Source organism: Perlabentimonas gracilis (assembly GCF_011174675.1).
In the GTDB taxonomy this organism is placed as follows: domain Bacteria; phylum Bacteroidota; class Bacteroidia; order Bacteroidales; family Tenuifilaceae; genus Perlabentimonas; species Perlabentimonas gracilis.
Genome location: NZ_JAANIG010000010.1, coordinates 57359 through 115029, shown reverse-complemented (window position 1 = coordinate 115029; position 57671 = coordinate 57359). Strand labels below are relative to the sequence as shown.

56 protein-coding genes (2 of these 56 running past the window's edge) are annotated in these 57671 nt (G+C 44.8%); 30 read left to right on the top strand and 26 right to left on the bottom strand.

Going from position 1 to position 57671, the window contains the following annotated elements; translation table 11 throughout:
• The 11 genes from G8O23_RS06720 to G8O23_RS06670 form a co-directional block, all read left to right on the top strand.
• A protein-coding gene (locus tag G8O23_RS06720; RefSeq protein WP_166363055.1) for a Fic family protein crosses the window boundary here: on the top strand, positions 1-816 show its 3' portion. The gene continues 255 nt to the left of window position 1, outside the view; the window shows 816 of its 1071 coding nt (coding positions 256-1071); the start codon falls outside the window, past its left edge; the stop codon is at positions 814-816.
• Positions 817-1119: 303 nt separating this feature from the next.
• Positions 1120-2289, top strand: a complete 1170-nt coding sequence (locus G8O23_RS06715; protein ID WP_166363053.1) for an adenylate kinase — start codon at positions 1120-1122, stop codon at positions 2287-2289.
• A 398-nt stretch (positions 2290-2687) separates the two neighbouring features.
• Positions 2688-3155: a Dps family protein gene (locus G8O23_RS06710; RefSeq protein ID WP_166363051.1), complete on the top strand. Its 468-nt coding sequence runs from the start codon at positions 2688-2690 to the stop codon at positions 3153-3155.
• Positions 3156-3413: 258 nt separating this feature from the next.
• Entirely contained in the window at positions 3414-5813 is a 2400-nt protein-coding gene (locus G8O23_RS06705) for a TonB-dependent receptor (RefSeq protein ID WP_166363049.1), read from the top strand.
• A 59-nt stretch (positions 5814-5872) separates the two neighbouring features.
• A complete protein-coding gene (locus G8O23_RS06700; RefSeq protein ID WP_166363047.1) occupies positions 5873-6613 on the top strand; it encodes a hypothetical protein in 741 nt (246 codons plus the stop codon).
• 36 nt (positions 6614-6649) lie between these two features.
• Positions 6650-7582 (top strand): TIGR01777 family oxidoreductase, encoded by a 933-nt coding sequence (locus G8O23_RS06695; protein WP_166363045.1) that lies wholly within the window; start codon positions 6650-6652, stop codon positions 7580-7582.
• Positions 7583-7764: 182 nt separating this feature from the next.
• Complete coding sequence (locus tag G8O23_RS06690; RefSeq protein WP_166363043.1) at positions 7765-8610, top strand: transketolase; 846 nt, start codon at positions 7765-7767, stop codon at positions 8608-8610.
• Between the two features lie 29 nt (positions 8611-8639).
• Positions 8640-9035: a methylglyoxal synthase gene (locus G8O23_RS06685; RefSeq protein ID WP_166363041.1), complete on the top strand. Its 396-nt coding sequence runs from the start codon at positions 8640-8642 to the stop codon at positions 9033-9035.
• A 63-nt stretch (positions 9036-9098) separates the two neighbouring features.
• Positions 9099-10055 carry a transketolase family protein gene (locus G8O23_RS06680; RefSeq protein WP_166363039.1) on the top strand — a complete coding sequence of 319 codons (957 nt, stop codon included), beginning with the start codon at positions 9099-9101 and terminating at the stop codon, positions 10053-10055.
• Between the two features lie 34 nt (positions 10056-10089).
• A complete protein-coding gene (locus G8O23_RS06675; RefSeq protein WP_166363037.1) occupies positions 10090-10638 on the top strand; it encodes an RNA polymerase sigma factor in 549 nt (182 codons plus the stop codon).
• A 53-nt stretch (positions 10639-10691) separates the two neighbouring features.
• A complete protein-coding gene (locus G8O23_RS06670) occupies positions 10692-11120 on the top strand; it encodes a hypothetical protein (RefSeq protein ID WP_166363035.1) in 429 nt (142 codons plus the stop codon).
• A gap of 65 nt (positions 11121-11185) precedes the next feature.
• On the opposite strand, the gene G8O23_RS06665 is transcribed toward G8O23_RS06670, so the two are convergent.
• The 3 genes from G8O23_RS06665 to mnmD form a co-directional block, all read right to left on the bottom strand.
• Positions 11186-11566 (bottom strand): DUF3127 domain-containing protein, encoded by a 381-nt coding sequence (locus G8O23_RS06665; RefSeq protein ID WP_166363033.1) that lies wholly within the window; start codon positions 11564-11566, stop codon positions 11186-11188.
• Positions 11567-11648: 82 nt separating this feature from the next.
• Complete coding sequence (locus G8O23_RS06660) at positions 11649-12341, bottom strand: FKBP-type peptidyl-prolyl cis-trans isomerase (RefSeq protein ID WP_166363031.1); 693 nt, start codon at positions 12339-12341, stop codon at positions 11649-11651.
• A gap of 131 nt (positions 12342-12472) precedes the next feature.
• Positions 12473-13141, bottom strand: coding sequence for a tRNA (5-methylaminomethyl-2-thiouridine)(34)-methyltransferase MnmD (gene mnmD, locus G8O23_RS06655; RefSeq protein ID WP_166363029.1), 669 nt, complete (start codon positions 13139-13141; stop codon positions 12473-12475).
• A gap of 75 nt (positions 13142-13216) precedes the next feature.
• Here mnmD and G8O23_RS06650 point away from each other — a divergent pair, with 75 nt between their 5' ends.
• From G8O23_RS06650 to G8O23_RS06635, 4 genes are all read left to right on the top strand, one after another.
• Positions 13217-14017 carry a TlyA family RNA methyltransferase gene (locus tag G8O23_RS06650; RefSeq protein WP_166363028.1) on the top strand — a complete coding sequence of 267 codons (801 nt, stop codon included), beginning with the start codon at positions 13217-13219 and terminating at the stop codon, positions 14015-14017.
• A 112-nt stretch (positions 14018-14129) separates the two neighbouring features.
• On the top strand, positions 14130-16229 hold the full coding sequence (locus tag G8O23_RS06645; RefSeq protein WP_166363027.1) for a M3 family metallopeptidase: 2100 nt from the start codon (positions 14130-14132) through the stop codon (positions 16227-16229).
• Between the two features lie 397 nt (positions 16230-16626).
• Positions 16627-17454: a mechanosensitive ion channel family protein gene (locus tag G8O23_RS06640; RefSeq protein ID WP_166363026.1), complete on the top strand. Its 828-nt coding sequence runs from the start codon at positions 16627-16629 to the stop codon at positions 17452-17454.
• A gap of 69 nt (positions 17455-17523) precedes the next feature.
• Positions 17524-18003 (top strand): hypothetical protein, encoded by a 480-nt coding sequence (locus G8O23_RS06635; protein ID WP_166363025.1) that lies wholly within the window; start codon positions 17524-17526, stop codon positions 18001-18003.
• Between the two features lie 66 nt (positions 18004-18069).
• Here the strand turns inward: G8O23_RS06635 and G8O23_RS06630 are convergent, their stop codons facing one another.
• Positions 18070-19194 carry a lipid II:glycine glycyltransferase FemX gene (locus G8O23_RS06630; RefSeq protein ID WP_166363024.1) on the bottom strand — a complete coding sequence of 375 codons (1125 nt, stop codon included), beginning with the start codon at positions 19192-19194 and terminating at the stop codon, positions 18070-18072.
• Positions 19195-19550: 356 nt separating this feature from the next.
• Between G8O23_RS06630 and G8O23_RS06625 the strand changes: the two genes are divergently transcribed.
• From G8O23_RS06625 to G8O23_RS06560, 14 genes are all read left to right on the top strand, one after another.
• Positions 19551-20015: a division/cell wall cluster transcriptional repressor MraZ gene (locus tag G8O23_RS06625; RefSeq protein ID WP_166363023.1), complete on the top strand. Its 465-nt coding sequence runs from the start codon at positions 19551-19553 to the stop codon at positions 20013-20015.
• Entirely contained in the window at positions 20015-20914 is a 900-nt protein-coding gene (gene rsmH, locus G8O23_RS06620; protein ID WP_166363022.1) for a 16S rRNA (cytosine(1402)-N(4))-methyltransferase RsmH, read from the top strand. The genes G8O23_RS06625 and rsmH overlap by 1 nt, the downstream gene beginning before the upstream one ends.
• Complete coding sequence (locus G8O23_RS06615; RefSeq protein WP_166363021.1) at positions 20911-21288, top strand: FtsL-like putative cell division protein; 378 nt, start codon at positions 20911-20913, stop codon at positions 21286-21288. The genes rsmH and G8O23_RS06615 overlap by 4 nt, the downstream gene beginning before the upstream one ends.
• Positions 21289-21303: 15 nt before the next feature.
• Positions 21304-23424, top strand: coding sequence for a penicillin-binding protein (locus G8O23_RS06610; RefSeq protein ID WP_166363019.1), 2121 nt, complete (start codon positions 21304-21306; stop codon positions 23422-23424).
• A 1-nt stretch (position 23425) separates the two neighbouring features.
• Complete coding sequence (locus G8O23_RS06605; protein WP_166363017.1) at positions 23426-24889, top strand: UDP-N-acetylmuramoyl-L-alanyl-D-glutamate--2,6-diaminopimelate ligase; 1464 nt, start codon at positions 23426-23428, stop codon at positions 24887-24889.
• Positions 24886-26127 (top strand): phospho-N-acetylmuramoyl-pentapeptide-transferase, encoded by a 1242-nt coding sequence (gene mraY / locus G8O23_RS06600; RefSeq protein ID WP_166363015.1) that lies wholly within the window; start codon positions 24886-24888, stop codon positions 26125-26127. Before G8O23_RS06605 ends, mraY begins: the two co-directional genes overlap by 4 nt.
• Positions 26128-26129: 2 nt before the next feature.
• Entirely contained in the window at positions 26130-27482 is a 1353-nt protein-coding gene (gene murD, locus G8O23_RS06595) for a UDP-N-acetylmuramoyl-L-alanine--D-glutamate ligase (RefSeq protein WP_166363013.1), read from the top strand.
• A gap of 14 nt (positions 27483-27496) precedes the next feature.
• Positions 27497-28663 carry an FtsW/RodA/SpoVE family cell cycle protein gene (locus G8O23_RS06590; RefSeq protein WP_166363011.1) on the top strand — a complete coding sequence of 389 codons (1167 nt, stop codon included), beginning with the start codon at positions 27497-27499 and terminating at the stop codon, positions 28661-28663.
• Positions 28632-29759 carry an undecaprenyldiphospho-muramoylpentapeptide beta-N-acetylglucosaminyltransferase gene (murG, locus tag G8O23_RS06585; protein ID WP_166363009.1) on the top strand — a complete coding sequence of 376 codons (1128 nt, stop codon included), beginning with the start codon at positions 28632-28634 and terminating at the stop codon, positions 29757-29759. The genes G8O23_RS06590 and murG overlap by 32 nt, the downstream gene beginning before the upstream one ends.
• Positions 29760-29827: 68 nt before the next feature.
• Positions 29828-31219 carry a UDP-N-acetylmuramate--L-alanine ligase gene (murC, locus tag G8O23_RS06580; protein ID WP_166363007.1) on the top strand — a complete coding sequence of 464 codons (1392 nt, stop codon included), beginning with the start codon at positions 29828-29830 and terminating at the stop codon, positions 31217-31219.
• A gap of 1 nt (position 31220) precedes the next feature.
• Complete coding sequence (locus tag G8O23_RS06575; RefSeq protein WP_166363005.1) at positions 31221-32027, top strand: cell division protein FtsQ/DivIB; 807 nt, start codon at positions 31221-31223, stop codon at positions 32025-32027.
• A 4-nt stretch (positions 32028-32031) separates the two neighbouring features.
• On the top strand, positions 32032-33342 hold the full coding sequence (gene ftsA, locus G8O23_RS06570; protein ID WP_166363003.1) for a cell division protein FtsA: 1311 nt from the start codon (positions 32032-32034) through the stop codon (positions 33340-33342).
• A gap of 56 nt (positions 33343-33398) precedes the next feature.
• Positions 33399-34877: a cell division protein FtsZ gene (gene ftsZ / locus G8O23_RS06565; protein ID WP_166363001.1), complete on the top strand. Its 1479-nt coding sequence runs from the start codon at positions 33399-33401 to the stop codon at positions 34875-34877.
• A gap of 35 nt (positions 34878-34912) precedes the next feature.
• The gene (locus G8O23_RS06560) at positions 34913-35365 is read left to right on the top strand and encodes a GatB/YqeY domain-containing protein (protein ID WP_166362999.1); all 453 of its coding nucleotides are present in this window, start codon (positions 34913-34915) and stop codon (positions 35363-35365) included.
• Here the strand turns inward: G8O23_RS06560 and trhA are convergent, their stop codons facing one another.
• From trhA to G8O23_RS06540, 4 genes are all read right to left on the bottom strand, one after another.
• Entirely contained in the window at positions 35366-36001 is a 636-nt protein-coding gene (gene trhA / locus G8O23_RS06555) for a PAQR family membrane homeostasis protein TrhA (protein ID WP_166362997.1), read from the bottom strand. It abuts the gene before it with no gap.
• Between the two features lie 87 nt (positions 36002-36088).
• On the bottom strand, positions 36089-38464 hold the full coding sequence (locus tag G8O23_RS06550; protein ID WP_166362995.1) for an OmpA family protein: 2376 nt from the start codon (positions 38462-38464) through the stop codon (positions 36089-36091).
• A gap of 31 nt (positions 38465-38495) precedes the next feature.
• Complete coding sequence (locus tag G8O23_RS06545) at positions 38496-39914, bottom strand: DUF5723 family protein (protein ID WP_166362993.1); 1419 nt, start codon at positions 39912-39914, stop codon at positions 38496-38498.
• A gap of 49 nt (positions 39915-39963) precedes the next feature.
• On the bottom strand, positions 39964-41637 hold the full coding sequence (locus G8O23_RS06540; protein ID WP_166362991.1) for a hypothetical protein: 1674 nt from the start codon (positions 41635-41637) through the stop codon (positions 39964-39966).
• Between the two features lie 492 nt (positions 41638-42129).
• Between G8O23_RS06540 and G8O23_RS06535 the strand changes: the two genes are divergently transcribed.
• Complete coding sequence (locus G8O23_RS06535; RefSeq protein WP_166362989.1) at positions 42130-43896, top strand: ATP-binding response regulator; 1767 nt, start codon at positions 42130-42132, stop codon at positions 43894-43896.
• Here G8O23_RS06535 and G8O23_RS06530 read toward each other — a convergent pair.
• The 18 genes from G8O23_RS06530 to rpsH all read right to left on the bottom strand — a co-directional run.
• Positions 43885-44673, bottom strand: coding sequence for a M15 family metallopeptidase (locus tag G8O23_RS06530; RefSeq protein ID WP_166362987.1), 789 nt, complete (start codon positions 44671-44673; stop codon positions 43885-43887). The genes G8O23_RS06535 and G8O23_RS06530 overlap by 12 nt on opposite strands.
• Positions 44674-44705: 32 nt before the next feature.
• Positions 44706-48014, bottom strand: a complete 3309-nt coding sequence (locus tag G8O23_RS06525) for a ligand-binding sensor domain-containing protein (protein WP_166362985.1) — start codon at positions 48012-48014, stop codon at positions 44706-44708.
• Positions 48015-48264: 250 nt separating this feature from the next.
• Positions 48265-49554, bottom strand: a complete 1290-nt coding sequence (gene eno / locus G8O23_RS06520; RefSeq protein ID WP_166362983.1) for a phosphopyruvate hydratase — start codon at positions 49552-49554, stop codon at positions 48265-48267.
• Positions 49555-49657: 103 nt separating this feature from the next.
• Complete coding sequence (gene rplQ / locus G8O23_RS06515) at positions 49658-50239, bottom strand: 50S ribosomal protein L17 (RefSeq protein WP_166362981.1); 582 nt, start codon at positions 50237-50239, stop codon at positions 49658-49660.
• Between the two features lie 5 nt (positions 50240-50244).
• A complete protein-coding gene (locus G8O23_RS06510; RefSeq protein WP_166362979.1) occupies positions 50245-51237 on the bottom strand; it encodes a DNA-directed RNA polymerase subunit alpha in 993 nt (330 codons plus the stop codon).
• 12 nt (positions 51238-51249) lie between these two features.
• Positions 51250-51858 carry a 30S ribosomal protein S4 gene (rpsD, locus tag G8O23_RS06505; protein ID WP_166362977.1) on the bottom strand — a complete coding sequence of 203 codons (609 nt, stop codon included), beginning with the start codon at positions 51856-51858 and terminating at the stop codon, positions 51250-51252.
• Between the two features lie 40 nt (positions 51859-51898).
• Positions 51899-52288: a 30S ribosomal protein S11 gene (rpsK, locus tag G8O23_RS06500; RefSeq protein ID WP_166362975.1), complete on the bottom strand. Its 390-nt coding sequence runs from the start codon at positions 52286-52288 to the stop codon at positions 51899-51901.
• 10 nt (positions 52289-52298) lie between these two features.
• Positions 52299-52676, bottom strand: coding sequence for a 30S ribosomal protein S13 (gene rpsM / locus G8O23_RS06495; protein ID WP_166362973.1), 378 nt, complete (start codon positions 52674-52676; stop codon positions 52299-52301).
• A gap of 39 nt (positions 52677-52715) precedes the next feature.
• Positions 52716-52832, bottom strand: a complete 117-nt coding sequence (ykgO, locus tag G8O23_RS06490) for a type B 50S ribosomal protein L36 (protein WP_166362971.1) — start codon at positions 52830-52832, stop codon at positions 52716-52718.
• 25 nt (positions 52833-52857) lie between these two features.
• On the bottom strand, positions 52858-53076 hold the full coding sequence (gene infA / locus G8O23_RS06485) for a translation initiation factor IF-1 (RefSeq protein WP_166362969.1): 219 nt from the start codon (positions 53074-53076) through the stop codon (positions 52858-52860).
• 17 nt (positions 53077-53093) lie between these two features.
• Positions 53094-53867, bottom strand: coding sequence for a type I methionyl aminopeptidase (map, locus tag G8O23_RS06480; protein WP_166362967.1), 774 nt, complete (start codon positions 53865-53867; stop codon positions 53094-53096).
• Positions 53868-53893: 26 nt separating this feature from the next.
• On the bottom strand, positions 53894-55219 hold the full coding sequence (gene secY, locus G8O23_RS06475) for a preprotein translocase subunit SecY (protein ID WP_166362965.1): 1326 nt from the start codon (positions 55217-55219) through the stop codon (positions 53894-53896).
• Between the two features lie 4 nt (positions 55220-55223).
• Positions 55224-55670: a 50S ribosomal protein L15 gene (gene rplO, locus G8O23_RS06470; protein ID WP_166362963.1), complete on the bottom strand. Its 447-nt coding sequence runs from the start codon at positions 55668-55670 to the stop codon at positions 55224-55226.
• A gap of 31 nt (positions 55671-55701) precedes the next feature.
• Positions 55702-55878 (bottom strand): 50S ribosomal protein L30, encoded by a 177-nt coding sequence (gene rpmD, locus G8O23_RS06465; RefSeq protein ID WP_166362961.1) that lies wholly within the window; start codon positions 55876-55878, stop codon positions 55702-55704.
• 11 nt (positions 55879-55889) lie between these two features.
• Positions 55890-56411 carry a 30S ribosomal protein S5 gene (gene rpsE, locus G8O23_RS06460; RefSeq protein ID WP_166362959.1) on the bottom strand — a complete coding sequence of 174 codons (522 nt, stop codon included), beginning with the start codon at positions 56409-56411 and terminating at the stop codon, positions 55890-55892.
• 6 nt (positions 56412-56417) lie between these two features.
• Positions 56418-56777 carry a 50S ribosomal protein L18 gene (gene rplR / locus G8O23_RS06455; protein WP_166362957.1) on the bottom strand — a complete coding sequence of 120 codons (360 nt, stop codon included), beginning with the start codon at positions 56775-56777 and terminating at the stop codon, positions 56418-56420.
• Between the two features lie 21 nt (positions 56778-56798).
• Positions 56799-57353, bottom strand: coding sequence for a 50S ribosomal protein L6 (gene rplF, locus G8O23_RS06450; protein ID WP_166362955.1), 555 nt, complete (start codon positions 57351-57353; stop codon positions 56799-56801).
• 18 nt (positions 57354-57371) lie between these two features.
• A protein-coding gene (gene rpsH, locus G8O23_RS06445) for a 30S ribosomal protein S8 (protein ID WP_166362953.1) crosses the window boundary here: on the bottom strand, positions 57372-57671 show its 3' portion. The gene runs 99 nt beyond the window's last position; only the last 300 of its 399 coding nucleotides appear in the window; the start codon falls outside the window, past its right edge; the stop codon is at positions 57372-57374.

Sequence of the window (57671 nt, the reverse complement as noted above, 5' to 3'; positions counted from 1 at the left end):
AGGGATGAGCAAGAAGTTATAGGTTACTACGATGTACTTGAAATTATCTATGAGAACTATGAAAACATTAGCATATCTAAGAATTACATTCAGCAATTACATCAAAGCTTATTAAAGTACAGCACTAAAGACGATAGACATAGAGGTGTTTACAAGAATTTGTCAAATAAAGTTGTCGCTAATTATCCTGATGGAACTCAAAGAGTAATTTTTAATACCACAGAACCCCATTTGGTTGAAAGTGAAATGAACTATTTGATAGAGTGGACAAACGACCAACTTAATTTAAAATCACTCCACCCATTAATTGTTGTCGGACTATTCGTTTATGAATTTTTATCAATACATCCATTTCAAGACGGAAATGGAAGACTATCTAGGCTATTGACCAATTTATTGCTTCTTAAAAACAACTATTTATTCATTCAATATGTATCGTTTGAAAATTTAATTGAGCAGAAAAAAAAGACTTACTATGAAGCACTAATGGATGGACAAAAGGATAGAAATTCCGAAAAAGAAAGAGTTGACAAATGGATGCTTTTCTTTTTACAATCCCTTGAAGCGCTAATCCATCGATTGGAACAAAAATATGATGTATTTAAAACTAAAGGTGGTTATCTGAATGAAAGACAAAAGAAAATAAAAGAATTTATAACAATCAATCAACCAATTAAATTATCTGATTTAGTGAAGAGTATGCCTGATTTTTCAATAAACACGCTTAAGAAAGATTTACAATATATGAAAGTTGAAAAAATAATTGATTCAGTTGGTAAAAACAAAGGAACGATTTACGTATTGAAAGACAATTAAGTACGTGCCCTAACAAGGGGTGTAGCCAATCAGCCAGTGGGCTGACAAGTTGTGGGTTGATACTGGGAACTCGAAGCTTTTTCGCCCGTTCGGTACGATTTCGTCGGGGACGAAATCGTGGCTCGCTCCCTTCTCTTCAACCTCAGGTTGACGAGACCACAACCCCCAGCCGTTAGCAACAATAATATCAACTGACTGCTTCAGGGTTAGATACCCCAAAATCACCTCATATTTTTGGTTCAATGCTTTTCGTACCCAATTTTTCTATACTTTAGTAAACAAAAAACTCAAAACTAACTCTTCATGCTTAACATCGCCCTATTTGGCCCTCCAGGTGCAGGGAAAGGCACCCAAAGCGACTGGCTGATAGAAAAGTACAACCTCACCTACATCTCCACCGGAGAAATCCTTCGTGAGGAAATTGCACAGGGAACCCCACTCGGAATCCAAGCAAAAAACATTATTGAGAAGGGAGGGCTTGCCCCCGATGAACTTATTGTGCAGATTATCGAGAATCGAATAACCAAGAAAACCGACACCAATGGTTTCCTTTTCGATGGGTTCCCCCGAACCACCGTGCAGTGCTACATCCTCGATGGCTTGCTCATGAACATGAACACCTCGCTCACCTGCATGCTAAGCCTCGAGGTTCCCGACGACGAGTTGGTGCGCCGCCTTAAGTCGCGCGCCAAGATTGGTAACCGCAAGGACGATAACGACGATGTAATTCAGCATAGGCTGGCCGAGTACTACTCCAAAACCGTTCCCGTTGCCAAGTATTATCAAGACAAGGGAATTTGCCACTCCATTGATGGCACAGGGGCAATTGAAGATGTGCAAGCGCGCCTCGATTTGGCTGTAAAAAAATCGCTTGAGAATCGCTGGGTGAACCTAGTTCTGTTTGGGTACCCTGGGTCGGGCAAAGGAACCCAAGCCAAGAAAATGGCCGAGAAGTATAACCTGGTATACATCTCCACTGGGAAAATGCTTCGACAGGAGATAAAGAACGACACTGAAATTGGCCGCATCGCCAAACCCTACATGGACAAGGGGATGATTGTGCCCGACGAAATTGCCATTAAGCTGATTGAGGAGAAGATCCAGGCTAGCGCGGGATCCCGAGGGTTTATCTTCAAAGGATTTCCCCGAACCATTGTGCAGGCATACATTGTTGATGGACTACTCAAGAAAATGAATAGCAATGTGACACAGGCCATAGAGATTAACGTCTCGCAGCTTGAAGCTATGAAGCGCCTTGGCCAGAGAAGTAAAACTGACCGTAGCCGCCTTTACGACATGGATACCGAGACCATCGTGTCGCGGCTCGAAGAGTATGAGCAAAAGACCATGCTTGCCCGCGATTTCTACGACAAGCGTAAACTGCTTCAGGTAGTTGATGGGCAGGGTACCGAGGACGAGGTGTTCGACAGGATTTGCAACCAAATAGACGAAACGCTTAGAAACGCATTGTAGAAAAGCTCATAGTGGGCTATCCTCCTTTACTTTAAAGCTGAGTCTTTTTTTTAAAAGAGACTCAGCTTTTCTTTATGATTATTGCTTCATGTAGGATTGTTGCTTAGCAAATAAAAATACTATTTTATTGCTAAATATTGATTAACCACCATACATCAAAAAATTAGAATGTTCTAATTCTCACAAAGATTTTCTACCGACGCTCTCACCACATCTACCTGTAATACTGACACATAAACTCTCAATTCACTACATAAAACAAACTGTTTAGCTTATACCTGTATTTTGTTACTAGATTAATTTATATCCTTGCAATAAAATAAGAATAATTCTTAAACAATATTTAATCTTGTGTGTTACTAAAGCAAACAATCGCAAGTATAATTAAAATAAAAGCAATGAGTAATCAAATTGGACTAAATGCAGACTATGCAAAGCAAATGAACGAGAAACTAAACGTTTACCTAAGCAATGTACAAATTTCGTATATGAATGTTCGTGGTTTCCACTGGAACATTGTGGGTAAGCAGTTCTACCAACTGCATGAAAAGTTCGAAGAGGTTTATAATGGCCTTAACGAAATGGCCGACGAGATAGCCGAACGCATACTAATGCTTGGTGGAACACCAGTTCACGCATTTTCAAAGTATATCCAAATGGCAACCATTAAGGAGAAAGAGAATGTTAGCACAGCCGATGCTACAGTTAAGGAGTTAATTAGCGACACCATGGTACTGCTCAACAACGAGCGCGAATTGGTGGAACTAGCTGCCGATAATGGCGACGAGGGAACCGTTGGCCTAATCTCGGGTTACGTAGAGCAGCATGAAAAGATGCTCTGGATGCTTAATGCTACCCTTAAGTAAATTCAACAACTACCTGCAGCAATTGCTGCAGGTTAAGAAAACACAGCGGGTTTCAGCAAAATTCTGAAACCCGTTTTCTATACCCTACACTAAACAAAATAGCACCCCTTGCTTTAATTAACATACTGGCAGCCAGATTAGGACAATTGTTTAATGTTTTTATATATTTTTTAAACATTTGTTATCTTTCGCTGTTAGTAAGCAAAATTTAGACTACCTTTATTAAGAAGATAACAGGACTTTAAAACTTTAACCAACATGAAGAGAGCGTTAATCATAACACTACTAATTATTGCATATATTTCGGCAGGTGCACAAAACAAGGGGTCGATACAAGGGCGTGTTGTAAACAAGCAGAATAATGAACCCATCCCCTTTGCCAACATAGTAATATGGGGTACCAATATTGGATCAGCCTCCGATTTCGACGGGAACTTCCTGTTTACAGGTCTCGAGCCAGGGTTTGTTGAGCTACGGGTTTTTGCAGTTGGCTTCAGCCTTTACGTATCCAGCTCCATTCAGGTAACCAATGCCCGCACAGCATTTATTGATATAGAGCTGGAAGAAACAGCTACCGAAATAGAAGAGGTTGTGGTAAAAGCCAGCCCATTTCGCCGAAGCGAGGAGAGCCCTGTATCACTCCAGCGGATTGGCATTGCTGAGATAGAAAAGAACCCAGGTGGCAACCGTGACATCAGCAGGGTAATCCAGTCGTTACCCGGTGTTGCATCTACCCCTGCCTACCGTAACGATGTAATTGTTCGTGGCGGTGGCCCCAGCGAAAGCACCTTCTACCTCGATGGTGTTGAGATTCCCAACCTGAACCACTTTGCTACGCAGGGAGCATCGGGAGGTCCTGTAGGAATTATCAATGCCGATTTTATTCGCGAGGCAAACTTCTACTCGGGCGCATTCCCTGCATCGAAAGGTAATTCGCTTAGCGCTGTGCTCGATTTTAGGCAGATTGATGGCAACAGCGAACGAATTAAGTTTAAGGGAGCCGTTGGCGCCAGCGATTTGGCTCTAACCCTCGATGGCCCGCTGGGCGAAAACACCACGTTTATCCTTTCAGCTCGTCGGTCGTACCTTCAGTTCCTTTTCGATGCATTAGGGCTACCTTTTCTTCCTACCTACAACGATTTTCAATTCAAAACCCGCACCCGTATTGACGAGCGTAACGAGATCACCATCCTTGGTATTGGTGCAATCGATCAGTTCAACCTCAACACCGGGCTGCAAAACCCCGATGCCGGGCAGCGCTACATCCTAAACTTTGTACCGGTTAACACCCAGTGGACCTACACCAATGGCATTGTGTACAAGCATTTCCGCGAGAAAAGTTTCGACACATGGGTACTTAGCCGCAACATGCTCAACAACCGTCAGTTTAAGTATCCTGACAATGACGAGAGCCAACCTCGTAGTCTTGACTACATTTCACAGGAATCGGAGAACAAATTTCGATACGAGCACGACCGCCGTCTAAACGATGGGTCAAAGTTGAACATTGGTGCAGGGTTCGAGCATGCTCGTTACACCAATCAAACCTATCGCGCATACTTTAACAACGGCGAGCTATCGCCCATTGAGTACGACTCCAAGCTACACCTTTTCTCGTGGAGTATCTTTGGCCAGTACAGCCGAAAATTCCTAAACGATAAGCTAAACTTATCGCTTGGCCTCAGAGCCGATGCAAACAGCTACTCATCAACAATGGGTAATATGCTCAACCAAATCAGTCCGCGAGTTTCTGGCTCGTACGAGCTACGCAACGATCTTTACGCCAACTTCAACTTGGGCCGCTTCTATCAACAGCCACCTTACACCATGCTTGGCTTTAGGCTACCCGACGGCACGCTGGTTAATAAAACCAACAACCTACAGTACATTCAAGCCGACCACGTGGTGGGAGGATTCGAGTGGATGCCCAGTAATAGTAGCCGGGTAACCCTTGAGGGATTTTACAAGATTTACAACAACTACCCCTTTTCGTTGGCCGACAATATTTCGTTGGCTAGCAAGGGTGCCGATTTCGGAACATTTGGCGACGAGGAGGTCACGTCAACAGCTAGGGGGCGAGCCTATGGTATGGAGCTGCTGTATCGCACTCGCGACCTGCTGGGATTTAACACTATCCTTGCCTACACATTGGTGTGGAGCGATGCCGAAAACATGAACCCAGCCATACCTGGAACCTGGACACCAACAGCTTGGGACAACAGGCATTTACTAACCCTAACCGCCACTCGCAACCTGAAAAACAATTGGGACTTTGGATTTAAATGGCGATTTGTGGGAGGTTCTCCATACACCCCATGGGATTTGGATAAATCATCTTTAATATCGGCATACAACACCCAAGGACGTGGATTTATCGACCTCAACCAGTATAACCAGCTTCGCCTTGATCCTTTTCATCAGCTTGATATTCGGGTTGACAAGATGCTGTACCTTGACCGATGGACACTAAATTTTTACGTAGATGTGCAAAATGTTTATGGCTTTAAGGCCAAACAACCCGACAACTTAATTGTTAAACTGGATGAGAATGGACAGCGTATGGTAAACCCCGACGATCCAACCCGATACGTTTTGGAGTCGATACCCGGAATTGCAGGCACCATTCTACCTTCGGTAGGAATTATTGTGGAGTTTTAATCAAACTAGGCAAACCAGTTAGTAATTATATATCAGCACAACACAAAATAAGCACACCGATGAAAGCAATAACAATACTATTATCAGCAGCAATAGCTATTACATTAGCATCATGCTCAGGTACAACAAAGCCTCAGCTTGAAGATAAACCCGAAACGCTTCGTACTCAACCATTCGAGGATGGGAATCCAATACAAATACAGTTTCAGAAAGGCAAGGACTTTTACCATCCCCTCATTGTGTTTTGGATTGAGGATGTTGAGGGCAACTTCATAGAAACAATCTATGCATCACAATCCATAGCCACAGGGACATTCCGCTTTGGCGAATCGGAGGGCAAGAACTGGAAACCCGGGGAACGAAGAAGACCCGCAGCCCTTCCCTACTGGGGACACAGACGCGGCATTAAGGCCCCCGACGGGCTTTACCTCCCAACACCCCAGAAGCCTCTACCAGATGCAGTAACAGGTGCAACTCCAAAAACGAACTTCACCATCAAATCGTTTGTAAAGTCCGATCTAGTAAGGTTTAAAATATTTATGGAGATAAACCAAACCTGGGACTGGAATCAGTACTGGCACAACAACCGGTACCCCGATGATGATGAGTACAAAACTAGCTGCCAACCCGCATTGGTATACATGGCCGAGGTAGATATGCTAAATCCGGAACAAACGTACGAGCTGAAGCCCATTGGACACAGTCATCCTTCGGGAAGTTCAGGCGAACTTTTCCCAGATATTAGTACTTTTACTACCGCATTGAACATTGCACAAAGGGTAATTGTTACATTTGAGTAATATTGACACAAGCACAACAATTTTGTAAATTGCGATATGGTTGCAGCCAAACAAAAACAGATACTAATTGCTGGAGCAACTGGTTTAATTGGGCAAGAACTTGTTAGCGCCCTTTTAGCCGCGGGCTACAAAATTGTTGTGCTCACCCACTCGTCGTTGCGAGATGCTCCGTGGGCCAATCACCCTTCGGTGAGCAGTATTGAATGGACAGGGATATTTACCAACTGGCTGGTACGCGAGGTGGAGAAAAGTTACGCTGTGATAAACTTGGCTGGACAAAACATTGCAGCCAAGCCCTGGACCCGCCGACGAAGAATGCAGCTTATACGTAGCCGATTGGGTACAACCCGAGCTCTTGCCAAAGCTTGCCATTACGCCCAAAAACAGCCCAATGTATTTGTACAAGCCTCAGCAACGGGGTTCTACTCCACCAAAACAAAAGACACCCAAAATGAATCCACAAAAAAGGGCGAAGGATTCCTGGCTAGACTCACAGCCGACTGGGAGTCGGTTGCCCAGCATGAGCTCCCCAGTAGCATTCGGCTCGTATTAATTCGTACCGGGGTGGTACTCTCGAACAAAGGCGGGATGCTTCCTAAGCTAACACTCCCCATTAAGCTAATGATAGGCGGTTGGTTTGGTAACGGCAAACAGTATGTGCCCTGGATCCACATACACGATGAGGTAAATGCCATAATCCACCTTATGCACACCGAGTCTGCCAGTGGTCCATTCAACATTGTATCTCCTCAAGCAATTTCCCAGAAGGAGTTGGTTAAGGCTGTTGCCAAAAAGTTGAAACGAGCCGCTTGGATTCCCATACCCGCCCCAGCCATAAAGCTTCTTTTAGGGCAAATGGGTTACGAGTTACTACTTAGCGGCAGTTTAGTCGACTCATCAAAGCTTGTGCAAACGGGCTACAACTTTAAATATCCTACCCTCAGCAAAGCGCTGGACAATCTATTTTAACCCGATTAGCTTGCCAAAGCTTACTTCATTTTTTTTGAGGTACATACTTCATAAAACATACAAAAGTTGCGCTTATCAGCCTAGCGCAATTGAAGAAAATAGTTACCTTTGTGGGTTGAGATTTTTTGTTAACCCATTACCACGCAAAGTGCTTATAATTCTTTGCATTGAAAACTTACACTATGGCTGATATTCAAAAGTTAAAGGATATTGCTGCGCAGGTTCGTCGCGATGTAATCAGGATGGTTTACGCTCCAGCGAGCGGTCACCCTGGTGGTGCATTAGGCTGCGCCGATTTTTTTACAGCACTCTACTTTGATGTGCTAAATGCTAAACCCGAAAAATTCACCATGGAGGGTGACGGTGAGGATATGTTTTTCCTTTCCAACGGACACCTTTCGGCCGTTTGGTATAGCGTTTTAGCTCGCAGGGGGTTTTTCCCTGTGAATGAGCTGGGCACGTTCCGACTAATCAACTCAAGACTACAAGGGCATCCTGCAACTGCCGAGCATCTGCCCGGCATAAGAATTGCCTCTGGTTCGCTTGGGCAAGGGCTATCGGTTGCCTGCGGAGCCGCGCTGGGCAAAAAGCTTAACAACGATAACAACCTTATTTTCACTCTGCACGGCGATGGCGAACTTCAGGAAGGACAAATTTGGGAGGCTGCACTTTTTGCAGCAGCCCGCAAAATAGATAACCTAATTGCCACCATCGATTACAATGGACAGCAGATTGATGGCCCAGTAGATAAGATCAATTCGCTAGGCGATCTCCATGCTAAGTGGGAATCGTTTGGATGGCACGTTCTAGAAATGGATGGTCACAACTTTGAAAACATTTTCGAAGTTATTAATAATGCAAAGCAGCTTACAGGGAAAGGCAAGCCCATAGTTATCCTAATGAAAACCGAAATGGGAATGGGTGTTGACTTTATGGTGGGCACTCACCACTGGCACGGCAAAGCTCCCAACAAGGATGAGTTTGAAAAAGCTATGGCTCAGCTACCCGAAACCCTGGGCGACTACTAGTAATTACGAATCATTAAATCACTTAGGCTATGACAAATATTGTAGTAATAGCACACGATGCGAAAAAACCCGAGTTGGCCAAGTTCCTGGCGGAGCGCCTTGACTGGCTTAGGGGAGCAAACCTAATTGCAACGGGTAGAACCGCTGAGTTTATCGAATCCCAGGGGGTTAAGTGTCTGCATATGAGCCCTGGCCAGTACGGTGGATACAACCAAATAACCGAAATGATTGAGAAGGGCGAGGTAGATATTGTTATATTCTTACGCGACCACAAAGTGGTGCAACAGCACCATGAGGATATACGGAAGCTGCTTGAAACTTGCAACGTGAACAACATACCACTTGCCACAAACTATGCCTCTGCAGAGCTTATCATCCTAGGTTTTATTAAGAAAGAGGCCACCGAGCGGATGCAACGCAAGTAGATTGAAGCCAATCGTATTTGAAATATTATGAAATGTCCGTTGATGGACACAACATCATTTTGCATGAAGAAATTTGAGAATACAGGAAACATCGATACCCGCTCGGGATTTGGAGAGGGTCTTTACGAGCTGGGCAAAACCAACCCAAAGGTAGTTGCACTTTGTGCCGACCTAATTGGTTCTCTCAAAATGGGCAAGTTTATTGCCGACCACCCTGAGCGTTTTTTCCAAACTGGGATAGCCGAAGCTAACATGATGGGCGTATCGGCAGGATTAGCCAATGCTGGTTACATCCCATTTGCTGGAACCTTTGCGGCCTTTGCAACGGGTAGAGTTTACGACCAAATACGCCAAAGCATTGCCTACTCTAACAAGAATGTAAAGATTGCCTCGTCGCATGCTGGCCTTACCCTTGGCGAGGACGGCGCAACTCACCAGATGCTAGAGGATATGGGTATGATGAAGGCTCTGCCCAATATGACCGTTATTTCGCCATGCGATTTTAACCAAACCAAAGCAGCTACACTTGCCTCAGCTAGTTGGGAGGGTCCAATTTATCTGCGCTTTGGTAGACCCGCAGTACCAAACTTCACCCCGGCCAACGAAGAGTTTGTGATTGGAAAAGCCCAAAAACTTATCGAAGGATCTGATGTTACCATATTTGCCACAGGTCATTTAGTTTGGAAATCGATTGAAGCAGCCGAAGCCCTTGAAGCAAAAGGAATATCTGCTGAGGTAATTAACATTCACACCATTAAGCCACTCGATGTTGAGGCAATTATTGAGTCGGCTAAAAAGACTGGTGCGGTTGTTACCGCCGAAGAGCATATGATGAACAATGGCCTTGGCGACAGCGTGGCTCAAGTGCTAGCTCGCCACTGCCCTACTCCTATGGAATATGTTGCTGTTGACGACACCTTTGGGGAGAGTGGAAAACCTGAGGAACTCCTCATTAAGTATGGCTTGGGACCATCAAACATTGTTGCTGCTGCCGAAAAAGTTATCTCGAGAAAAGTCTAACTATTACAGGGACAAATAATTCTTAGCCCACAAAATGACCCACCTGAGCGATAAGGAGCTACTAGAAATGTTTCGAGACAACGAAACACGCAGCTATGCTTTCAACCTTATTGTCAGGAAATACCAGGAGCGCATCTATTGGCATATCCGCAAGCTGGTGGTTCATCATGACGACTCCGACGATGTGATACAAAACACATTTCTTAAAGTTTGGAGTGGGCTCGATGGGTTTAGAGAAGATTCTCAGCTCTTCACATGGCTTTACCGAATTGCAACCAACGAAGCGTTAACTTTTCTAAAGAAGAAAAAGAATAAGCACATGGTGCAACTCGACGATATTGAGCAGCAGTTTGCCTCATCATTTGAGTCGAGCCCCCACATCAACGGGGAAGATATTCAGCTTAAGCTGCAGAAGGCGATACTTACGCTACCTGAAAAGCAACGGTTGGTTTTCAACATGAAGTATTTCGATGAGCTTAAGTATGAGGAGATTTCAGAGATTCTTGGCACGTCGGTTGGAGCTCTAAAGGCGTCGTTTCATCATGCAGTGAAAAAAATTGAAAAATTTGTTGAGGAAAGTTAAACCTTAACTAGCCCATTACGTCAAAACAGTTGAATGAGAGATTGAAAGATAATATGAAGGAGTTTGAAAACATAGACAAATTACTAAAAACTGCCGGTAGGGATTTACCCTACAGCGTGCCCGAGAATTACTTTGATACCTTACCCAATAGAATTCAGGAGCGATGCCTAGAGCAATACGGATCGGCTCAAAAATCGTCGTTCACTTCGTTTTGGCAGCTGGTTAGGACTCAACTATCACTTGCCGCTGGCTTTGTGGTTATGGCGCTTATTGCATTTGCAGGTTACTACTACTTGCACCCAACGCAGCAAGAACAAGAAACGACTGGTAACGATTACATTCAGATTGTACAAAAGGATATCTACGAATTTGACCAAGGGAAAAGTGACAAGGATTCCGAAAAGGATAACCTAAGAGACGAAATGTTTAAGTACCTCAACGAGGACAATGCCGACTACGTCACCCTAATGGAGAAGTACTAGTGCAGAAACTATCACCAAAAAAGCCTTAGCTGATTTGCTAAGGCTTTTTTGCTTTGGGTTCATCCCTAAAAGGGTAAATCGTTCGCAGCATCATCGTCGAGCTGAGGAATATCTGGAGGAAGCTCATCCAGACTCGGCATGGTTGGTGGCATATTATCGGCACCAGGTTGCCCCCCAGCGCCAAGCTTCTCAATACGCCAAGCTTTCACATCGGTGTACCACTTGCCGTTAAACTCACGCGACTCAACATTGATTGACGCCTTAAGGCCATCGCCAATTGCTACAGAATCTATATCCCGAGCCTTATCGCCCCATAGGGCAATGCATACCTTGCGGGGGTACTGATCCTGAGTTTCGAGTATAAACTCCTGCTTTACCCATTGACCATTTCGCCCCTGTCCTGATTGCTGAGGCAACTTCTCTACTAGTTTTCCTGATATCTCCATTTTAATTATTTTAAAAAGCAAGAGCCGGATGGGTATTACACCACCCGACTCCTACCACTTCATTATCGAATTCCTATGGGAACTACTCCTCAATTATATCGAGCAGTTCAACCTCAAAAATCAGCAAATCGTTAGGCTTAACGGGCCCACCGGGACGAGGATTTGGGCCGTAGGCCAAGTTTGCAGGGATGTAGAAGATATACTTAGAGCCCACGCTCATCTTCTGAACACCAATGGTCCAACCTTTAATAACTTGGTTTAGCCTAAACTCAGCGGGGGATCCCTTTTCAACGCTAGAGTCAAAAACGCTTCCGTCAATTTTAGTACCGTGGTAGTGTACCCTTACCTTTGAGGTGGCTTGGGGCTTGGGCCCATCTCCCTCAACCAGCACCTTATACTGTATGCCAGTAGAATCGACAATCACTCCATCCTTGGTGGCGTTCTCCTCTAAAAACTTTTCACCTGCAGCAAGGTTCTCGCTTGCCTTGCGCTCACGCTCCTTGTTAAAGTATGAGTTTAAAAAAGCCATTGCCTCCTCGTTGGTCATAACACCTTCTTTCTCCGAAAGCGCCTCCTCGATACCCTTGGCAACAGCAAGAACGTTGATATTTTCCATATCGCTCTGCTTCATGCTGGCTGCAATATTAACACCCAAGGCATAGCTCATGCTGTCGGCATCGGTTTTAATGCTAACGCTAACTGTACTTTTCTGACAGCCCGATAGTAAAATGGCAACTGCAGCTACAGGAACTGCTAATAGTTTAAATAGCTTCATAAATTATGTATTTAGGTTTAGTAATCATTCAGACTTGCGAAGATATGGAATTATCGACCAACACGAAACGAGATAAAGCATTTTTTTGTTAACAAACTTGAAGGTTCAAATTAGTTTACACAATAGTACTCCTATCGCTTATAAGCCCTTAGCATATGCTTCTTCCCAGGTGGCCCCTGAAGGCGTTCCAGCTCAAAGCCTACGTCCCTAAGCGTTCTCTTAACGGTGCCCTTAACCGAATAGGTAACCAAAACACCCCCTGCGGCCATTGCATCGAATATCTTCTGAAACTGTTCTGCACCCCACATCTCGGGCTGATCGTCGGGAGCAAAGGCATCGAAATAAACTAAATTGTATTGCACTGTTGGCTGCCATTGGGTAAAATCTTCGTTAATCTTTCTAATGGTGAAACCATCCTCAACGGTAAAGTCTTCACCCCATGGTGCATCGCAGGCAGAAAGCCACAGCGCTGCTGCTTGGGCCGGCAATTGTTGGGAGTAGTTAAGCAGCATGTATTCCTCCTTGGATAGCGGATGCAACTCGAGGGTATGGTAAACCACATCAACCCCAACCTCACGCCCACGCTGTGCGGTGAGGGCAGCATTTAACCCGGTGCCAAACCCCACCTCAAGTATGGTTACCTGCTTTTGGCCTAATGCCATAAGGCCAGCCTCAACAAATATATGCATCGACTCGGATACGGCGCCATGCAGGGAATGGTAGTGCGCTCCGTACTGAGCCGACAGAAGAGTTGAAGACCCATCGGCAGTAGTATAATGCGTTTTGACATTTGAATTCATACCGCAAAATTAGCAAGCTATTGGGAAAAACTAACTTTGTGCAGTAATTTTGTATTTGGATATAATTCTATCGATATGCGTTTGGATGTCTATTTGGTTAGCAACAGCTATTTTTCGTCGCGCGAACAGGCCAAGTTCAACATTGCAAAGGGCAATGTGCTGGTAAATGGTATGCCCGCCAGCAAACCGTCGCAACCCATAAGCGAGCAAGATACTGTTAGCCTAATATCCGAGAATGCCATACCATTTGCCAGCCGAGGAGGCATGAAGTTGGAAAAGGCATTGTTCGAATTTTCTGTTGATTGCACAAATATAAACGCGCTTGATGTGGGCGCCTCAACCGGGGGATTTACCGATTGCCTGCTCAGGAATGGAGCCAAGCACGTATGTGCCATTGATGTGGGAACCAACCAGCTAGTCGCCTCGCTTAGGGACGACCCCAGGGTGGTCTCGATTGAAAACATGAACATTAAAGATTTGGATCCATCTCAATTATCGCCCAACCAATTCGACCTAATTGTAGCCGATCTTTCATTTATCTCCCTCAACAAGGTGGTGGAATATCTACCCAAGTTCCTATCAGCCAATGGGCAGGTAATAGCCCTTATTAAGCCCCAATTTGAAGTGGGTCAGAGCCTGCTTGGGAAAGGAGGCATTGTTAAAAAACCCAAAGCCCACATTCAGGCCATTGATAACATTGCTAAGCATTGGCAACAGGCTAACCTGCACCTCAGTAGGCTAACCTATGCACCTATCCACCAATCCACAAAAAACATTGAGTACCTTGGATTGTTTACCCAAGCGTGGAATCGTTTTCCTGATTTCTCATTTGTGGTAAACGAGGCTTTTGCCGCGAAAGGTAAAACTAGCACTTAGCTAAATGTATGATTAACTTACATCAATATCTGTCATCCTTTTTTACTAACTTGCAACTCCAAAAACAAACCAAAACAAAATACACAACTCTAACTTTTAACTAATTACAAAAATGAAAAAGCTAATTATGTTTACACTATCCGCAGGGCTGCTTTTCAGCGTAATCTCCTGCAAGGAAAAAAATCCTTTGCTTGAGGATTTTAAAACGCCATTTGGCGTTCCGCCATTCGAGCAAATTCGGGTTGAGCACTTTGAGCCAGCTTTTATTGAAGCAATGCAACAGCAGGCCAAGGCAATTAATGCTATTGTTAGCAACACCGAGGAGCCAACATTCGAAAACACTATTGTTGCCCTAGAGTATAGTGGAGCCACTTTGTCGAAAGTATTGAATGTATTCTTTCCCCTTACCTCGGCAAATACAAACCAAGAGATACAAGCATTAGCTCAGAAATTGGCCCCAATGCTAAGCCGTCACAGCGACGACATAAACCTAAACCCTGACCTTTTCAAAAGGATAAAGGCCGTTTACGAAAACAAAGACAATCTAGAACTTACCGAGGAGCAGGAGATGCTGTTGAGCAAAACCTACAAAAACTTTGTGAGAGGTGGAGCGAACCTGCCCGAGGAGACGCAAGCTCGATTCCGTGAGATAAACGAGCAGCTATCACAGCTTACCGTACAGTTTGGCGACAACGTACTGGCCGAAACCAACAGCTACCAAATGGTTATTGATAACAAAGAGGATTTGGCCGGGCTACCCGATGCAGTTATTTCGGCTGCTGCCGAGGCTGCAAAAAATGCTGAGATGGACGGTAAGTGGCTATTCACGCTTCACAACCCAAGCTGGATTCCTTTCCTTCAGTACTCCGAGAAACGTGAGCTGCGCGAAAAACTATTCACAGCCTACTTCATGCGGGGTAACAACAACAACGACAACGATAACAAGCAGATTATTGAGCAGATTGTACCCCTGCGTCTGGAGCGTGCTCAGCTGCTAGGTTACCCATCGCACTCGCACTTTATTCTCGAAGAGAATATGGCAAAGAGCCCTGCCACTGTTAACGACTTTTTGGCCAGCCTATGGGAACCCGCCGTTAACCGAGCCAAAAGGGAAGCCTACGATATACAAAAGATGATTGATGCCGAAAAAGGTAACTTCCGCTTACAGCCTTGGGACTGGTGGTACTACGCCGAGAAGGTTCGCAAAGAGAAGTACGACCTTGATGAGAACATGCTAAAACCATACTTCTCGCTTGAGGGTGTTAAGAAAGGGATTTTCCTGCTTACCGAGAAGCTATACGGGTTACAATACGAAAAAATAACTAACATACCCCTATATCACGAGGAGGCGGAAGCCTACGAGGTGAAGGAAGCCGATGGCAGCCATGTGGGTATTCTTTATCTCGATTTCCACCCCCGCGCCAGCAAGCGTGGAGGAGCATGGATGACTGAGTATCGCGGTCAGCATGTAACCCAGGATGGCCAATTTGTTTCACCAGTTGTAACCCTAGTAATGAACTTTACCCGCGCCACTGGCGATGCCCCTGCCCTGCTCTCGCTCGATGAGGCACAGACATTCTTCCATGAGTTTGGCCACGGTTTGCACGGCCTACTCGCCAAGTCAACCTACCCAAGCCTAGCGGGCACCAATGTTTCGCGCGATTTTGTTGAGCTTCCCTCACAAATTATGGAGAACTGGAGCACCGATCCCGAATTCCTTAAAATGTATGCTTTCCATTACGAAACGGGCGAGGTAATCCCCGATGAACTCATCTCAAAGATGAAGGAAAGCGGCTCGTTCAACCAAGGCTTTGGTACCACCGAGTTTCTTGCGGCAGCAATTCTCGATATGGCTTACCACACCCTAGAGGCTAAATCTGAAATAGATGTACTAGCCTTTGAAAAGGATGCTATGAAAAAGATTGGCCTTATTGATGAGATAATACCACGCTACCGCAGCACATACTTCCAGCATATCTTTAGCGGAGGATACAGCAGTGGCTATTACAGCTATATCTGGTCGGGCCAGCTCGATGCCGACGCCTATGAAGCATTCAAGGAGACTGGCGATATTTTTGATGCAGAAACTGCAAAGCGTTTCCGTATTCTACTTGAAAAAGGAGGAACCAAAGATCCTGCAGAACTATATAGAGATTTCCGTGGTGCCGATCCTAACCCTGAGGCATTACTAAGACAAAGAGGTTTGATATAAAAATATAGAAACTCACGAAAGAGGGTGTCTCATAAGTCCTTTGTGGAACTTATGAGATACCCTCTTTTTTTATCTTCTGAATGGCTGCACCTTTAGGTAGATATGATATAGCCATTAGCCAAATCGAAAATACACCCTTACCCATAGCACTCAAATGCACTCCCGCCTTTGGGGATACTTTAAATTTTAAAGTTTAGATAAACTTAATCTTATGCTTTTCGACATCGCCTTAGTTACCAAGCCCATAAAAGAACTCTATAGAAGGATTTAGCGAGGCGATAAAACAAATTTAAAGCTATTCGGTTTATCTTTCAACAGAACAATTGCGATTAATCAATTGCTTTTATAATTTAGTGGTAGCAAACCATTAAACTACAAATAATTTAGTTCTCAAATTATGGAAGATATCACATCAATGATGCCATCAACCGACCTGGTTATTGACTTAGCCATTACCTATGGCGGTAAAATCCTACTTGCCATTGTTACCCTTTTAGTTGGTCTATGGCTCATAAAGAAACTATCTAGAGTTCTAAGGCGTACCTTTGAGAAGCGATCGTTCGACAAATCGCTACAAACATTTCTGGTTTCCTTTGTAGGCATTACGCTAAAAATACTTCTTGTAATCAGCGTAATTAGTATGGTGGGTGTTCAAATGACATCATTCATTGCCCTACTAGGTGCTGCTGGTCTAGCTTTTGGTATGGCTCTTTCGGGAACATTACAGAACTTTGCTGGTGGAGTAATGATCCTAGTCCTTAAGCCATTCAAGGTGGGCGATTACATCGAGGCACAGGGATTTGCCGGCTCTGTTAAGGAGATTCAGATTTTCCACACCATACTTAACACCCCCGATAAAAAGCTGATAGTTATTCCCAACGGGGGCCTAAGTACTGGGTCGCTCATAAACTACTCTGCCGAACCAATCCGCAGGGTTGACTGGACATTTGGCATTGGCTATTCAGATGATATTGATAAAGCCAAGGCCATCATCAGCCAGGTAATTACTTCTGATGAAAGAGCATTGAAAGATCCCGAACCATTTTTTGGCGTAATCTCTCTGGGCGATAGCTCAGTTAATATTGTTGCTCGCGTTTGGGTTGAAGCAGCTAACTACTGGCCACTGTTCTTTGCCATGAACGAAGCCGTGAAAAAAGAGTTCGACAAGCAGGGAGTATCAATCCCTTTCCCACAACGAGATGTGCATATCTATCAAGCAAAATAAACACACAATAAATAATTAGCGGAAACCGAAAAGCTATTAATAGAGTAGGTAAATTCAAATATTTTAGCAATGAGAAACCTTTTAGGAATTATAATTCTTCTGTTTGGAGTTAGCCTAATGTCCAGTGCACAAATTAGCCCCAAAGCCCTAGGTTTAAGATTTGGTAGCGATGGCGCAATCAATGGAGCAGAGCTTTCTTATCAGAAGAAAATGAGTTCTGCTAATAGGGTTGAGCTAGACCTGGGTGCAGGTTTTAGTGCAAACCACAGCCGTATTGTAGCGTTGGGTATGTACCATTGGCATTGGAACATTCAGGATGGCTTTAACTGGTTTGTGGGCCCTGGTGTAGGCCTAGGCCTCTACACCTACGATGGTACCGACGGATACTTCAACATCGGCCTTGGGGGTCAAATTGGTATTGAGTACAACCTAAACACCCACGATATCCCCCTTATGTTTAGCCTCGACGCTAGGCCAATGTGGGATTTCCTAGGTAGCCGTTCTGGCTTTGGCTGGGGTGCTGCTTTGGGTGTTCGCTACACTTGGTAGCATAAGCAAATAATCATATAGGCTGCTCAATACAGGGCAGCCTTTTTAGCTCCCTATTTATCCAACTTACTGCAAGTGGTAACCTTGGCTCCTCATCTCCATGGTTATAAAACACCTATACCTCTCCTCATCTAAAGGATAATCCCAACACCCCAGGGTGTGGTACTGGTGCCCACCAAAACCAGTTTTAAATCGATATAGCCCATACATTGGGTGGGAAGGATCTGGGTTTGGTGCAATGCCAAACATATCGTACTCGGTACAACCTTTACTTTTGGCAATTCGCATTGCCTCCCACTGAATTGCATAGGTGGCCATATAGTTCCTATTCTCCGATGTTGAAGCGCCATAGAGATACGAACCCCTGTTGCCTGATATAACTAGGAACATAGCGGCTAGCGGTAAATTATCAACCTCTGCAACTAGCAACATCACCTCAGTTGGCGAAAGTGTATTTGTTGCATTGGCCGCAAGAATAGAAGCAAAGTAATCGATACTATGTAGGTAGATGTTGTTTCGCTGCGCTGTTTGGCTATAGATATTGTACCATAAGTCAAGCTGATCCATTCCAATCGTTCTAACCTCAACACCTTTTCTCTGGGAGAGCTTAATGTTGTAACGAGTTTTTGACTTCATCTGCGCCAGCAGTTCGTCAGCCCCCAACTTCAAGTCGAGGAAAAGGGTGTTCGATGGGAGAATATTCGAATACGCCTTCTTCAGATTCCAGTTCACCGTGTTAAAGTTAAACCGAAGTTCCTGCATTGCCACTTCGGGTGGACCCAGCCACCATCCATTATCATCAAAGTTATCGTTATCCCTTGCCCAAAACGACTCCCAAAACAAATCGTACCGAATGGCAATACACCCCTTGGGTAGGAATGGGCGTAAACACTCCGAAAGTTCCTCTAGAAAGGCCCCTTGATCCCCATCCTGTGGCTCAACATCAGGGCCATAGGGAACGTATGCCACGCAGCTCTTGCTGTCGATATGCTGAATATTTACCAATAAATCCGATGCAACCCTAATGGGTTCAACTAGCTTACTATCCAAAGTTGTCACACGAGCTTTATAGTTTAGCGCCAAAGAATTTACCCCCATCATCTTTTTCACATCATGCCAAAACGTAGTTTGCTGAACAATTGGGGTTAAGAAAAGCTCCTCGGCACTTTTGTGGTTTACATCTGCAATCATATCAAACAAAAATGATCTCCACACCACAATGCTTACGCACTATGGCACAGAATACAACATTACTAAGGAATTTGATTTTGGGCAAAGCTATCCAAAAGAAACTAGTATAACAAACTTATTAGCAGAACAGTAATGTGTTTCACAATAGCCAATAGGGCATTTAAGATGTTACATAGCAAGTTTACCTCCACCAACCCCCTCAAACCCTATGCACAGCGGGCGATTCATAATGTGCAAGAATGAACTCGTTGATTTCAAGAGCAAAAAAGTTATCAACAATGTGGGAAAAAGTGGGAGATTATGGTTGAAAGTGGATTTTTTTCGCTTATTTTTACTTTTTGAAAATCAAAATGAATATGACTTCGTTTATAGGCGATTACATATGCAAAGTTGACGAGAAGGGCCGATTGCTCTTCCCCTCTTCGCTGAAGAAGCAGAACAAGTCTGCCTCTGCTGATCGCTATGTAGCCAAGAAGGACATATTCGAAAACTGCCTTGTGCTATACACCATGGAGGAATGGGAGCGTCAAAACGATCTGATTAGGCGCAACACCAATCCATACAACCGTGAGCACAGCAAGTTTTTAAGGGAATTCTACCGCGGTACGGCAGAGCTCACGCTCGACTCCAACGGGCGATTACTAATCCCCAAACGACTGCTCGATTCCATTCAAGTCAACAAGGAGATTGCCCTTTCAGGGCAAGATAGCCGTATCGAGATATGGGCAAAAGAGATTTACGAAGCCCATGAAACCAATGAGGATGCATTTGCAGAACTAGCAGAAAAGATTTTAGGGTCAACACCTTTAAGCAACGAGTAATGGCGTATCACATTCCAGTGCTGCTACACGAGAGCATTGAGGGTTTGAACATTTCACCCAATGGCACATACCTCGATCTTACCTTTGGAGGGGGAGGACATTCACGCGAGATACTGAAGCACCTATCGCCCAAGGGCAGGCTTATAGCCTTCGACCAAGACGAAGAAGCGTTTGCCAACGCCATCGACGATAGCAGGTTTATGCTTATTCGCAGCAACTTTCGGTATTTCAGAAACTTTTTAAAGTACCACAAGGTTCATCAGGTTGATGGAATTCTGGCCGATCTGGGTGTATCGTCGAAACACTTCGACAGCCCCGACCGGGGCTTTTCGTTTAGGTTCGAGGGGCCACTGGATATGCGAATGAACCGAAACGCCGCCCTCACTGCAGAGGTGATAGTTAACACTTACGACGAGAGGGTTTTAGCTAAAATACTTTCGCTTTATGGCGAATTAACAAATGCCAATAGGCTTGCAAAAACAATAGTAAAAGAACGATCGTGTGGGGCTATTACAACGGTAGAGCAACTTGCTGAGTTGGTAAGCCCAATGTTTCCACCACAGCAAAAGAACAAGATGCTGGCAAAGGTATTTCAGGCGTTTCGTATTGAGGTAAACCGCGAGATGGAAACGCTAAGGCAGATGTTACTTCAGGTTGACAAAGCCCTCACAACCAACGGCAGGCTAGTGGTTATTGCCTACCATTCATTGGAGGATAGGCTAGTAAAGAACTTCATTCGCAGCGGAAATCTTGAAGGTGAGGTGGAAAAAGATTTTTATGGCAACGTGATAACGACCTTTGAGCAGGTTAACCGAAAGGTCATTATTCCTAGTGAAGAGGAACTTCTGAGAAACCCCCGGTCGAGAAGCGCAAAACTTAGAATTGCACGAAAAAAATGAACGAGAACAAGGAACGTATTGAGTTTATAGATGCACAACCTCAACCCAAGGATCCTAAAAAAAGAGGCGTGCTAAACCTTCTCGATGGCAGCATCCTAAGCAAGGATACTGTTACGGGACAAATTCCATACATCCTTTTCCTTGCCTTCCTAGCACTTATATACATTGGCAATAGGTATCGATACGAGAAGCTAGTACGCGAAGGCCAGAAGTTGCAGGTTGAAATAAAAAACTTACGGGCCGAGTCCATCACCACTGCATCGCAACTAATGCATATTAGCAAGCAAAGTCAGGTGGCGCGAATGGTACAAGAAAAGGGATTAGGCTTAGAGGAATCGGTAGTGCCTCCAAAAAAAATTAAGGCTAAACTTTAACACCTCAGGTTATAGATGTCGGTTAAAAAGGAAATACTATTTAGGTTTGCTCTGGTATACGTACTCTTTGGTATACTTGGCGCTGCTATTGTGGGCAAAATAGTATACATCCAATTTATCGAAGGATCGGACCTTAGAGCACAGGCAAAAACTATTACCTACAGAGACATCACCATTGAGCCCAACCGTGGCGACATTTGCGCCATCGATGGAAGGCTACTGGCCACGTCGGTACCCTACTTCGAGATAAGGATGGACTTACGAGCAACAGGGCTAACCGATGAGCTTTTTTATGCAAATATCGACAGCTTGGCCTATAGGCTATCGCGTCTATTTCGCGACAAGTCTCATTACTCATACAAATCGGAGTTGGTGAACGCTCGCAAGTTTGCAAGGAACAACAGGTACTATCCGGTTGGTTCTCGGTTAGTCAACTACCTGGAGTTACAAGATATCAAGAATTTTCCGCTATTTAACCTACCCTCCAACCGGGGTGGCTTCATACCTGTTCAGGTTAATCAACGCATTAAGCCTCACTCGAGCCTAGCCTCTCGAACCATTGGGGTTGTAAACGAGAATGGAGTGGCAGTTGGCATTGAGGGAGCATACGACCACATACTAAGAGGGAAAGCAGGGGTAACAACACGTCAACGGGGAAGTGGGAATATGTGGCTCGATGTGAGCAGCGCGGTTCAAGTGGAACCCGAAGATGGCATGGATGTTATTACCACGCTGGATGTTACTCTGCAGGATGTTGCCGAGAAAGCTCTAAGGGCTCAGCTGGCAAAGCATGAGGCTGAACACGGTTCGGTAATTCTGATGGAAGTAGCCACAGGTGACGTTAGGGCTATTGCGAACCTTAAAAAGAACGACAACGGTACATACAGCGAGGTGTTTAACTACGCCATTGGCGAAAGTGCTGAGCCCGGCTCCACCTTCAAACTAGCTTCGCTTATCGCACTAATTGAGGATGGCTACGTTAGCCTTGAAGACACCATTGACACAGGTAAGGGAAGCGTGCAGTACTACGACAAGTGGATAAACGACTCCAAGCAGGGAGGCTATGGCCGTATATCCGTAAAGGAAATCTTTGAATACTCATCGAATGTGGGCATTACCGAACTGGTAACAACCCATTACAGAGGCAAAGAGCAGCAGTTTATCGATAGGCTATACGCAATGAACCTGAACCAACCGCTAGGCATACCCATTAAAGGCGAGGCCAGTCCATACATCAAGTACCCGGGCGACAAACTTTGGTCGGGCATATCGTTGCCCATGATGAGCATAGGCTACGAGGTGCAGCTTACCCCTCTGCAAACCCTAACTCTTTACAATGCTGTAGCCAACAATGGCCGTATGGTTAAGCCAAAGTTCATTCATTCCATTAGGCAGCATGGAAGCACCGAAAGAGTTTTCAAAACCGAAGTGATAAACCCATCTATTTGTTCCAAAAGGACATTGACCAAAGTTCGTGAAGTGTTAGAAGGTGTTGTTGAGAACGGTACTGCTCGCAATCTTCGTAACGCCAACTTTAAAATTGCGGGCAAAACCGGAACTGCTCAAATTGCACAGGGATCAACCGGATACCGATCTGCAACAGGAGTTAGCCACCAAGCATCCTTTGTAGGTTACTTCCCTGCCGAAAACCCCAAGTTTTCATGCATTGTAGTGGTTAACTCTCCATCGCGAAGCGTGTACTACGGGAACCTTGTGGCGGGACCAATTTTTAAGGAGATTGCAGATAAAGTTTATGCAACAAACCCCGACTGGTTTCCAGAGGTTAGCTCAAAGCCACTGCTTGCAGAACTTCCTGAATCGAAAAGTGGCTACAAACCGCTGCTCAAGGAAGTTTTCACAAGCCTAAAAGTTCCCGTAACCGATGAGGCTCCCAGCTACGTGTGGGCTAACACACACAGGAACGACGAGTCGGTGGAGCTACACCAGCGCAACATTGTGCCAAACCTAGTACCCAACGTAGTGGGGATGAGCCTACAGGACGCCATATACCTACTTGAGAATAGCGGATTAAAAGTTACAGTAAGCGGAAGGGGAACTGTTCGAAGTCAATCGATACTCCCCGGATCAAGAATTCGGAACGGAGAAAAAATAACCTTAGAAATGAGCTTTAGCTAGTATGAGGATACTATCAAACATAATTCCAAGCGACCTTAAGGCTAATATACTAGGCCCTGAGAACGTTGGTGTCTCTAGCATCACGCTCGACTCTCGAGCGGCCACTACAAACAGCATGTTTGTTGCCATAAAAGGCACTCAGGCAGATGGGCATAAGTTTATTGACGGAGCCATCGAAAAAGGGGCAACGGTTATTGTATGCGAAACGCTACCAGAACCAGTGAGTTCAGGTATCACCTATGTAAAGGTAGATGATTCGGCCATAGCGCTAGGTAAGATATCGGCTGCATTTTTCGATTACCCATCGCGCAAGCTTAAGCTAATTGGGGTAACAGGAACAAATGGCAAAACCACTACGGTAACACTTCTTGCCCGGTTGGTAAACGCAATGGGCGAAAAATCGGGCTTAATATCAACCGTGCAAAACCAGATTGGCGACACCGTTCTTCCCAGCACGCACACCACACCCGATGCCATAGAGCTAAACAAGCTACTTAGCCAAATGGTAGAAGAGGGTTGCTCCCATTGCTTTATGGAGGTTAGCTCACACGCTGTGGTTCAGAAACGAATTGAGGGGGTAGAGTTTGCCGGTGCAGTATTCACCAACATCACTCACGACCATTTGGATTACCACAAAACCTTTGGCGAGTATATCAAGGCGAAAAAAACCTTCTTCGACAATCTGCCCGCTTCAGCATTTGCACTGATCAATGTTGACGATCGCAATGGAAGGGTGATGGTTCAGAACACGAGCGCCAAGGTTCACTCCTACTCACTAAGGAGCATGGCCAACTATCGATGTAAAATCATTGAGCAACAGCCCCAGGGAATGCTTCTAAATATCGACAATATTGAGGTATGGACACGGCTGATTGGAAACTTTAACGCATACAATCTTCTAGCAGTATACGGAACGGCGCAACTACTGGGGTTTGACCAACAGGAGGTGCTAACAGCAATAAGCAGCATGGGGCCCGTGAATGGGAGGTTCGAGAACCTTATTGCTCCCAACGGAGTAATTGCAGTAGTCGATTACGCCCACACCCCCGATGCGCTGGAGAATGTAATATCAACAATAAACAAGATACGCTCCGAAGGCAACAGGCTAATCACTGTGGTTGGTGCCGGCGGGAACAGAGATAAAACCAAGCGCCCCATTATGGCTCAGGTCGCTATTCAGGGTAGCGATTTGGTGGTGCTCACAGCAGACAACCCACGCAACGAGGATCCAACGCAAATTATTAACGACATGAAGGCGGGGGTTGAACCCGCAAGTGTTGGAAAGGTATTAACCATTCTCGATAGACGTGAGGCCATAAGAACAGCGTGCCTGCTGGCTTCGCCAAACGATGTGGTACTGGTGGCTGGCAAGGGCCATGAAACGTATCAGGAGATAAACGGAGTGCGGCACCATTTCGACGACAAGGAGGAGATATCGGAAATTTTTAAAACTCTACAGGCATGATATACTACCTAGCACAATGGCTTAGCAAGTTAGACGTTCCCGGTATGGGGATGTTCCAATACATCTCGTTCCGATCGGGCATGGCAGTTATTGCCTCGTTACTTATATCGCTACTTATAGGGAAAAGGCTTATACGATACCTGCAACGCAAGCAAATTGGCGAGGAGGTTCGCAACCTTGGCCTAGAGGGACAACTACAGAAAAAGGGCACGCCAACCATGGGGGGTGTTATCATACTGCTTTCTATCATTGTTCCTGTATTGCTATTTGCCAATATCAAAAACATATACATTATTGTAATGCTTGTTTCCACCCTATGGTTAGGTTTAGTAGGGTTTATCGACGACTACATCAAAGTGTTCAAGAAGCACAAGGAGGGATTATCGGGCAAACTAAAAATACTAGGGCAGGTTTCGCTGGGGCTGTTTGTTGGGCTCACCATGTACCTTAGCCCCGATATTGTTGTTAGGGAGAAAATTCAGCCTCAAAAAAGCCAAATACAGAGTGAGATAAGCATCGACGGAGCAGCTAGCAAGCCAACGCTAACACCAAACCAAAAAACCACCAAAACCACCATTCCTTTCTTTAAGGATAACGAATTCGACTACGAGTTTCTAATTCCAATAAAAGGCCCTTGGGCTCAAAAATTGGCATGGATAGTTTTTGTGATTGTTGTAATATTTGTTGTAACCGCAGTATCGAACGGAGCCAACCTAACCGATGGGCTCGACGGTTTGGCCACGGGGGTAAGCGCAATTATGGGCACAACCCTCGGGGTGTTTGCATACCTCTCGGGTAACGTTATTTATGCAGAGTATTTGAACATAATGTACATCCCCGACTCGGGAGAACTAGTAATATTCATGGCAGCCTTTATAGGAGCCGCCATTGGATTCCTTTGGTACAACAGCTACCCTGCACAAGTATTCATGGGCGACACTGGCAGCTTGGCCATTGGGGGAATTATTGCAGTGTTTGCCATCCTTATCAGAAAAGAACTTCTAATCCCAATTCTGTGCGGTGTTTTCTTTGTCGAAACCCTATCGGTAATGATTCAGGTGAGTTACTTTAAGCATACCAAACGAAGATACGGGGTTGGGCGCCGGGTGTTCCTCATGGCGCCGCTCCATCATCACTATCAAAAAAAGGGATTCCCTGAGGCAAAAATAGTTACCCGGTTTTGGATAGTCACATTGCTACTGGCAATATTTACTGTAGTTACGCTAAAAATCCGATAGCTATGCAAAAAGGCGATGTAAAAAAAAGGATTGTTGTACTGGGAGGTGGCGAAAGCGGCGTGGGAGCGGCAGTACTTGCCGTAAAGCAAGGTTTCGAGGTGTTTCTTTCCGACTCGGGAAAGATTAAGCCTAGGTATAAAGAGTTACTCAACAAGTACAAGGTACCGTGGGAAGAGGAAAATCATACCACGGAAATTATCCTCAACGCTAAGGAGGTAATTAAATCGCCTGGCATACCCGAACGCGTACCCATAGTACAGGAGATTGCAAAGAAAGGGATACCAATAATTTCAGAGATTGAGTTTGCAGGCAGGTATACCAATGCAAAAAAAATATGCATCACAGGTAGTAACGGAAAAACCACCACCACCACCCTTATCTACCATATGCTTAAAATGGCAGGTTTAAACGTGGGGCTGGCGGGCAACGTGGGGCAAAGCTTTGCCCTACAGGTGGCCGAGCAAGACTACGATTACTACGTAATTGAGCTTAGCAGTTTCCAACTCGATGGCATGTACTCCTTTAAGGCCGACATCGCCATCCTGCTTAACATCTCGCCCGACCATCTAGATAGGTACGACTACAAGATGGAGAACTATGTGAAATCGAAATTTAGGATTACTCAAAACCTGTCGGAAGATGAGTGTTTCATCTTTTGTTCCGACAATGATGTTACAACCGAGCATCTTAAGGAGATTGTGGTGAAAGCAGAGATGCTTCCCTTTTCGCAGGAGAAAACGGAGGATCAAACGGCATACCTAATCGACCAGCTAATGCATATAAACTACCAGAACAGCGATTTCGACGTTTCAATCGATGAGCTTTCCCTTAAAGGTAGGCACAACGTGTACAACTCTATGGCCGCAGGCATAACGGGCCACGTGCTAAATATACGCAAGGATATCATCCGCGAAAGCCTAAGGTCGTTCGAAGGGGTAGAACACAGACTCGAGCCCGTTTTCAAGGTAAGGGGTGTGCAGTACATCAACGACTCCAAGGCCACCAACGTGAACTCAGCATGGTATGCTCTGGAGTGTATGAAATCGCCAGTGGTTTGGATTGCCGGAGGCCAGGACAAGGGCAACGACTACTCGGAGCTTTTTGCGCTGGTAAAAGAGAAGGTAAAAGCCATTGTGTGCCTTGGTGCCGACAATACCAAGCTGCACCAAACCTTTGGCGAGATGGTTCCCGTTATGGTTAACGCCAATTCGGCAAGCGAAGCGGTTTTGCAAGCATACAAACTATCGGTACCGGGCGATGTGGTATTGCTCTCGCCTGCTTGCGCAAGCTTCGACCTGTTTGAAAACTACGAGGATAGGGGAAGACAATTTAAAGAGGCAGTTAAAAACCTGTAGACTAAGAAATCGATATGGAGAACTTTTTTAGACGGTACTTTAAGGGTGACAGGACGATATGGTTGATAGTTGTACTGCTATCCATCGTATCGCTACTGGCAGTTTATAGCTCTACGGGCTCGCTAGCATATCGATACCAAGGAGGCAATACGGCATACTACTTCATTAAGCAGTTCAGCTTTTTGGGCGCTGGGCTGGCCGTAATATTTCTTGTTCACCTCATACCGTACAGGGTGTACTCACCACTTGGACCACTCTTGCTATACATTGCCATACCCCTACTGCTCATCACCCTGCTTTTCGGAACCAGCATTAACCAAGCATCGCGATGGCTTGAAATTCCGGGCCTAGGGGTTACCATTCAAACATCGGACTTTGCCAAACTTGCGCTTATCATGTATGTTGCACGGATGCTATCGTTAAGGCAAAACAATCTTGATGATATCAAAAAAACTTTCTTCCCCATAGCAATACCAGTAGTTGTGGTTTGCCTGCTTATACTACCAGCAAACTTTTCAACAGCGGCTATGCTCGGGGCATCCTGCTGGTTAATGCTTTTTATAGGCAGGGTAAACCTTAAACACCTGCTTGGGTTCACGGGGCTCGGCGTGCTTGTTATTGGGCTATTCATATTTGTTGCACTAAAGACCAACACCGTAAGCCGTGTTGAAACTTGGAAGAACCGAATTGAGAACTACTCGTCGGAGGGGGGAGGCGATAAGTACCAAGCAACACAATCGAAAATTGCAATAGCTACCGGTGGGCTTGTTGGCAAAGGGCCAGGCAACAGCACCCAGCGCAACCTGCTACCTCACCCCTACTCCGATTTTATTTACGCTATTATTATTGAGGAGTATGGTTTAGTGGGCGGAATTGTGATGCTAATGTTGTACCTTATCCTACTATACAGGGCAGGAATAATTGTGAAGAAGGCAAGGCGAACTTTCCCAGCGTTTTTAGCCATGGGGCTAACGTTGATTCTAGTATTTCAGGCCATGATCAATATGGCAGTTGCTGTAAACCTAATACCTGTAACTGGGCAGCCATTACCTCTGGTAAGTATGGGTGGTACATCCGTACTTTTTACCAGCGCATCGTTTGGCATTTTGCTTAGCATTAGCCGTAGTCAAAACAAGGAGGAACTATTCGATGGAGAAGAAGCACCTAAAGGCGATTATTAGCGGAGGAGGTACTGGTGGGCACATCTTTCCTGCCGTATCCATAGCCAATGCGCTTGGGGAAATTTACCCCGAGGTTGAAATCCTATTTGTTGGTGCCGAAGGCAAAATGGAAATGGAGAAAGTGCCTGCAGCGGGTTATGACATTGTTGGGTTGCCCGTTGTAGGTTTCCACCGTAAGCTAACGCTTAGAAACCTGTCCTTCCCCTTCAAACTGCTACGTAGCTTGCAGAAAGCAAAAGGGGTGGTAAAAAGTTTCAACCCCGATGTTGTGGTTGGCGTGGGTGGTTATGCCAGTGGCCCTGTTTTAAGAATTGCCCAACAGCTAGGAATCCCAACCCTAATTCAAGAGCAAAACTCGTTTGCCGGGGTAACCAACAAGCTGCTGGCCAAAAAGGCTAAAGCCATTTGCGTGGCCTACGAGGGGATGGAAAAGTATTTCCCAGCAAGTAAAATAATACTTACTGGCAACCCCATTCGTCAGGGCCTTGAGAAGATAATACCTAAAACCGATGAAGCGCATAACTTTTTCGATGTACCAAAAGGCAATAAGGTAGTGCTGGTTGTTGGCGGAAGCCTTGGGGCACGATCAATTAACCACAGCATCCTGGGTGATATCGACAAGTTTATTGAGGCAAAAGGGGTTACGCTAATTTGGCAAACCGGCAAGTTCTACATTAACGACATCAAGCAGAAGCTTAACGATAAGAATACAGAAAACATAAAGGTATTTGATTTTATCAACCGTATGGATTTGGCCTACTCCATTGCCGATTTGGTAATATCGAGGGCAGGTGCATGCACCATCTCCGAGCTTTGCATGGTGGGCAAGCCATCCATTTTGGTTCCTTCGCCAAATGTGGCTGAGGATCATCAAACCATGAATGCTCAGGCATTGGCAACCCGCAATGCGGCCATTCTTGTTAAAGACAGTGTTGCTCCAGAAGCACTTGCCACAACGGCACTGGAAATTATTAACGATGAACAAAGACTAAAAACCCTAAGCATCAACATAAAAGAAATGGCGCTTCCCAATGCTGCTAACGACATTGCAAGCAAGGTGATAGAGGTGGCAGGCAGGAGACAACAAGGTGTTTAAATCTTTATAATAACTTTATTTATAACCGTTTGCAGATATCGAAATTGTAACAAAACTTTGTATACAGAATGAACCAGTTTGACAACATAAGGCGCGTTTACTTTATAGGCATTGGCGGCATTGGTATGAGCGCCCTTGCACGCTACTTCAGAAACTGTGGTCTTACTGTTGCTGGTTACGACAGCACTCCATCGCCCCTAATTGAGGCCCTGAACAAGGAGGGCATTGTTGTCAATTTCGAGGATAGCATTACGAATATTCCCAGTGAATATATCAACACGCCCGACGATACGCTGGTAGTTTACACCCCCGCGGTGCCAAGCACCCATAGCCAGCTAAGGTATTTCAGCTACAACGGCTACACGCTCAAGAAAAGAGCCGTAGCGCTGGGTATGATTACCAACGGCTACAGCACAGCTGCCATTGCCGGAACACACGGAAAAACCAGCACCTCAACCCTACTGGCTCACCTAATGGTACAAACCCCACAGGGTTGCAACGCGTTTCTGGGGGGAATATCGAGAAACTTTAATAGCAACATAGTACTAGCCGATACTGGCGCAAAGCGTATGGTGGTTGAGGCCGATGAGTTCGACAGAAGTTTTTTAAGCCTCAACCCGCAGCTTGCCATTATCACATCCATCGACCCCGACCATTTAGATATATACAACAGCCACGATGAGGTAAAAAAAGCCTTTGCCGATTTTTGCACCAACATTACTCCAAGCGGAGTGCTTATTGTTAAGAAGGGTCTTGAGGATATTGCTAAGGGTAACAAAAGCATAAACGTTTACACATACTCGGTTAGCGAAGAAGCCGATTTTTGTGCGTGCAACATCCAGGGAACCAATGGCCACTACCAATTCGACCTGCAAACCCCTTTCGAGATTATTAAGAATATTGAGCTGGGCGTGCTAGGAAGATACAACGTGGAGAACGCCATTGCAGCAGCAGCGGCAGCACTTGTCTGGGGCATTAAAACAAGCGAGCTAAGGCAGGGGTTTAAAACATTTAAAGGGATAGCTCGTAGATTCGACCTGCAGTTCAAAGGAAACTCCATATATATTGATGATTACGCACATCACCCCGAGGAGCTAAATGCTGCCATAGGGTCGGTTAGGGAAATGTTTCCCAACAGGCATATTACTGGGATATTTCAGCCACATCTTTACTCCCGAACACGAGACTTTGCCGCTGAGTTTGCACAAAGCCTAAGCAAACTCGATGAGGTTATTCTGCTCGACATATACCCTGCACGTGAACTACCCATCGAGGGGGTTACATCGGAAATAATCTACAAAAATATCAGCATAAGCAATAAACATCTCGTAAGCCTAAGCCAACTCCAAAACCATCTAAAAAGTTCCGAAATTGATGTATTAATATCTATGGGAGCAGGCAGTATCGACAGGGAGGTTCCCAAGATTGTGAAACTACTAAAGGAAAGGGAGGGGAAGTAGTATGAAGAGATGGAAAATTGTACTGTGGAATTTCACCAAGTGGCTGCTAGTAGGCATATACCTAATAGTTGCCCTATCGTTTGCCAAAAGCAGATCGAGTATGGTTACATGCTCAACCATTAACATTAACATTGCCGACAGCCTTACCAATGCTTTTGTTACCAAAGCCGACGTGCTAAAAACAATTGAGCGGGAACACTCCAACCTCATAGGCATTCCCCTGTCGATGATTAACACGCACGAAATTGAGCAAAGGCTTGGCGCCATGCAGGCAGTTAAGACAGCGGAGGTGTACAAAACCATAAATGGAAGTATATCTATTGATATTGAGCAGAGGAAACCTATAGTACGAATAATTAACCGCCAAGGCCAAAGCTACTACATCGATGTGGAGGGAAGGACTCTGCCCTTATCCAACAAATTCACATCGCATGTGCTGGTGGTAAACGGAAACATTTCGGAACCCTTTAAAATAGAGCCGAATATTCAAATCATGAAATGGGCTAGCGGAAAAAGACCAACCGAAACACCGCTTATTTGTCAACTTTTCGATTTTGCCAGGTATGTAAATAGCGACCCCTTTTGGAGAGCACAAATTACCCAAGTTTATGTTGACAACCCTAGCCACATTGAGCTTATCCCAAGAGTTGGCCCTCACACAGTAATCATGGGTTCACTTGACGATTACCAAACCAAGCTGGCCAAGCTAAAACTCTTTTACGAAAGGGCACTGCCCGAGGAGGGATGGAATAAGTACAAGGAAATTAACCTAAAGTATAAGAATCAAATAGTATGTTCAAAACGATAATATTATGGCACAACAAAACGAGTATGTAGCAGCAATTGACCTTGGCACAACCAAGGTGGTTACAATAATTGGTAAAAAAAGCCCCAACGGTAAACTTCAGGTAGTATCGCACAGCAAGGCGCAGTCAACGGGCATAAAGCGAGGAATGGTGCTCAACATCGAGGAGACCGTGGCTTCAATCCAGCGTACTGTTGAGGATGTGCAGATGAAATCTGGCATCATCTTCAACGATGTGTACGTGGGTATTGCCGGTCAGCATATCCGTAGCGTAAAAAACAGAGGCAGTATTAACCTAACCGCTGCCGACGAAATTATTACACTCGAAAATGTGAACGACCTGATTGAGGATATGTACAAGCTACCAACCGATATTGGCGAGGAGATACTACATGTATTGCCCCAAAGCTTTATTGTCGACAACGAGGGCGGGATAAAGAACCCCATCGGCATGTCGGGCAAACGGCTCGAGGCCAATTTCCATATCGTAATAGGACAAACGGCCTCAGCCAAAAACATTGAGAAGTGCGTAAACCGTGTCGACTTGGTTGTAAACGAGCTAATCCTTGAGCCCATCGCCTCTGCAGAGGCAGTGCTCACCGAGGACGAGAAAGAGGCGGGGGTTGTGCTGGTTGACGTAGGAGGTGGCACCACCGATGTGGCCGTTTACTTCGATGGCATAATTAGGCATACCGCCGTTATTCCATTTGGTGGCAACGTTATTACCAACGACATCAAGGAGGGGTGCTCCATCCTGCTCCGTCAGGCAGAGCAGCTAAAAGTGCAGTTTGGCTCAGCCCTTGGCGACATTGCCCCCGAGGACAAAATTGTAACCATCCCCGGCATTAGCGGCAGGGAGCCCAAGGAGATATCCTTTAAAAGCTTGGCATACATCATCCAAAGCCGTATGGAGGAGATTATCGACTACGTTGCTTTTGAGATAGAAAATTCTGGCTACGCCGATAAGCTAAGCGCAGGCATAGTGCTTACCGGTGGTGGTGCACTGCTAAGGCATCTGTCGCAGCTGGTGAAGTTTAAAACCGGTTTCGATGTTCGGATTGGCTATCCCAACGAGCACTTAACCTCCGATGCCGACGAGGAGATAAACTCACCCACCTACTCAACATCCATTGGGCTGGTGCTTAAGGGCTTTGAGCAGCTCGAAACCTGCAAAAAAATGGATAAGGAGAACAAGGCCAAGGGGATAGAAGAAGAGCAGGCCGAAATTGCTCCAAAGGATATTAAAAGGAACAACCTGCTCGATCGGTTTAAGCGTAAGTTCACCGAGATTTTCGAGGAGAACGATTCCGTGATGTAAACCATTTCAATGCAAAAGAGTTTTATAAGATAAGAACAACGACAAAACACATTGCCATGAGTGAAGAGCTAATACCATTCGATTTGCCAACCTACAAAAAATCAATTATCAAGGTAATTGGTGTGGGTGGAGGCGGGAGCAATGCCGTAAACCATATGTTTGAGCTGGGAATTAAGGATGTTGATTTTGTGGTTTGCAATACCGATGGACAAGCCCTCGAGAACAGCCCAGTGCAGAACAAAATCCAGCTCGGGTCCTCGCTTACCGAAGGACGCGGGGCGGGCAATAAGCCCGAGATAGGCAAGCAAGCTGCCATTGAGAACATCCAGGATGTAATTGATGTTCTGTCCGATGGTACCAAGATGGTGTTCGTTACGGCCGGTATGGGCGGAGGAACGGGAACTGGAGCGGCTCCAATAATTGCGAAAGCAGCCAAGGAGCTAGGGCTACTCACCGTGGCCATTGTAACCATCCCATTCCGTAACGAGGGAAAACGTCGCATTGCTCAAGCAATGGAGGGCATTGAGGAGTTGGAAAAGCATGTAGACTCACTTCTGGTTATTAACAACGAGAAGATTAGGGAAATTTATGGCGACCTTAGAATATCAGAGGCTTTCTCACGGGCCGATGATGTGCTGGCCATTGCGGCCAAGGGTATTGCCGAAATCATAACTGTGCATGGCTATATAAACGTGGACTTTGCCGATGTAGAAACCGTAATGACCAACAGCGGTGTGGCCATCATGGGGTCGGCTATGGCATCGGGCGAGAATAGAGCTATAAAGGCGGTAGAAGAGGCCCTATCCTCACCCCTACTAAACAACAACGATATCTCGGGCGCTCGAAATATCTTGCTAAACATCACCTCTGGTGTGCATGAAATAACCATGGACGAGGTGGGTCAGATAACTGACTACATTCAGTCTGCTGCCGGTGAAGATGCCGACCTAATTTGGGGTAACGGAACCGATGACAGGCTTGAAGAGAACCTAAACGTAACCATCATTGCAACAGGGTTTGGCACCAACAGTATCCCCGAGCTTTACGCCCGCAAAAAGAAGGTAGATGTTATTCCTCTCGACGGGGAGGTATCAACCAACAGGGAGGTTAAGCAACCCCTATTCGAGATAAAAGAGAAGCCTGCTGCCCCACCCAAAAAGGAAAAGCCAAAGACCGACAAGTACCAAAGGGTTATTGAATTCGATCTTACACAAGACGACAAACTCTACAACTTGGAGTCAGAGCCAAGCGCTGACGATGAGCTCGACTTTCAGGTTTCCACCGTTACCCCTAAATCTACCGAGGCAAAGCCTGCGGTTAAAGGACAGGTGATGCGCTCGGAACCTACCCCCCTCCCAACGAAGGACAGTTTTGATCAGATGGAGAAGATACCCGCATACAAACGCAAAAACATTAAGCTTGACGACTCAACGCTATCGAAAAAGCCAAATGTTTCGCGTTACACGCTGAATCAGGAGGATGGCGATATCTTTCTGAGAAACGACAACGCTTATCTTCACGATAACGTAGATTAGCAGACAACTCAGTACCTATAAAAAAAACAGTTGACATGACACTCGAAGAACGCATAAGCCAAGAAATAAAGGCAGCAATGGTTGCCAAGGACAAAGTAAGGCTAGAAGCATTAAGGTCGATAAAAAGCGCTATTATGCTTGCCAAAACCGAAAAAGGAGGGACTGACATGCTTACCCAAGAAGCAGAGCTTAAACTGCTGCAAAAGCAGGCAAAGCAGCGTAACGACTCGGCAGAAATATACCAGCAGCAAAACAGACCCGAGCTGGCCGAAAAGGAGCTGGCCGAAGCCGCTGTGATAGAAGAGTTCCTCCCCAGCATGCTGTCCGACGAGGAGCTGACTGCTGAAGTAAAGGCAATTATTCAATCGGTGGGGGCAAATGGGCCACAAGACATGGGAAAAGTTATGGGTATTGCCACCAAGGCTCTCGCCGGAAAAGCCGAAGGGAAATCGATAGCTAGCAAGGTAAAGGAGCTGCTTGCTAAATAGCTAAACCATAAACACTAGGGAAAAGAAATGGCATATACTCCCGCCAAGCACAAATAGGTGGAAAATGCCATGCCCAAACGGAATGTCGCGCCTAATATAAAAGAATATTCCCAGCGAATAGGTTACGCACCCCACCAGCAGAAACACCAGTGAAATGGTGGGCAAATTGCGCACTATAGGCCCAATGGCCATAATAAACATCCACCCCATTGCACCATACAGGAAGGCCGATACGTTTCGCCACCTGTGGCTGTAGAACCAAACCTTAAACACCACCCCGGCTATTGCCAAACCCCATATAATACCAAACAACACCCAACCAAGCGGTCCCCTGATGGCCACCAGGGTAAACGGGGTGTAGGTTGCTGCTATAAGAATGTAAATGGAGGAGTGGTCGAAGGTGTTAAGGTGGTACTTCCGCCTAACGTTCTTCTCGCTATGAAAAAGAGTAGAAGCGGTATAAAGGGTAATCATTCCTGCACCAAATATGCTATAGCTAACTATGTGCCATGCATCGCCATACATTGCAGCACGAACAACCACAATTGCAGTGCATGCAATGGCTATTAGCACACCAACAGCATGCGATGTACTATTAAAAATTTCTTCGTGCCTTTTTAGTTTACTCGATTTCATACTCGCTTAATCTGAATTGAGTTGCAAAAAATTAGGAGGGTGCACTTTACAGCACTCCCCTCCTAAAGCTTATGCTATAGATAAAAATTAAATTCCCACAATGGTAAAGCCCACCCTTCGGTTCTGGGCCCGCCCATCGGCAGTTCTGTTGCTGGCCTTGGGTTTGGTAAAACCATATCCTTTAGATACAACCCTGTCGGGCGATACTCCATTATTTCGAACATAATCGGCAACAGACCTTGCCCTCTCTTCCGAAATACGCTGATTGACCTCTGCAGAGCCTACATTATCGGTGTGCCCTCCAATCTCAACCCTAACATTTGGATACTCATTCAGGAATTCGATTAGGGCGCTAAGCGACCTGAACGATTCGGGCTTAAGGCTTGCCCTACCCGTTTCGAAGTAGATATTCTCAATATCAACCGACTGCCCCACCTCAATTGGCGTAACATAGAAATTACGAGTAATCTTGGTCATTGGAGCTGCGCTGGTAAGATCAACAGGTTCGAATCGGTTGTAAAAATTCATTACGCTGGGCGTTAGGTCGTAGTTATATCCAATGGGCAATCTGAGTGTATAGCTGGCGTTAGCCTCATCGTACACAAAGGCTGGCGTTTCCACTCCATTAACCCTGAACTTAACATGATATCCAGCCTCGAGCTGTTTGCCCGTTTTGGTGTTGATAATTTTTCCGCTTAGGGTCACCATGTTGGCATCAAGCCTCTCGGCATATAAGTTCTGTGGAATGGAGGCAAATCTAGTGTACGATGTAAGGTCGATAGGGTTTTCGATAACTCTATAATCCTTGGCCTGCACCCCAACCACATAGTTCGTACCATAGGGCAGGCGTAGTGTGTAATCGCCGGTAACCGGATCAATAGAAACGGTATCGACAACCTGGCCATTAATTATAATCTTTGGATCGGCCTCGTAGGTAATAGGTGTTAGCGAGTTGTTATCTAACACTTTACCACGCAGTTCAACCCAAGGATGAGGAGTTACAAGCAGGGTAACTTCATGCTCAACAAACGATAGCTCCTCGGTTACGTCAACCACTACAGCCGATGAGGAGAAGTTTTTAACATCGGCCTTAAAGGTATAGGCCTCGCCAAGGGGCAAAAGGGCCTGGAATGAGCTTGAGAACTGATCGAATACTATGGAGTCGGATGGCAAGCCATTGATTAGCACCTTGGGATTGTGGCTAGTTGAGATGACCTCCTGGGTATGCGAATCAACAATTTTACCCTTAACCTGAACAAACGGTATGGACGAGAAGTAAAGATTAAGCTTCGTCTCGGAGTACTCCCTAACATCGGTTAGATCCATACTGGCCGATATTCCATTCCACCCCTCCATTACAGGCTGAATTGAATAGGCCTGCCCCAATGGGAGCAACATCTCATACGATGCAGAGCCACGATCGAGATTTAAACCATCAAACTCTTCGCCGTTAATTAAAACATTATAATCCTTATCGGACATCATGAGGGTTTGATCGGCCTGATTAAGCACTAAACCCGACACCTTAAGGAACGGGCGCTCTTCGAAAATTTTAACTCTAAATATATCCGACTTGCCAAAGGAATTGGTAATGGAGCTGTAGTATGCCCAGCTCTCGTTGGCATTCATCTTAAAATATGCCTCCCAGTTCGATGTATTAATTGTATCGGTAACTGCTGCTGGAGTGCTCCAACGCCTAAACTCATTATCCACCCGGTCGGCATAGTAAATATTGTTGTTCCCACGACCTGCCGTATAATCGGCCGAGAAATAAATTCTGTTCTTATCGTTGCTTAGGTAAGGCGACTCGATGGTGCGAGGATCCATGGCGTTGTTTGCACCACCACTCACCGATTTAGGTCGAGAGTATACGTTATCCTTCTTCCTATGCGATACGTACATCGAAAGCCTTCGGCTATTGGGATAGGTTGAGAAGGTGATGAAAAGCAACTCTCCATCGGGGGTCATATAGGCCGACACGGTTCTCCCCTTGTTCAATCGGGTAAAGGCTTTCACCTTAATTTTCTTTGGGGTGCTCCACTCGTTCTCACCGATCTGCTCAATAATTGAAAATCCACGCGTGATCCATTGCTTGCCCGACCTATTGAATCGGCCAAGTATAAGGTACGACTTGCCATCGTCGAGGGCCGAGAGTATAGCGTTGTACTGACCAACATTGACCTTGTTTGGCAGCCGAGACGCTTTGCCCCAAGTGCCATCGTCTTGCATCCGCGAGAACCAGATATCCTGGCTTCCGCTTACTCCGTACCTATTCTCGGGGTGGTTAACCCTGCTAAAGAAAAGCGTTTGCCCATCCCATGACAACACGGGATTAATCTCGGAATACTCGCTATTGATATTCTTTCCAAGATTCTCAGGCTCAAACGATGTTTGTGCTTGAACCAAGCTCAATGAGGCTAGCAGGACAATCGCCGAAATGGTTTTTAAAAATATTCTATTCATGGCAACGAATAATCATATTTGAATTCATCAATTACTTATAGGGCAACCCTTGTGGGGTTTTAACCCTACCAAACACCATATTAACGCCAACGCGCAGGTTCACATTGGTAAATGTTAGCGGATCGACCAGGGGAGCGTAAAGGTTATCGGCTAACAGATAGAATTGGAATGGCCCAGGTTTTACCATCAAACCGAAACCTATGTTCGACAGGGTACGCTGATTCATAGAAGCTGATAACGCAACGTTAAATACTCTACCTAGCCCCTGCGTAATTCCAACGGTGAATGCAGGGTACAACCTTCGGTTAACCACTGCATATAGATTAACTCCAACATGGGTTCGTTGAGCCAGCTGATACGAAGCCGAAAGGTAGAACTTAGGGTGAAGCCATGTACGGTATGAGAACCCAAAATCCTCTTGAGTATCGAAGTTGCTTACAAAATCTTTGATTAGAGTGTCGCTCGAAACTTCGTTACCAGCCAGCGCCTCAGACAGAAGATCGAGTCCCTTAAACTCATACTGGCCGTTTATACTAAAGGACTTGGTGCTATCTCGCCATGATATAAATCCCAAATCGCTAAAAGCAAAGGTAAAGGTGGTTCGTGAATCGTACTTATACGAAACTGCTCCGCTAAGCGCAAATCCAGGATTACGGAAACGGGTGAGGTAGTTTGCCGCATAATTATCCTCTAAAAAATTCCTAAAATCAGCAAAGCTGCCAATGCTAATATCTTCAGAGGTTTTAAACAAATCAATATTGATATTGGTTAACGAATCGCCTGGTATGCCAGAAGTTTTTAGGGTGGCATTGGAGTTAACACCCAAGGCGTACATATCGTCCTCAATTGATACCTCAAGCCTTTGAGGCTTAAAAAATACATTGGTTAACCCATGCAGCAGGCTTACCCTTCCGCCAAAGGTCCACCTCCCCCAATCGGTTGATGCACCAAGAGTATGCTCACGGTATAGCGAACCATTGACACCAAGGGGAGTTAAATCCATATTGCTCTCGTCAGGTTGCGCATTACCTGCAATTAAAAGGCTGATCATTGACTTGGGGTAGAATAAGGCCACCTCGTGGTTTTGCCTAATGCCATACCATACATCCCAGTTTTGGATCCTTAGCTTGAGGTGAAACAAGTCCAAATCGGCATTGGCAAAAAGCATATTCCGGTTGCGTAGCTGACCGTCGAGTTTATCGGGAATAATCCGCAGTGTGTTACCCTCAATCTTTAAGAATGAGTGGGGAACAAACCCGTTATGGATCATTTGGAATTGGATAGACGACAGAGCCGGCAAGCCAATACTTACCGAATGTTCTGTCTTTACTGCAGGATTAAGGTAGGTATTTTGGAACACATTGCCCATAAATGGGAATGTAAGTTCCGACTGGGCCTTAGCCCCTATCCCTCCTGCTAACAATAGAATTACAACAGCTATTCTTTTCACAATCTATGCTTAAAATGTTATAGAATCGGTAGCCAAATCAAAAAACGGATTAAACCCCTGGAGATATCTCCAGGTCGAATTTAATGGATATCTGTATACCCAACTTCTGCGATGCTTTAAAAAGCACTTCTCGCTGCTCGTTTGTTCCTGTATCGAGGTGTAGTAGCAGCCTTAGCTTATCGGCCTTAGCAATCCGACTGTACTTATCCTTTGAAAGCTTAACGCTGGTTAGTTTCTCCGAAGCCTCTGTAGGATTACCCTGGCCATCGACATTTGGACTTAGGATAATATTTTCGGCCATAACATTGTTAAATAGTGAGTCGACAACATTACCCTGCTCGCTAAACGCAACCTGTAGCCCAAAAGTCAAAGGAATTTCGTTGGTGGTCTTCATTAGCAACTCCACGGTGTAGTCAAACTCCTCAATATTTATGGCAATGTCAGAGTCTGAATCGGATACAAATATGCTATCGATATCAGGAAATGAGAAATCGAACATTTCATATTCAAAGGTCAATCCTTCAATACTTCCCTCGAGGGGAATCTCGATGTCGAAATTCATCTTGAGGGAACTGGTGTCTAGCACAAAGAAGTTATGCAGGTCGTCGAAAGTACCGAGGTAGTCGCCTAGCTGATACTTTCCTTTTACCGACACTTTGCTTGGGGCAAAGGGTAACACCTCATCTAGGTTAGAGTTTTCGCCACTAAGCACATACGACTGCTCTACCCAAGGCTGCGTTTGTGTGGCCACGGGTAAGTAGTTCTTTTTGGCTTCACCTATAAGGAAAGTGTTATCGGGAGGGTTTGGCACGTTCTCAAGAAATAGCTCGTTATTCTGCTTGGCAAATATAAACTCACTAATCTCAATCGAACCGGGTGCGCCATATGATGTACCAATACCAAGTTTTAAGGTTGGATTAGACAGGTAAAGTTTCCCATCGGCAATCAGCGAAAAGGCATCCAGCTCAATCTCTTGTGCGGGCAGATCAATACCCTGGCGAATAAGCCCTGTGAATCGTTTAAAGTCAATTGAAGAAAAGTTAACATTGGTTGTGAGCTGGCCTATAGTTGCCCCGGTGGACTGAACCTCTATGGCATAGAAAAATGTATTGTACATCATACTGCCAGGCGAGTCTGGGTCTTCGCCACTTAGGGTTAGCACTGCATCTGTAAGATCCAGTGAGTGTACGGATCGATAGGGGTTGGCACTCCAGTCGGGAACAAACTCTACACTATCGGGGTTTTGTGGGTTGGAAAGTGAGCGAAGCACCAGCCTAACATCTACATCATCACCCAAGTAATCTCTTTCAAATTCAACAACGAGTGTGCCCGCCTTAAGCTCAATCGATTTAATTTCCGATTCGTTCTCGATGGTTGTGTAATCGGGATAGTAAAACTCATATGAACTAGCACTTGGCAAAATGGGCAACACGCTTGTAAAGTTCTTATCGGGCACCCTAAAGGCATTCACATCAACATCAAAACCCATGCTTTGCGAAAACTTTAAGAATATTAGGTCGTCGCGAACCTCAACAAAATCAGATGAATCAACGGCGCCAAGCAGATCAGCAATCGAAATGGATGAGTTAATCAAAGGGAACCCAAATGAGGGTGAAATGGGCTCAACGGTAACCTTATCAATATTCTCAAAATCGTTGAGATAACACCCCCCTAGTAAGGATACAACTATTGCAGTTGCAATAATGGATTTATACTTTTTCACTGTACTTAAATATTATATTCAACACTCAAAATAGCAGCAACCAAACCAATGCCAAGCCATGCGTGAACTGAAAAGGGTTTGAAGTTAGTGCATCTCTTCTCTTTTCAAATATATTGTAAAATTGATGCTTTAACAAATATATGGATAATAGGAAAGAGATATTAGTTCGCTGTAGCTTTTTTTTCGCCAATCACCACACAGAATCAGCTATTCATCAAAACCTTGCCAACACTATGTACAAAGTTAAGTATTTTTGTGCCTACAGCTCTTTGAAAAATTACTCTTTGCTAAAAATTTTATTAGAGTAGCTTATCACTCGAATATGTTAATGATTTAACGGTTTACCCTATACATTAATGTTTTTTTTTATATATTTAGCATTGAATAGACATATCTGTTTCTTATTGCTTGGCATCTTCAAAAATCAGTAATGCAGTGCTTTAGAATTGCTTATTGATTTTTAGTTTTAAAATAATACTAAACCAACAAGGCATGAACCTAGCCAATCGACTTTTAGCGTTACTTTCAATATCACCTAAAAACATTCAGGAGAAGGAGCAGTTAAGCAAAGTGCAGCTGGTTAGCATTACCAGCAGCATTACATCCGTATTCTTTCTTGTCCTATCGGTTGTTCTTTTCATAACAGCGAAACCCACTCAAGGACTTACAATGCTTGGCACAACCATAATTCTCGTTGTCATCCAAATTTTTACTGCTAAGAACATACTGGTCAATGAGCTGAGGCAAGGTTTTGTTATTACATCGGGGTTTGCCCTACTGTTTTTGCTTGTTACCATAGAAAATACAGCTATAGGCATTCTTAGTTTCAGTGTTCTTCCCTTGATTACCGTTGGTGTCCTTGGACATAGTAAAGGAGGACTTTTCTCGTCATTCTTTGGGGTTCTTTATCTGGCAACCCTTTTCATCCCATTTAGCTTTTTGCCTGGTTTAGCCGAACTCCCTATCAACCTTAAAATAATTGGCTCTACCATATACCTATTGTCCCTAATTCACATCACTCTAATTGATTTTATTAGGGTTAATATACACAACCAGCTTGAGAAACAACTCCTCGATCAAGAGAGCACGCTCAAACTCAAAGAGGATTTCATCTCTAACCTATCGCATCAAATTCGCACACCGCTAAACAACATAATGGTTGTTGCAAACATCCTAGAAAACATCTCAAACGACGAGAAGCAAAAGGATTTAATTGATACTATTCACGCATCAACCAACAACTTGGTTAACGTGGTGAACAGTATGGTTGAGATCTCAAATGTTGATATTAAGGAACGGGGGAGCATAAACATCAACTTCAACCTATACAGCACCATCAATAGCACCATCAAGCTATTCTCAACCCAAAATTCTAACCAAACAGCTTTTTCTCTTAAAATTGACGACTCGATCCCTCAAAGCCTAATCGGCGACCCCGTTAGGATTAAGCAAATTTTTCTCAACCTAATTGAGAGTATCCTAAAGAACAGAAGCAGTAGCAAAGCTAATGTTACCATAAAGGTAAGCAAGATCAGGGAGGTTAAAGACAGCATAGAGCTTAGCGTTGAGGTGAGTAGCAACAAGCCAATCCTTCTTCCGCTCAACGAGGGGCACAACCTGTTTATAACCAACGAATCGACGTTAACCTCAGCAAGCACGCAGATGTATATCGACCTGCTTGAACTCTCCATTACACAAAAGCTTATCGAAAGTAACGGTGGAAAGCTGCAAATTGCCCTGAGTGCTGAAGATGCAGCATTCTCATTCCCTTACACGCTTAATGTAACTACTAGCGACACAGAAGTTGTTACGCCAAAACCTAAGCCTGCAGCCACGCATGAGTCTGACCTAAGTATGGACGCGCCAATTTCCAAAGCGGTTGAACTTGAAAATGCGAATGTTTTACTTGTTGAAGACAACCTAATAAACCAAAAGATTGTTGTGCTTAGCCTCAAGAAGCTGGTTAAGAATATCGACATCGCCAACAATGGTAAGGAAGCGTTGGACAAGTTTGGGACAAGCCGCTTCGACATTATCCTCATGGACATACAGATGCCCATTATGAATGGGATAGTGGCAACCAAAAAGATAAGGGAAATTGAGGCCAGCTCCAACTCGCATACCCCAATCATTGCCATTACGGCCAATGCTTTGCTGGGCGACAAGGAGGAGTGTCTAGCAGCCGGAATGGACGACTACATCAGCAAGCCATTCCAAATTGAGGTGCTTATTCAGAAGATGAAAAATCTACTTAAGTAGGAGCGGAAAGTTGCACTCCGCAACGCCTAACACGTAACGTTCCACAACTTGTAAATCGGGAGCCACATGGGAACCTGAAAAGCCTACTAAATCTTTGTATCCTATCATTCGAGCGTAATGATTGGTGTAAGCGGCGGCAACAGGAAGGTAAGACCAATGCCACCTCTCCATTTCGTAACCAGTGCGGTTGGTATTCTCTTTGCTTGTGTAAACTTGACAGAAGCCAAATCGTCCAGCATTCTCCAATAACCAGGTGTATTCCTTGAGCCCTCGGCCACGCTCAAAATAGGCATTACTCAAACTATTTATGTCGATATCGGTACCCCAATGGTGGCGAGAGGTGCCCGGCATTGCGCTATACCTCAGTATATCTGTTGCCTTTTGAATATCAGGTTGATTGTCTTTTGATAATGCCCATTTATGTTCCCAAATTCTTTTTTGATACTCAAACGATCTTGCACCCGAAAGTATTTTCAGATCCACTCCATCGGCCGCAGCTGCATTGTGCATATCAACAAATGCATTGTATGTATTCCGCTCTAGATAAATTGATCGGTAGGCATACTTTGGGTCTACCCTAACAAAGTTGGAGTCGTGAGCATAATCGACATTACCCAACAGCACATTTCTCAAGTATACCGTATCGATGTTTGTTGTAGGCAATACTAGTGAGTAATTTGTAACAGGAGGATGATGGCATATGCCAAAGCATATTACAAGGCATACCACAAGCATAAGTTTTACGAGTTGATTAAGGAGCTTTGAAGCAGTATTCATTTCACAAAGAAGCACAATTGATTAAAGGCTAGCTATTTGAGGTCAGGCTTAATCCCGATAATTAGTATATCGTCTACCTGCTCAAGTTTTCCCCTCCATTCGTTAATGCTACCCAGCAAGTATTTTCGCTGAATATCGAGCGGATACTTATGGATATTTAGCAATAGGTGGCGGAAACGACGAAACTTGTATTTTTTCCCTTCGGGGCCGCCAAACTGATCAACATAGCCATCGGTAAACAGATAAATCATATCCTCGGGCTGAATAGGTATAAGATGGCTGTTAAACAAAGGCTTATCCAGATCGCCACCCGTTCCAACCGAAAAACGATCGCCCTTAACCTCAATAATCTTACTATCGCGAATAAGGTATAGGTTGCTAAAGGCACCGGCAAACTGCATAACGCTTTGCTCCTTATCAATAACGCAGAACGAAACGTCCATCCCATCCTTAACCGTTACGTAATCGTCCCCCCCTTTTGAAAAGGTATCATGCACACCCTTGTCGAGGCGATTTAAAATTTCGGCTGCATCGTTTATGCCCAGTACGTTGGTAATATTTCTGAGGAGTTCAACCCCAATGATCGACATGAAGGCACCCGGCACGCCATGGCCAGTGCAGTCTATAGCGGCAACAAAAATTTTATTTTCTGTTTCATTAATCCAGTAGAAATCGCCACTTACAATATCCTTTGGCATATAGAGGATGAACGATTCGGGTAGTATTTGCCTAAAATGGTTCTCGGTAGGGATAAGCGCCTCTTGGATTCGCTTGGCATAATTAATGCTATCGGTAATGCTTTTGTTTTGAATTATAAGCGCCTCCTTCTGTTTTTCTACCTCCGACATGGTGTGTTCTCTTTCGCGAAGCAACCTGCTGGTTTTCCTCAAGTTTCTTGTCCTAGATCTTAAGAAAAGTATTATTGAAAACACAAATAGTACGCCATATAACCAAAGCATAGATCGTGACTTCCAGAAATCGGTTTTCACCACAATTCGCAACGACACGCCTTCGTTGTTCCATACATTATCGCAGTTGGCCCCTTTCACTCTAAAAATATAAGTCCCCTCTCTCAAGTTCGAAAAAGTGGCCGAACGCTTTGTTCCTAAGTTAATCCACTCGTCCTCTAGCCCTTCGAGCTTATACATAAATGTATTTTTGTGTGGCTGGGTAAATTCGAGAGCAGAGAACTCAATGTTGATCAGCGAGAAGTCTTGTCTTATAACTATTTCATCTTTCCCGCTAACTGATACCTCATACTGCCCATGGGAACCAATAAACTCAATAGAGGTTATGGCTATGGGCGGTATACAGGTATTCGGAATTATTGAGTCGGGGTGAAAAGAGTTAAATCCTCGGATACCACCAAAAAAAAGTTCCCCTGTAGATGATTTATGGCTTGCCCCCACATTAAACTCGAAGCTTTGCAGTCCATCGCTAACAGAGTAGGATGTAATCTGACCTGTGTCTGGATTTAACATGGCAATTCCCCAGTTGGTACTAACCCAAATATTACCCTGATCGTCTTCCTCAATGGCATAAATTAAGTTGTTGGGTAATCCATCCGATTCGGTATAAAGGTCGAAATGTTTGCTGTGCTTGTTAAACTTGTGCAGCCCCGATGGTGTACCAACCCACAAGTAGCCCCTGGAGTCGCGCTTAAGCGATACGATATCGTTCGATATAAGGCCTCCGGCCTTATACTCGTCCTCCCTTCGAAATTGCTTTATGGATAAGGTGTTCAAATCCAACCTGTTTAACCCGTTAAATGTGCCTACCCATAGATCATCCCCATCTACCTCAATGCAATGAATTTCGCTTGAGGAAAGCGAGAGAGAATCAGAAGGCGTATGGTAAAAACTCTGTAAAGATTCATAGTCAAAGCGATGCAATCCAAGGCGGGTTGCAATCCAAAGATTACCTTTACCATCCTCCTTGAGGGCATACACCCTATTCTCAGTAAAAACATTATCGGTATCGACCTGATGTAGCTCGAAAAAATCTACAAAGGTTTTGCTTCGGGGTTGATACTGCTGAATTCCATTCCTAGTACCAATCAGTATGGTGCCGCTCTCAAGTTGCTGGATTACATGCACAAAATCGTTGACAATGGTATACGGGAATCCCTTGCCTCGGGTGTAATGCGATGTAACTCGGTTTGTTCTGGGGTTAAATATATGCAACCCAGTTCCCCAGGTGCCCACCCATATTGAATTACCATCATCAAACAGAGATGCAATGGTATTGTTGGCAAACAGGTTCTCTCCGTTCTGATCCTTGGAATAGTTTTGAAACTTTTGGTTTTTGGTGTCCCACTTTACTAGACCCGCCTGAGTTCCAACCCAAATAATTTGGGAGTTATCCTCAACTATTGAATTCACAATAGAGGAGTATAGCTCTTGCCCATTGGCATACTTCACAAAGGATGTGAGTTCACCTGTCCTCGGGTTAAAACTATCCAACCCATACTCAGTGCCAATGAGGAGAAGGCCTTTACTATTAACGTAAAGCACATTCACGTTAACCCCCTGCCTGTTGGCCGTTTTCAAATACCTAGCAAACCCACCCCTTTGGGGCAAGTACAGGTTGAGCCCATCCGATGTTCCAATCCACAAGTTATTGTCACTATCCTCAACTATGCTGGTAACCCGATTACTGCTTAATGAGTACGCGTCCTGTGGGTTGTGGTAATATCTCTTAAAATCTCCATTATTCCGATCAAACAGCAGTAATCCATCCTTCGTGCCTACCCAAAACCTATTTTGGCTATCCTCAAAAATGGAAAAATCATTCACATCGGAGTAATAGGTAAAAAGATCAGAATAGTGTGGGTACCGAACAAAGGAGTTAGTGGTGGGGTCAAATTTATCGAGCGCATCCAAGGTTTTAATCCACATAGCACCTTGCCTATCCTTGAATACTTCAAAAACTCTATCGCCACTAAGGCTTTTCGGGTCGTTGGGGTAGTGATAATAGTTTACAAAAGACTCGTCTCTCCTATTGAAAACGCTTAGCCCTCGCCACGTGCCAACCCACAGGTTTCCCTCATTATCCTCACAAATAGACAAGATACTATTATTACTAAGCGAGTTGTCATTCAGCGGGTTATTCCTATAGGCTTTAAATGTGTACCCATCGTACCTGTTCAGGCCATCCTGGGTTCCAATCCAAAGGAATCCATAGGAATCGAGCAGAAGGCTGGTTACATTGGACTTCGATAAACCACTCTCAATATTAAAAGTTTCAACCTGGATTACCCTTTCTCCAGATATAGTTGCAACAGGAAGCAACACGACTATAATCGTGGCCAACAAAATCTTGTATAGCAGTCTTTTTGTCATTAAAACAAATGGCTTACCAATAAAGATACTAAAGTATTTCTGTATTGCATCATTCCTTGTTGCATATTGAGAAATCAAGTAGAAGTAAACTTAACGAAAGATCGGCTAACCAAATAGATCCAATTTCGGATATCGCTATGGGGCACAAGTACGCTAAGTGTCATCAAGGGTTTAGTTGTTATTTCGTGTGAAGATACAAAAAATGGGCTCATCCCCATAAGGAGTGAGCCCATTTTTTAGGTGATATGGATTACTTCAAAAACTTGAAGCTTTTACCGAGGTAACGAGCCGATGATCCTAGCATCTCCTCAATTCGAAGCAGCTGGTTGTACTTTGCAATCCTGTCGGAGCGAGAGGCTGAACCCGTTTTAATTTGGCCAGTATTCAAGGCTACAGCAAGGTGTGCAATGGTAGTGTCTTCTGTCTCACCAGAGCGATGGCTAATAACCGAAGTCATTGAGTTAACGTCGGCAAGGCGCACTGCGTTGATGGTTTCGGTTAGCGTACCAATTTGGTTAACCTTTATCAGAATACTGTTGGCAGATTGCTCATCAATTCCACGCTGGAGGCGCTTAACATTGGTAACAAACAGGTCATCGCCCACAATCTGTATCTTATTGCCAAGGGTTTTGTTCATCAGTTTCCAACCTTCCCAGTCATCTTCACCCATTCCATCCTCAATTGAAACGATGGGGTACTTCGTAACCCAATCCTTCCAGTAGTCAACCATTTGGGCAGAAGTTAGCTTGTCACCAGTTGATTTGTGCAGGTGATATACCTTTTCCTCGGGTAGGTAGTACTCCGACGAAGCGGGGTCGAGCGCAAGGTAAATATCCTCGCCGGGGCGGTAACCTGCATTCTCAATAGCTTGGAGAATAACAGTGATTGCCTCCTCGTTCGACTTAAGGTTTGGCGCAAAGCCACCCTCATCACCAACGTTGGTTGAATAGCCCTGCTTTTTCAAGACGGCTTTTAGGTGATGAAAAACCTCGGCTCCCATACGAAGCCCCTCAGAGAATGAAGGTGCTCCAAAGGGCATAATCATGAACTCCTGAAAGTCGATGCTGTTGTCGGCGTGTGAACCACCGTTTAGGATATTCATCATTGGTACGGGCAGGGTGCATGCGTTAACACCTCCAATATAGCGGAATAAAGGTTGCTGAGTAACCTGCGCAGCGGCATGGGCTACAGCCATTGAAACGCCAAGAATTGCGTTGGCACCTAGGTTAGCCTTATTATCAGAACCATCAAGTTTAATAAGCGTTTCGTCAATTTGCTGCTGCTCTAGCACGTGCATACCCACTATTTCTTCAGCGATTGTAGTGTTTACATTTTCAACTGCTCTCAGTACGCTTTTGCCAAGGTATCTGCTACTATCGCCATCCCGAAGTTCAACCGCCTCATGAACACCTGTTGATGCACCGCTGGGAACAGCGGCTCTACCGAAGTAACCGCTTTCAGTTAGCACGTCCACCTCTACGGTGGGGTTTCCTCTCGAATCGAGGATTTGCCTTGCATGTACATTTACAATTTGTCCCATATCATTTACATTTTAAAGTTAAAAAAACTCCGATAAAATTAGTTAAAAAAAGGGATTTAGCAGCGAAGCCAATCCCTTTTAGAATCTCTACGTGAGAGAATTACTACTTGGTATCCTCTTGTGCGTTTTCTTCTTCAGCGTCTTTGGCTGTATCCTCAGCCTTGGGCTCCTCTACCTGTGCCTCAGCTTTAGGCTCTTCATTTACTTCTTTAACAGCGGTATCCTCCTTTTTGGCAGTAGCCTTGGGCTCATCAGCCGATTTTGCTTTACCTCTTCGTGTGCGTTTTGCAACTGTTTTATCAGCCTTTTGCTCAGAAGCATAGGTTGTGTTGTAATCAACTAGTTCAATGATACACATCTCAGCATTATCTCCCAAACGAGTTCCAGTCTTTAAAATCCTAGTATATCCACCTGGCCTTTCGGCTACTTTTACAGATATCTCACGGAACAGTTCGGTTACTGCATACTTATCCTTAAGAAATGCAAATACAGTTCTGCGTGAATGAGTGGTATCACTCTTACTCTTTGTAATAATGGGCTCAACGTAAGTTCTAAGAGCTTTTGCCTTGGCTACGGTGGTCTTAATACGCTTGTGCTTAATTAATGACACGGCCATATTAGCAAGCATTGCCTTACGGTGAGATGCTGTACGTCCTAGATGATTTCCTTTTTTATTGTGTCTCATCGCAATTATTCCTTGTCAAGTTTGTACTTTGAAATATCCATGCCGAAAGATAGGTTCATCGCATCGAGCAGATCTTCGAGCTCGGTGAGCGATTTCTTACCGAAGTTCCTAAATTTCAGCAGATCGTTTTTGTTGAATCTTACCAAGTCGCCTAGGGTATCCACATCGGCTGCCTTGAGGCAGTTTAGGGCTCGAACCGACAGATCCAAATCAACTAGCTTGGTTTTAAGGAGCTGGCGCATATGCAATACTTCCTCATCAAACTCATCGTTGGCAAACTTGTCGTCTGCATCCAGCGTGATTTTCTCATCGGAGAAAAGCATGAAGTGATAAATAAGTATTTTAGCGGCCTCCTTAAGGGCATCCTTTGGATGTATGCTTCCATCGGTCTGGATTTCGAACACCAACTTCTCGTAGTCAGTTTTTTGCTCAACCCTATAGTTTTCAACATCAAACTTTACGTTCTTAATGGGAGTGTGAATGGAGTCGATGGGTATAACACCAAACTCAGCATCCTCCTCTTTATTTTCCTCGGCTGGGATATAACCCCTACCCTTGCGGATGGTCACTTGAATCTCAAGTTTCACATCGGGCTCCATCCTGCAAATTACAAAGTCGGGGTTAAGCACCTTAAAGCCGGTGAGAAAGTTCGATAGGAATCCAGCCTTAAACTCGTTTTGACCAGAAATAGATATGGTAACCTTCTCGTCTTCTACATCCTCAACAATGCGCTTTAACCTGATTTGTTTTAGGTTAAGGATTATTTCAGGAACATCTTCTATCACTCCAGGTATAACGGAAAACTCGTGGTCTACACCAGAAATCTTGATGGATGTGATGGCGAATCCCTCGAGTGACGAAAGAAGTATTCGTCTAAGGGAATTCCCTACAGTTATTCCATAGCCTGGCTCTAGAGGACGAAACTCAAACCTACCTAGAGTATCGGTAGATTCAAGCATAATTACCTTATCGGGTTTTTGAAATGCCAGAATTGCCATTCGGTTTAGTTTTTACTTGGAGTATAGTTCAACAATTAGCTGTTCCTTAATATTCTCAGGAATATCCGAACGCTCGGGATTGCTCATAAATTTACCAACGAGCTGATCACCATCCCACTCAAGCCATGAGTACTTTGATGAACGGTTGGTAGTTAACGATTCTGTTACTACTTCGAGTGATTTTGATTTCTCACGAACACCAACTAAATCGCCAGGCTTAAGAGAGTACGAGGGGATGTTAACCACCTTGCCATTCACTGTGATGTGCCTATGCGAAACTAGCTGACGAGCTCCTGCACGGGTTGGGGCGATTCCTAAACGGTACACCACATTATCGAGCCTAGACTCAAGTAGCTGAAGGAGAATTTCACCAGTTACACCAGGCATATTCGATGCCTTTTTGAAGGTGTTGGCAAATTGCTTCTCTAGCACACCGTAGGTGAATTTAGCTTTTTGCTTTTCTTGAAGCTGAACGCCGTATTCGGATACTTTCTTACGTTTCTTGTTGATGCCATGCATTCCAGGGGGGTAGTTCTTCTTTTCAAGAACTTTATCTGGCCCAAAAATGGGTTCCCCAAATTTTCTTGCAATCTTAGTGGTTGGTCCAGTATATCTTGCCATTCCTCAATAGTTTTAAAATTCTATATTACTACCAAAATTATTATACTCTGCGCCTTTTGGGAGGACGACAACCGTTATGTGGTAGTGGAGTAACATCAACTATTTCAGTTACCTCAATTCCAGCGGAGTGAATGGTACGAATAGCAGACTCACGGCCTGAGCCAGGTCCTTTAACGTACACCTTCACCTTGCGAAGTCCTAAATCGTAAGCCACTTTGGCGCAATCGCCAGCTGCGGTTTGCGCTGCGTAAGGGGTGTTCTTTTTAGAACCCCTAAATCCCATTTTACCAGCCGATGACCAAGAAATAACTTGTCCCGTGCTGTTGGTAAGGGTAACAATGATATTGTTGAACGAGGAGTGAACGTGTGCCTGTCCTACTGCTTCAACCTTAACAATTCTTTTCTTAGCTGATCCTGTTTTCTTTGCCATAACCTATGATCTATTTAGTCGCTTTCTTCTTGTTGGCAACGGTTTTCTTTCTTCCCTTGCGGGTTCTAGCGTTGTTCTTGGTGCTTTGACCTCTAACAGGTAAACCGATACGGTGGCGAATACCGCGGTAGCAACCAATGTCCATTAACCGTTTAATATTAAGCTGAACCATTGAACGCAGCTCACCTTCCACTTTATACTTCTCGTTAAGTATTGCGCGGATACTGTTTATGTTATCATCTGTCCAATCCTTTACATGGGCATTGGCATCAACGCCTGCGCTCTCAAGGATTTTGCGTGCACTGCTTCGCCCAATACCATAGATATAGGTTAGCGCTACTTCGCCTCGCTTGTTTTTGGGTAAATCAACACCTACTATACGTGCCATATTATCTCCTTAAAAAAATTAGGGTACAAAGTTAATAAATTATCCTTGGCGTTGTTTAAACTTCGGATTTTTTTTGTTAATCACGTACAAACGCCCTTTACGCTTAACGATTTTGCAATCGTCGCTGCGTTTTTTAACTGAAGCTCTTACTTTCATCGCAATTACTTATTATCGGTTAAAATTACTTATACCGGAACGTTATGCGCCCCTTCGATAAATCGTAGGGTGACATCTCAACCTTAACCTTATCGCCCGGTAGAATTTTGATGTAATGCATACGCATTTTACCCGAGATATGGGCAGTAATTACGTGTCCATTATCTAACTCTACCCGAAACATTGCGTTCGATAGGGCTTCTATAATTGTTCCGTCTTTCTCTATGGCAGGTTGTTTGGCCATAATTCAATTTAAGTTTGTTATAACTTGTAAACTTCCTCTATGTATTTAAAGGTTGAGAGCACTTGAGGCTCTCCCTTGCGAATTACTACTGTAAGCTCGTAATGGGCCGAGGGCTTATGGTCGTATGTCTTTATGGTCCAGCCATCGTCCTCCTGATAGATATGCTTGGTGCCAATGTTCACCATGGGCTCAATACAAATTACCATACCTTCAACTAGCTTTGAACCGCGCCCTCTGCTACCGTAGTTCGGCACCTCAGGCTTCTCGTGCATATTTCGACCTAATCCATGGCCAACGAGCTCACGAACAACTGAGAATCCATTATTCTCAGCATGCATCTGAACGGCACTTGAAATGTCTCCAATTCGGTTTCCATGAATTGCTTCATTGATGCCCTTGAAGAGGCTTTGCTCGGTTACTTGCAGCAACTTCTTAACTTCGGCTGATACCTCTCCTACAGCAAATGTGTAGGCTGAATCTCCATAAAAGCCTTGGTACTTCGTACCACAATCTACCGAAACAATATCGCCATCCTTAAGCTCCGCATTGGATGGAATTCCATGCACCACGGCATCGTTAACTGAGGTGCATAGGGTATTAGGAAAACCGTTATACCCTAGGAATCCGGGTTCTGCTCCGTGATCACGGATAAATTCCTCTGCCACCTTATCGAGAGCCAAGGTAGTAACCCCAGGTTTAACCTGTTTGGCTACCTCTGCTAATGTTAGCGAAACCAAGTCGGCATTAATCCGTAGCAGCTCAATTTCCTCTTCCGTTCTAGTAATTGCCATTCTGTAAAGAACGTTTACAACAGGTTCTACATCCCTGATTTACCTTTTATTCTACCGGTTTTCATCAAACCATCGTAATGGCGCATAAGCAAGTGGCTTTCAACTTGCTGAAGGGTATCAAGCACAACGCCCACCATGATGAGCAGTGATGTCCCTCCGAAGAACTGAGCCATCTGATTGTTAACACCAAGAATCATTGCAAAGGCAGGAAGAATTGCGATTAGGGCAAGGAATATGGAACCTGGCAGCGTAATTTTCGACATGATAGAGTCGAGGAATTCAACTGTTTTCTTTCCAGGCTTTACTCCAGGTATAAACCCGCCATTCTTCTTCATATCCTCTGCCATTTGGTTCGGATTAATGGTAACAGCAGTATAAAAGTAAGTGAAAGCAATGATTAGCAGGGCAAACGTGAAATTGTACCAAAACCCGGTAAAATCTGAAAAAGCAGCCGCTATACCAGTTGTGGTTTCAGTGTCGAAGCTTGCCAACATCATTGGAAGAAACATTAGGGCTTGTGCAAAAATGATAGGCATTACCCCAGCCGAGTTAACTTTTAGGGGGATATACTGCCTTACTCCACCATACTGCTTGTTGCCCACAATACGCTTGGCGTACTGAACGGGAATCTTTCTTGTTCCTTGTACCAGTAAAATAGAGAACATGAATACGATAAACAGGATGATCATTTCCACCAAGAACATTACAAGACCTCCAGCCATCTCTTCGGAACGCTGGAAAAACTCAGCCACCAAGGCGAAAGGAAGCCTAGCGATAATACCAACCATAATTATCAACGAGATACCATTCCCTATTCCTTTGTCAGTAATCTTTTCACCAAGCCACATGACGAACATAGTACCAGCAATAAGAATAATAGTTGAGGAGATGGTAAAATAAACACCTTTAAGTGCAAATGCTGAAGCGGGAAGCTGCGCGTGTAGGTTAGCCAAATAGGTAGGCGCTTGAAGAACCAAAATGATTACAGTTAGGTAACGTGTAATTTGGTTAATTTTACGACGACCACTCTCCCCTTCTTTCTGCAAACGCTGAAAGTAAGGAATGGCTATACCCAGCAGCTGTACAACGATTGATGCCGAGATGTATGGCATAATCCCCAAGGCAAATATTGATGCCCTGCTGAATGATCCACCTGAGAACATATCGAGCAGCCCCATAATGCCATCGGCAGTTTGGTTTTGCAATGCGCCTAATTGGGCAGGATCAATTCCTGGAAGCACAACATAACTTCCCAAACGATAAATTAATAATATCCCAAGAGTATAGAGGATTCGATTTCTCAGATCCTCTATCTTAAAGATATTTTTTAAAGTTTCAAAAAAAGATTTCATCAAGTTATAGTTTTACGGCTGTTCCTTGCACTGCTTCAATTGCCTCAACGGCTTTCTTAGAGAAAGCGTGAGCTTTCACCTCAAGCTTAGAGGTTAGGGTTCCGTTACCCAAGATCTTTACTAGGTCTTTTTTGGCAATCAGACCTGCTTCGATAAGGGTTTGAACATCGATTGAAGTAATATTGTGCTTGTCGGCCAGTGTTTGTAAAACATCAATATTGATTGCTTTATACTCTTTGCGGAACGGATTTTTGAAACCAAATTTGGGCAAACGACGCTGTAGTGGCATCTGTCCACCTTCAAATCCAATCTTTTTGGAGTAACCCGAGCGCGACTTGGCGCCCTTGTGCCCCCTTGTTGAGGTGCCGCCGTGGCCAGATCCGGTTCCACGCCCAATGCGTTTTTCCTTGTGGGTTGCTCCTTTGGCGGGCTTTAGATTATGCAATTCCATATCTTATAACCATTATTAGGTTTCTAAATCACTATTGTTCTACTCGAACAAGGTGTTTAACTTTTTCAATCATCCCAAGTGTTTCAGGGGTGCCTTCGCGTTCAACGCTGTGGTTGATCCTTCGTAGTCCAAGCGACTCAAGGCATGCCTTCTGACGCTTCGACGAGCCAATCTTGCTCTTAATCTGTGTGATTTTTACTTTTGCCATAACTCCGAAATCTAACCGTTAAACACTTTATTCAAATCAACTCCACGAACAGCAGCAACGGCATAGGCATCACGCATCTCAAGCAATGCGGCTACAGTAGCTTTCACCAAGTTGTGGGGGTTTGATGATCCTTTGGACTTGGCAAGTACGTCGGTTACCCCAACGCTCTCTAGCACTGCCCTCATCGCACCACCTGCTACAACTCCTGTACCGTGTGATGCTGGCTTCATGAATACGCGAGCGCCACCATACTTAGCCGATTGCTCATGAGGAATGGTGCCCTTGAAGATAGGAACTTTAACTAGGTTCTTCTTGGCATCCTCAATCCCTTTGGAGATAGCTGAGGTCACCTCACCAGCTTTTCCTAGCCCAAAACCTACGATACCATTCTCGTCTCCAACCACCACGATGGCAGAGAAGCTGAAGGTTCTACCCCCCTTGGTAACCTTGGTTACGCGCTGTATTGAAACCAACCTATCTTTTAGCTCAAGGTCAGCAGTCTTTACTTTACGAATACTTGTATTTGTTGACATCGCTTCTTAGAATTTAAGACCTCCTTCTCTTGCAGCATCGGCCAACGCTTTAACGCGGCCATGGTAAAGGTATCCGTTGCGATCGAACACAACAGCGCTAACACCCTTTTCGATGGCTTTCTCTGCGGCCAGTTTGCCTACAAGGCGGGCTTGTTCGGTTTTTGTAATGTTTGCTTTTTCAGCAATTTCTTTCACTCGTGAGGAAGCAGAGGCTAGGGTAACGCCGTTGACGTCGTCGATAACCTGCACGCTAATCTGCTTATTGCTCCGATAAACGGACATCCTGGGTTTTTCAGGAGTACCGTGGACACGCTTACGTATCCTCATCTTTATTTTGAGCCTTCTCTCTTGTTTCTTTAGAGCCATACTACATTAACTATTAACAGGTTATACACTAGCTGACTTACCAGACTTCTTGCGTACCACTTCACCCACAAAGCGAATACCTTTGCCTTTGTATGGTTCGGGCTTACGTAACGAACGGATCTTGGCAGCTACAACACCTAAAAGTTGCTTGTCGGCACTCTTTAGGGTTATAATTGGGTTGCTTCTACGCTCCGACTTGGTCTCAACAGAAACCTCCTTGGGGAGCATAAAATGAATATCGTGTGAGAATCCAAGGCTAAGCTCGAGTACTTGCCCCTTTGCCTCAGCCTTAAAGCCAACCCCAACCAGCTCTTGCTGTACGGACCAACCTTCCGATACACCTACCACCATATTGTTGATCAACGAACGGTACAGGCCGTGCATTGAGCGGTGGCGTTTCTGATCGGTTGGCCTAGTTAGGGTAACTGTGTCTCCCTCCACATTAACGGTGATATCAGGGTCAATGGCCTGACTCAGCTCGCCTAGAGGGCCTTTCACGCTCACCACATTGTCGGAGCCAACGCTTAGCGTTACTCCCTTGGGTAAGTTTACAGGTTTTTTTCCAATCCTAGACATTTCAATTGAATTAATTAATTAGTAAACGTAGCAAAGCACTTCGCCTCCAACCTTCTGGACACGGGCTTCTTTATCGCTCATAACTCCCTTTGAGGTTGATAGAATGGCTATACCCAGTCCGTTAAGTACTCGGGGTAACTCCTCTACACCAACGTATTTACGAAGGCCTGGACGGCTAATGCGCTCGAGGTGCTTAATGGCATTCTTCTTGCTCTCGGGGTGATACTTAAGTGCTATCTTGATAATACCCTGCTTGTCGTCCTCCTCCAGTTTGTAGTTAAGGATGTAGCCTTTATCGAAAAGGATCTTGGTCATCTC

What these genes read in the sequence shown, in the direction of transcription:
- G8O23_RS06590 (WP_166363011.1), top strand. Translation starts at nt 27,497, where the DNA reads ATGGAGAACTTTTTTAGACGGTACTTTAAGGGTGACAGGACGATATGG.
- ftsZ (WP_166363001.1), top strand. Translation starts at nt 33,399, where the DNA reads ATGAGTGAAGAGCTAATACCATTCGATTTGCCAACCTACAAAAAATCA.
- trhA (WP_166362997.1), bottom strand. Translation starts at nt 36,001, where the DNA reads ATGAAATCGAGTAAACTAAAAAGGCACGAAGAAATTTTTAATAGTACA.
- G8O23_RS06635 (WP_166363025.1), top strand. Translation starts at nt 17,524, where the DNA reads ATGAGAAACCTTTTAGGAATTATAATTCTTCTGTTTGGAGTTAGCCTA.
- rplR (WP_166362957.1), bottom strand. Translation starts at nt 56,777, where the DNA reads ATGGCTCTAAAGAAACAAGAGAGAAGGCTCAAAATAAAGATGAGGATA.
- map (WP_166362967.1), bottom strand. Translation starts at nt 53,867, where the DNA reads ATGGCAATTACTAGAACGGAAGAGGAAATTGAGCTGCTACGGATTAAT.
- ykgO (WP_166362971.1), bottom strand. Translation starts at nt 52,832, where the DNA reads ATGAAAGTAAGAGCTTCAGTTAAAAAACGCAGCGACGATTGCAAAATC.
- G8O23_RS06510 (WP_166362979.1), bottom strand. Translation starts at nt 51,237, where the DNA reads ATGGCAATTCTGGCATTTCAAAAACCCGATAAGGTAATTATGCTTGAA.
- G8O23_RS06670 (WP_166363035.1), top strand. Translation starts at nt 10,692, where the DNA reads ATGAAGGAGTTTGAAAACATAGACAAATTACTAAAAACTGCCGGTAGG.
- G8O23_RS06675 (WP_166363037.1), top strand. Translation starts at nt 10,090, where the DNA reads ATGACCCACCTGAGCGATAAGGAGCTACTAGAAATGTTTCGAGACAAC.
- rpsK (WP_166362975.1), bottom strand. Translation starts at nt 52,288, where the DNA reads ATGGCAAAGAAAACAGGATCAGCTAAGAAAAGAATTGTTAAGGTTGAA.
- G8O23_RS06685 (WP_166363041.1), top strand. Translation starts at nt 8,640, where the DNA reads ATGACAAATATTGTAGTAATAGCACACGATGCGAAAAAACCCGAGTTG.
- G8O23_RS06665 (WP_166363033.1), bottom strand. Translation starts at nt 11,566, where the DNA reads ATGGAGATATCAGGAAAACTAGTAGAGAAGTTGCCTCAGCAATCAGGA.
- G8O23_RS06710 (WP_166363051.1), top strand. Translation starts at nt 2,688, where the DNA reads ATGAGTAATCAAATTGGACTAAATGCAGACTATGCAAAGCAAATGAAC.
- ftsA (WP_166363003.1), top strand. Translation starts at nt 32,032, where the DNA reads ATGGCACAACAAAACGAGTATGTAGCAGCAATTGACCTTGGCACAACC.
- G8O23_RS06615 (WP_166363021.1), top strand. Translation starts at nt 20,911, where the DNA reads ATGAACGAGAACAAGGAACGTATTGAGTTTATAGATGCACAACCTCAA.
- G8O23_RS06695 (WP_166363045.1), top strand. Translation starts at nt 6,650, where the DNA reads ATGGTTGCAGCCAAACAAAAACAGATACTAATTGCTGGAGCAACTGGT.
- G8O23_RS06690 (WP_166363043.1), top strand. Translation starts at nt 7,765, where the DNA reads ATGGCTGATATTCAAAAGTTAAAGGATATTGCTGCGCAGGTTCGTCGC.
- murG (WP_166363009.1), top strand. Translation starts at nt 28,632, where the DNA reads ATGGAGAAGAAGCACCTAAAGGCGATTATTAGCGGAGGAGGTACTGGT.
- G8O23_RS06640 (WP_166363026.1), top strand. Translation starts at nt 16,627, where the DNA reads ATGGAAGATATCACATCAATGATGCCATCAACCGACCTGGTTATTGAC.
- G8O23_RS06605 (WP_166363017.1), top strand. Translation starts at nt 23,426, where the DNA reads ATGAGGATACTATCAAACATAATTCCAAGCGACCTTAAGGCTAATATA.
- mraY (WP_166363015.1), top strand. Translation starts at nt 24,886, where the DNA reads ATGATATACTACCTAGCACAATGGCTTAGCAAGTTAGACGTTCCCGGT.
- G8O23_RS06660 (WP_166363031.1), bottom strand. Translation starts at nt 12,341, where the DNA reads ATGAAGCTATTTAAACTATTAGCAGTTCCTGTAGCTGCAGTTGCCATT.
- G8O23_RS06645 (WP_166363027.1), top strand. Translation starts at nt 14,130, where the DNA reads ATGAAAAAGCTAATTATGTTTACACTATCCGCAGGGCTGCTTTTCAGC.
- G8O23_RS06530 (WP_166362987.1), bottom strand. Translation starts at nt 44,673, where the DNA reads ATGAATACTGCTTCAAAGCTCCTTAATCAACTCGTAAAACTTATGCTT.
- G8O23_RS06715 (WP_166363053.1), top strand. Translation starts at nt 1,120, where the DNA reads ATGCTTAACATCGCCCTATTTGGCCCTCCAGGTGCAGGGAAAGGCACC.
- rpsE (WP_166362959.1), bottom strand. Translation starts at nt 56,411, where the DNA reads ATGTCAACAAATACAAGTATTCGTAAAGTAAAGACTGCTGACCTTGAG.
- G8O23_RS06525 (WP_166362985.1), bottom strand. Translation starts at nt 48,014, where the DNA reads ATGACAAAAAGACTGCTATACAAGATTTTGTTGGCCACGATTATAGTC.
- G8O23_RS06535 (WP_166362989.1), top strand. Translation starts at nt 42,130, where the DNA reads ATGAACCTAGCCAATCGACTTTTAGCGTTACTTTCAATATCACCTAAA.
- rpsD (WP_166362977.1), bottom strand. Translation starts at nt 51,858, where the DNA reads ATGGCAAGATATACTGGACCAACCACTAAGATTGCAAGAAAATTTGGG.
- rplF (WP_166362955.1), bottom strand. Translation starts at nt 57,353, where the DNA reads ATGTCTAGGATTGGAAAAAAACCTGTAAACTTACCCAAGGGAGTAACG.
- eno (WP_166362983.1), bottom strand. Translation starts at nt 49,554, where the DNA reads ATGGGACAAATTGTAAATGTACATGCAAGGCAAATCCTCGATTCGAGA.
- murC (WP_166363007.1), top strand. Translation starts at nt 29,828, where the DNA reads ATGAACCAGTTTGACAACATAAGGCGCGTTTACTTTATAGGCATTGGC.
- rsmH (WP_166363022.1), top strand. Translation starts at nt 20,015, where the DNA reads ATGGCGTATCACATTCCAGTGCTGCTACACGAGAGCATTGAGGGTTTG.
- G8O23_RS06560 (WP_166362999.1), top strand. Translation starts at nt 34,913, where the DNA reads ATGACACTCGAAGAACGCATAAGCCAAGAAATAAAGGCAGCAATGGTT.
- G8O23_RS06630 (WP_166363024.1), bottom strand. Translation starts at nt 19,194, where the DNA reads ATGATTGCAGATGTAAACCACAAAAGTGCCGAGGAGCTTTTCTTAACC.
- G8O23_RS06575 (WP_166363005.1), top strand. Translation starts at nt 31,221, where the DNA reads ATGAAGAGATGGAAAATTGTACTGTGGAATTTCACCAAGTGGCTGCTA.
- G8O23_RS06700 (WP_166363047.1), top strand. Translation starts at nt 5,873, where the DNA reads ATGAAAGCAATAACAATACTATTATCAGCAGCAATAGCTATTACATTA.
- G8O23_RS06625 (WP_166363023.1), top strand. Translation starts at nt 19,551, where the DNA reads ATGACTTCGTTTATAGGCGATTACATATGCAAAGTTGACGAGAAGGGC.
- G8O23_RS06610 (WP_166363019.1), top strand. Translation starts at nt 21,304, where the DNA reads ATGTCGGTTAAAAAGGAAATACTATTTAGGTTTGCTCTGGTATACGTA.
- rplO (WP_166362963.1), bottom strand. Translation starts at nt 55,670, where the DNA reads ATGGAATTGCATAATCTAAAGCCCGCCAAAGGAGCAACCCACAAGGAA.
- G8O23_RS06650 (WP_166363028.1), top strand. Translation starts at nt 13,217, where the DNA reads ATGCGTTTGGATGTCTATTTGGTTAGCAACAGCTATTTTTCGTCGCGC.
- rpsM (WP_166362973.1), bottom strand. Translation starts at nt 52,676, where the DNA reads ATGGCACGTATAGTAGGTGTTGATTTACCCAAAAACAAGCGAGGCGAA.
- murD (WP_166363013.1), top strand. Translation starts at nt 26,130, where the DNA reads ATGCAAAAAGGCGATGTAAAAAAAAGGATTGTTGTACTGGGAGGTGGC.
- G8O23_RS06550 (WP_166362995.1), bottom strand. Translation starts at nt 38,464, where the DNA reads ATGAATAGAATATTTTTAAAAACCATTTCGGCGATTGTCCTGCTAGCC.
- G8O23_RS06680 (WP_166363039.1), top strand. Translation starts at nt 9,099, where the DNA reads ATGAAGAAATTTGAGAATACAGGAAACATCGATACCCGCTCGGGATTT.
- infA (WP_166362969.1), bottom strand. Translation starts at nt 53,076, where the DNA reads ATGGCCAAACAACCTGCCATAGAGAAAGACGGAACAATTATAGAAGCC.
- rpmD (WP_166362961.1), bottom strand. Translation starts at nt 55,878, where the DNA reads ATGGCAAAAGTAAAAATCACACAGATTAAGAGCAAGATTGGCTCGTCG.
- rplQ (WP_166362981.1), bottom strand. Translation starts at nt 50,239, where the DNA reads ATGAGACACAATAAAAAAGGAAATCATCTAGGACGTACAGCATCTCAC.
- G8O23_RS06705 (WP_166363049.1), top strand. Translation starts at nt 3,414, where the DNA reads ATGAAGAGAGCGTTAATCATAACACTACTAATTATTGCATATATTTCG.
- mnmD (WP_166363029.1), bottom strand. Translation starts at nt 13,141, where the DNA reads ATGAATTCAAATGTCAAAACGCATTATACTACTGCCGATGGGTCTTCA.
- secY (WP_166362965.1), bottom strand. Translation starts at nt 55,219, where the DNA reads ATGAAATCTTTTTTTGAAACTTTAAAAAATATCTTTAAGATAGAGGAT.